Here is a 54,374-nt window from a genome sequence, read left to right as displayed (position 1 = left end):
GTCCTCATTCGGGCGGAATGAGGACCAAGTCAGCACGCTCGTTGCCTCAGGGGCGGTCAGCGTCAGCGGTGGCGCGGCCACGGGAACGGCCCCGGGCCGTCCCAGCCGCCGTTCCCCTTCCCGCCGCCGTTCCCGTTCCCGTGACCGTTCCCGTGGCCGTTCCCGTGGCCGTTCCCGTGGCCCGGGTGCTCGCCGCGGCCGGCGCGGTAGACCTGCACCGTGGCCGGGCGGGGGCCGCGCCACGCACCGGCCGGCGCGGCCTCGCCCTCGGCGAGGTAGTCCGGGAAGTAGGAGTTCGGCGCGTCGAAGGTGCCGTCCTCGCCGGGGTGCTGGACGTTGACGTAGACCATCTGGTCGCGCGAGTCGACCACCGGTCCGCACGTCTCCGCGTCGCGCGGCACGGACAGGAACTGCTCCACCCGGCCGCGCTGGCGCCCGGTCAGCGTCACCTTGAACAGCCCGTCGCACTTCTGGATGGTCGACGGCGCGCCGTCCGTGGAGATCCACAGGTTGCCGTCCGCGTCGAACGCGAGGTTGTCCGGGCAGGAGATCGGCGAGACCTGGTCGGCAGGGAAGCCCGAGAAGTACGTCGACCCGTTCACCGACGGGTCGCCCGCCACGAGCAGCAGGTTCCAGGTGAACGTGGTGGACGTCTGGTCGCCGCGGTCCTCGATGATCTCGACCACGTGGCCGTCGCGGTTCGTGGTGCGGGGGTTGGGCTCGGTGGCGCCCTCCTTGCCCGCCTTGCCGCGGTCGGAGTTGTTGGTGCACGCCACGTAGATGCGGCCGGTGAGCGGGTTGGGCTCCACGTCCTCGGGGCGGTCCATCTTCGTGGCGCCGACGGCGTCCGCGGCGAGGCGCGTGAAGACCAGCACCTCCTCGACCGTCATGCCTGCCACGCGGGACTGCCCGTCCTGGACCAGCGGGATCCACTCGCCCGTGCCGTCGAAGCCGCCGTCGGACGGGACCGCGCCCGTGCCGTCGATCTCGGACACCGGGGAGTCGCCGGTGAACCGCGCCACGTACAGGTCGCCCTCGGACAGCAGCGTCTTGTTGTGACGGCGCGCCCAGCGGCTGCTGCCGGAGCGGAAGCGGTCCTTCGAGACGAACTTGTAGACGTAGTCGAAGCGCTCGTCGTCGCCCATGTACGCCACCGCGTGGCCGCGCTTCGAGAGGATGACGTTGGCGCCCTCGTGCTTGAGCCGGCCCATCGCCGTGTGCTTCACCGGCGCCTCGTCGGGCTCGTACGGGTCCACCTCCACGACCCAGCCGAAGCGGTGGCTCTCGTACTCGTAGCCCGGGTTGCGGCCGTCGAAGCGCGGGTCGTCGAGCTCCCACCCGTAGCTGGTCGCGGCGTCCTTCAGGCCGTACCGGGCGTCGCGCGGGTCCTTGCCGTTGACGCGGAAGTTCGCGTTGTAGTTCTCCTCGCCGGACACGACGGTGCCCCACGGGGTCGTGCCGCCCGCGCAGTTGTTGAGGGTGCCGCGCACGCGGGTGCCCGTCGGGTCCTCGACCGTCTTGAGGAGGTAGGAGCCGGCCGCCGGGCCGTCGACCCGGAACTCGGTGTCCACGGTGATGCGGCGGTTGAAGCGGCTGATCCGCGAGTACGTCCACGGCGACCCCTCGCGGTCGCGGCGCACCTCGACCACGGACATGCCCCAGGCGGCGCGCTCGATGGCGCGGCGGGTGGCGGCGTCGTACGACGCGTCGAACATGATGCCCGCGTTGGTGTACTCGTGGTTGCTCACCAGCAGGCCGCGCTTGCCGCGGTGCGTCTTCCCGGGGCGGACGTCGTCGGGGTCGGCCGGCAGGATGTCCAGGTAGTCGACGTTGTAGCCGAACTGCTTGGCCTGCTGCTCCGGCGTCTGGTGCGCGGCGTCGAACGCGCGGCCGCCGGGCAGGATCGGGTCGCCCCAGCGGATGATCGGCGACCACTCGTAGCCTTCCGGGACGACGAAGGCGTCGACCGCGGCGTCCTGCGGGGTGATCGCGCCGAAGGAGAGGCCCTTGCCGGCCCCACGGCCCGTGGCGGTGGCGGCGCTCGCGCCCGGCGCCCCGGCCACCTGGGCACCGACGACGACGGTGGCGGCCGCGGCGGCCAGGCCGCCCAGCATGACGCGCCGGGACAGCGCCCGGGAGGCGACGTCGCGGAAGTACTCGTTCGCGGACTCGTTCGGTGCCGGGTGCGAGCACGCGTCCGCGCACTTGAGCCGGCAGGTGACGGCGCTGCGCTTGCCGCGCGCGTAGTGGGGGCTGTGAGGCGTGGCCGCGAGCTCCAGCAGCGGGCGCGACTCGGGGGCGATCGTCATCGGGCACTCCTGAGGGTGTGCAGTGCAGGACAGGGGGTGACCTGCCCGAACGTAGGGAGCACCGATGGCGCGCGGCCGTCGTGACACCGTCCCTCAGGTGAACAGCAGGTGACGCCCAGGACCCGGCGTCAGCCCAGCGACGCGACCCACTCGGACGTGCCGTCGTCGAAGCCCTGCTCCTTCCAGATCGGCACCTCGGCCTTCAGCTCCTCGACCAGGTCCGAGGCCGTGGTGAACGCGGCCTGCCGGTGCCCCGCGGCGACGGCCGCGACGACGGCGACGTCACCGACGGCGAGGTCGCCGGTCCGGTGCACGACGGCGGCCCGCACGCGGTCACCCGTCGCCGCGGCCGTCCGCCGCGCGACGCGCTCGGCCACGGCGCGCAGCACCGTGGCGGCGTCCGGGTGCGCCTCGTAGTGCAGGCGGTCCACACGACGTTCCTGACCTGCCGCACCGTCGTGGTCGCGCACGTAGCCGGTGAACGTCGCGACCGCGCCGCACGCGTCGTCGCGCACCAGCGTGCTCAGCTCGCCGACCAGCGCGTCGAGCGGGGTGTCGACGACGTCCGCGCGCAGCACCACGGCGTCCGGCCCGGCGCCGTCGCCGGCGGGGGTGGCGGAGGCCGTCGCGGAACCCGTCGCCGCCGAGGCCGCGGGGACGGGATGGTCGCCACCGGCGAGCTGGTCGACGGCGTGCGGGAGGACGTCGGCGAGCGCGTCGAGGCCGTCGACCACGCCGCCGACGGAGCCGGGCAGGTTCACCACCAGCGTGCGGCCGGCCACGCCCGCGACGCCGCGGGACAGGGCGGCCGCCGGCACGGCGCGCTTCGCGGGGTCGACCGGGGCGAGCGAGCGCGCCCGGACGAGCTCGGCGATGCCCGGGACCTCACGGTCCAGGACGGCGAGCGTGGCCTCCGGCGTGCGGTCGCGCGGGCCGAGGCCGGTGCCGCCGCTGGTGACGACCAGGTGCGGCGTCTGCTGCGGTGCCGCGGCGAGCAGCGCCGCGATCGCCTCGCGCACCGGCTCGCCGTCGGGCACGACGACGGGCGGCGACGTGCGCCAGCCGCGCGCCTCGAACCAGGCCACCGCGGCAGGCCCGGAGCGGTCCTCGTACTCCCCCGCCGCCGCGCGGTCCGACGCGACGACGACGGCGACGCGGCGCTCCGGCCGCGCCTCGCCCTGCTCGCCCTCGTGCCTGTGCCCGTGCGTCCCGCTCATGCGCCCTCCCCGTCCGGCGTGGCGGCCGCGCGCGTCCAGTCGCCCGACTTGCCGCCCGACTTGGCCACGACCTGCACGTCCGTGAGCACGGCCGCCTTGTCGACCGCCTTGATCATGTCGTAGAGCGTCAGCCCCGCGACGGTGACGGCGGTGAGCGCCTCCATCTCGACGCCCGTGCGACCGGTGGTGCGCACGGTCGCGGCGATCTCGACCGCGCCCGAGCCGTCGGCGGTCGGCACGACGTCGATCTCGACGCCGGAGATCGGCAGCGGGTGGCACAGGGGCACGAGGTCGGGCGTGCGCTTGGCGCCGAGGATCCCGGCGATGCGGGCGGTGGCGATCGCCTCCCCCTTGGGCAGGTCGCCCGTCGCGATGCGTGCGACCACGTCCGGCCGCGTGCGCAGGACGGCGGTCGCCGTCGCCTCGCGCCGGGTGACGTCCTTGGCGGACACGTCGACCATGTGGGCCGCGCCGTCGGCGCGGCAGTGGGACAGGCCCTGGTCCGGGGTGGTCGGGTCGGTCAACGGAGCTCCTGGTAGTCGACGGGGTCACCGGCCGCGAGGTGGGAGACCCCGGGCGGCACGTGCACGAGGATCGTCGCGGCGGCGAGATGGGTCAGCAGGTGCGAGCCGGGGCCGCCGCTCATCCGGACCCGGCCCTCGGCGTCGAGCACGCCGCGCCGGACCTGGTGCAGCGCCGGGGGCGAGTCGAGGGGCTCGGCGAGCGGCGCGCGGCCGGCGGGGCGGCGCGCGGGCGTCGCGCCGGTCGCGGCGGCCAGCAGCGGCCGCAGGAACAGCTCGAACGACACGTACGCGCTCACCGGGTTGCCCGGGAAGGCCACGAGCGGCACCTGCACCCCCGCAGAGCTGTCAGCACCAGGTGAGGGCATACCCGCACGTGGCTCTGACAACTTTCCGAGGGTGACGGTGCCGAGGCCCTGCGGCCCGCCCGGCTGGACGGCGACGTGCCCGAACCAGGCCCCGGTGAGCGTCTGGCGCACCACCTCGTACGCCCCCGCCGACACGCCACCGGTCGTCACGACGAGGGTGACGTCGTGCGGGGCGTCCGCGAGCACGTGGAGCAGCGCGTCGGGGCGGTCCGGCACGACCCGCGTGGTGACCCGCGCGCCGGCCTGCGCCAGCGCGGCGGTGAGGGCGGCGCCGTTGGCGTCGTGCACCTGGGCGGGGCCGAGGGTCGTGCCGGCGGGCGCGAGCTCCGAGCCGGTGGAGACGAGCAGGACGTGCGGGGGCGCCGCGACGTCGACGGCCGGGACGCCGGCCGCCACGAGCGCGCCGAGCTGCGGCGGGCCGAGCGGCGTCCCGGCCGCCAGGAGCACGTCGCCCTGCGCGACGTCGGACCCCGCGGTCCGCACGAACGTGCCCGGCGCCACGGGGACGTCGAACCGCACCGTGGCGACCGTCTCCGGGTCCGGGAAGCGGGGCGGGTCCGCGGCCTCGATCTTCACGACCGCGTCGGCGCCGGCGGGGACCGGCGCACCGGTCATCACGGGGGCCGCGGTGCCCGGCTCCAGGGGCGGCGGCTGCATCCCGGCGGGGACGGGCGCCACGACCGGGAGGATCACCGGGCCGGACGCGGCGACGGCGAGGTCGGCCGCGCGCACCGCGTAGCCGTCCATCTGCGCGTTGTCGAAGCCGGGCAGGGCGACCGCCGCCACCGCGTCCCGCGCCAGCACGCGGGGGGCCAGCGTCGCAGCCTTCGCCGTCTGCGCCAGCAGCGTCGCGACGTCCACCCGCACCGTGTCCCGCTCGCGCGCCGCCGCCAGCGCGGGCTCGACCAGCGCGGCCACCGCCGCGGCGTGGTCGGCCACGGACCGCCGCGCGCGCATCCCGTCCTCCTGCACGGACGTCAGCCTATGGTCTCCCCGTACATACCCGCAGATGCGGGACTATGCTGCGTCCTGTGCCGCACATGCGAGTCTCCGAAGCCTCCGTCTATCTCGGCGTCAGCGACGACACCGTGCGCCGCTGGATCGACCGCGGCCTGCTCGGCTCCACCACGGACGCGTCGGGACGCAAGGTCGTCGACGGCTACGAGGTCGCCATGGTGGCGCGCGAGCACGCCACCGTGCCGGCGCTGCCGGGCGGCATGAAGAGCTCCGCGCGCAACCGCTTCGTCGGGCTCGTCACCGACCTGCAGGTGGACACGGTGATGGCCCAGGTCGAGCTGCAGTGCGGCCCGTTCCGCGTGGTGTCGCTCATGAGCAGCGAGGCCGTGCGCGACCTCGGGCTGGAGCGCGGCTCCGTCGCGGTCGCGGTCATCAAGTCGACGACCGTCGTCATCGAGGCCGAAGCATGACCGGCCCGGGACGGGCGATCAGCCTGCGCCGGCGCGCAGCGGCCGGGGTCGCGATCCTGTCGACGGCGGCAGCGGTGGCGGCGCTCGCAGGCTGCGGCGCCCAGCCCGGGGACGACGAGGCAGCGGCACCGGGCGGCGGCACCACGACGCTCACCGTGTTCGCCGCGGCGTCGCTCAAGGCCTCCTTCGAGGACCTCGCCGAGCAGTTCGAGGCCACGCACGACGGCGTGGACGTGCAGCTCAGCTTCGCCGGGTCGTCCGACCTGGTCGCCCAGATCCAGCAGGGGGCGCCGGCGGACGTGTTCGCGTCCGCCGACACGGCGAACATGGACAAGCTGGCGGACGAGGACCTCGTGAGCGAGCCCCGGGACTTCGCCACCAACACCCTGGAGATCGCCGTGCCGCCGGGCAACCCGGCAGGCGTCGAGGACCTCGCCGACCTCGCGGACCCGGACGTGAAGCTCGTGCTGTGCGCACCCGCGGTGCCCTGCGGGGCCGCGTCCGCGAAGGTCGCCGACGCCGCGGGCCTCGACCTGCGGCCGGTCAGCGAGGAGCAGAGCGTCACCGACGTGCTCGGCAAGGTGATCGCCGGCGAGGCGGACGCCGGGCTCGTCTACGTCACGGACGTCGCCGCCGCCGGTGACGACGTCGAGGGCGTCGAGCTCCCGGAGTCGTCCAGCGCCGTGAACATCTACCCGATCGCCCCGGTGGCCGACACGGACCAGGCGCGGCTCGCGCACGACTTCGTCGACCTCGTGCTCTCCGACGACGGGCAGCAGACCCTGGCCGGCTACGGCTTCGCCGCGCCCTGACGGTCATGACGACCACCCGCGCCCCTCGCACCCGCCGCCCCGAGACCGCCGTCGGCCTGCCGCGCTGGGCCTTCGTGCCCGCCGCGCTGGGCGGCCTGTTCGTGGTGCTGCCGCTGGTCGCGATGGCCACGCGGGTGGACTGGTCGGGCTACTGGTCGCTGATCACGAGCGAGTCGGCGCGGGCGGCGCTGGTGCTGAGCCTGCAGACGTCCGCCGCGAGCACCGCCGTGTGCCTCGTGCTCGGGGTCCCGATGGCGCTGGTGCTGGCGCGCTGCCGCTTCCCGGGGATCGACCTGCTCCGCTCGCTGGTGATGGTGCCGCTGGTGCTGCCGCCCGTGGTGGGCGGCATCGCCCTGCTCTACACGTTCGGGCGCCGCGGGCTGCTGGGCGAGACGCTCCAGGTGGCCGGCCTGCAGATCGCGTTCTCGACCACCGCGGTGGTGCTCGCGCAGACGTTCGTCGCGCTGCCCTTCCTGGTGACGAGCCTGGAGGGCGCGCTGCGCACGGGAGGCGCCCGCTACGAGGCCGTCGCGGCGTCCCTCGGCGCCCGCCCGACGACGGTGCTGCGCCGCGTGACCCTCCCCCTGGCGTGGCCGGGCCTGCTGTCGGGGGCGGTGCTCTCGTTCGCCCGGGCCCTCGGCGAGTTCGGTGCCACGATCACGTTCGCCGGCAGCCTCCAGGGCGTCACGCGCACCCTGCCGCTGGAGATCTACCTGCAGCGCGAGACCGACCCGGACGCCGCGGTCGCGCTCTCGCTGCTGCTCGTCGTCGTCGCCGTCCTCGTCATCGCCGCCACGCGACGCGAGCGGGGTGTCCGGTGACGCTCACCCTCGCCGCCACGCTGCCCGATCGCGGGTTCGACGTGCAGCTCGACGTGGCCGAGGGCCGCACCCTCGCCCTGCTCGGCCCGAACGGCGCGGGGAAGTCCACCGCGCTCGGGCTCGTCGCCGGGACGCTGCGCCCGCACGACGGGCACGTCACCCTGGACGGACGCCCGCTGGTGCGCGCCCAGGGCGGCCGCACCCGCACGTGGGTGCCCCCGCACGCACGCCAGGTCGCGCTGCTCGCGCAGGAGGCCCTGCTGTTCCCGCACCTGTCCGTGCGCCAGAACATCGCGTTCGGCCCACGCTCCCGAGGCGTGCGACGTCGCGACGCCGACGCCGCCGCGGGCCGGTGGCTGGAGCAGGTCGGCCTCGCGCACCTGGCCGACCGCCCGCCGTCGACCCTCTCGGGCGGGCAGGCGCAGCGGGTGGCCGTCGCCCGCGCGCTGGCGGCCGAGCCGCGGGTGCTGCTGCTCGACGAGCCCATGGCGGCCCTCGACGTGGACGTCACGCCCGAGCTGCGGCAGGCGCTCCAGCGGCTCCTCGCCGGGCGGACGGCGGTCCTCACCACCCACGACGTGCTGGACGCCCTGCTGCTCGCCGACGAGGTCGCGGTGATCGAGGACGGACGTGTCGCCGAGCGCGGCCCGACGACGCAGGTGCTGAGCCGGCCACGCAGCGCCTTCGCGGCGCGGATCGCCGGGCTGAACCTGCTCACCGGGACGTGGACCGGCGACGGCGTCCGCACGCCCGCGGGCGAGGTGGCGCACGGCCGCACGCCGGGAGACGCGCTGGTCCCGGGCGCACCGACGATCGCCGTCTTCCGCCCCGCCGCCGTCTCCGTCTACCTCGAGGAGCGGCACGGCTCGCCGCGCAACACCTTCCGCGGCACCGTGACCTCCCTGGAGCCGCGTGGCGACCTCGTGCGCGTGCGCACCGACCACCTCGCCGCCGACGTCACGCCGCAGGCCGCCGCCGAGCTCGCCCTCGTCCCCGGCACGCCGGTGTGGCTGTCCGTCAAGGCGGCGGAGGTGGACGTCTACCTCGGGTGACGCCCCGATACCCCGCGCGCGGCCGGCTGGTCAGGACGGCGTCCCGAGGGGGGCATCCTGCTTCAGGTCCGCACTGAGCGCGGCGCACCGCTGCACCAGCGTGCGACCGTCGGCGAACTCGATCCCTTGCGCGAGGAGGTCGCTGGCGTGAGCGGAGCCGCGCCATTCGAACAGCGCTCAGGACCGTGACGCGATCTCGTCGGATCGAGCAGGCTGCTGGGGCGATCGTCGTGTGGAGCCGTCACGTCAGCGTGCTGTTCTGATCGCGACACCCGCACGCGGGGCGTTCAGTCCTCTCCCTGACGAACGGAGACGAGGATCCACGTCTCGTCCTCCTCGGACGTGACCGCGACCGATACTTCCCGGCCCATGTTCGTAGCGACGAAGTCCGGTTCGCCGGTGTAGGGCCCGAGATCGAAAACACGGGCGTCAGCGCCGGCCCGCACACGAAGCCACGCCGCGTCGTGAGTACCGGTCGCGCTGACGCTGAGGAGGAACTCGCCCGCCGATGACAGCAGACCGGTCGAGGTGACGACCCGAGTCCACGCGGTGTCGACAGCCGACGGATCGGGATCGTCGTCGGCGATGCGGACGGTCGGGACCGCCGAGGCTGACGAGAATTCCCGCCAGACGTCACGCACCTCGTCGACGGTGCCCTCCGTTCCGAGAACCTCGAATCCGGCACGTCGAACAATCTCGTAGGGGTCGGTCACGGACCAACCTCCAGATACTCCTGACCCCCGGCCAGCACCAGCACCGGGTCCCCGGGCGTCGGATCAGCGTCCAACCCCACCGGCGACCAGTCCGCCGGCCTCACCAGTCCACCCCGCTCGCACCGACGCGCGACCGCGCGTCCAGGCTCACGCTCAGGCCCCTGCCCAAGTTCATGCCCGGTCCCCCCGCAGGTCAGTCACCAGTTCTCGCCCTCTACCGCCCGGAAGAGAGTAACCAGCGCCGCGGCTGATGCACCACGGAGAGACCTGCCCGTCGACCCCGGTCAGCGCCTACGCCGGGGGCGCGAGCTCCAGCCGGTACCCGCGCTTCACGACCGTCTTGATGAGGTCACGGCGCCCGGCAGCCTCGCGCAGCCGCGCGACGGTCACCTCGACGGCGTGGGGGTCGCGGGAGGTGCCGGGCAGGACGTCGAGCACGCGCTCGCGTGGCACGACGTCGCCGCCCGCGGAGGCGAGGAGCCGCAGCACCTCGACCCCCGTGGGCGACAGCGGCAGCACCTGCTGGTCCAGGACGGCGACGCGGGCGCGGATGACGAGCGGTCCGGCGACGGTGGCGAGCGCGACGGACTCCAGGTGCTCGTAGTGCCCCACGATCGACCGCACGAGGGCGCCGAGGCGGCCACGCTCGGGCTGGAGCGTCGGGATCCCGCGCGACTCGAGGGGCCGCGCGGTGACCGGCCCGACGGCAGCGGCGACCATCGACCCGTCGGCGAACCGGGCCACGACCTCGTCGCGCAGCCCCTGCGCCTCCACCGCGCGCAACCACGCCTCCGCGCCGGGCGCGGACGTGAACGCCACCGCGTCGATCTCACCGGCCGCGGCGGCCCGGACCGAGGACTCGACGGCGCCGGGGTCCGGCGGCGGGCCCCAGCGGTACACGACCAGCGCGGAGACCCGGCCGCCCGCCTTCTCGAAGACGGCGTCGAGGCCGTCCGCGCCGGCCCCGTGGTGCTGGATGGCGACGTGCAGCCCGCTCACGCCCTCGCTGAGCAGCACCTCGGCGACCTCGGCCGACGTCTCCGACTCCGCCACCCAGTCGGCCTGCAGCCCTGCCGCCTGGATGGCACCGCGCGCCTTGGGGCCGCGCGCGACGAGGCGCGAACGGCCGAGGACGGCGAGGAGGTCGTCGGCCAGGCCGTGGGCGTCGGCGGCCTCGATCCAGGCGCGGAAGCCGACACCGGTGGTCGCGACGACCACGTCCGGCGGATCGGCGACGAGGGCCCGCGTGGCGGCGATCAGGGAGTCGTCGTCCACGTGCGGCACCATGCTCAGCGCGGGGGCGTGCCGGACGGCGGCGCCGCGACGCTCGAGCGCGGCGGCCAGCTCGCCCGACCTCCGGTCGGCGGTGACGAGCACCGTGCAGCCCGCCATCACCTGGCCCAGCGCGGGCCGGGGCCTGTGCTGCTCGGCGTCCTCAGCCACCGACCCGTCCTGCGGCTCCTGCGTCACGCGCGACCTCCAGCAGCTTCTCGTCCGCCACGTCGCCGATCACGACCACGGCCGGCGCGCGGACCCCGACCTCCTCGGCACGCTTGGCGGCCAGGTCGAGGGCGACACGCGTGACCCGCTGGTCGGGCAGCGAACCTCGCTCCACGATAGCGACGGGGGTACCCGGTGCAGCGCCGGCGTCCAGCAGGCGGGCCACGATCCCGGGGAGGGCTGCCACGCCCATGAGCACGACGAGCGTCGCGGCGCGGGTGGTCACGCACGCGACCGACACGTCGTCGAGCTGTGCCTCGCCGTCGCGCGTGTGCCCGGTGACGACGTGGAACGCCGTCGTCGTCCCGCGGTGCGTGAGGGGGACGCCGGCGAGCGCGGGCACGGCGAGCGCCGACGACACCCCGGGCACCACCTCGACCGGCACCCCGGCGGCGCGGCACGCCGCGACCTCCTCGCCGCCCCGCCCGAAGACGAACGGGTCGCCGCCCTTGAGCCGCACGACGTGCGCGCCGGCCAGCGCCCGCGCCACGAGCAGCGCGTCGATCTCCGCCTGCGGCAGCGTGTGCCGCCCCGGCGTCTTGCCGACGTCGACGACCTCGACGCGTGGGTCCAGGTCGTCGAGCACCTCGCGCGGCACGAGGCGGTCCGTGACGACGACGTCGGCCGCGGCCAGCGCCCGCCAGGCCCGGTAGGTGAGCAGGTCCGCAGCGCCCGGGCCGGCGCCCACGAGGGTGACGCGCCCGACGCCGGCGGCCCGGGGCGTCGTCATCCGATCCCCACGTGGACCACACCGTCGCGGACGGCGACCGGGTACGACGCGAGGTCGCCCGCGAGCCCCGCGCGCGGCTCCTTGCCCGCCGCGTCCAGGCAGCGACCGGTGTGCAGCTCGAAGACCTGCTTGTACACCGGCGACGCCACCGTGGGTGTGCCGCGGCGTGTGCCGACGAGACCGCGCGCCATGACGTTCGCGCCGGAGTACGGGTCGAGCTGCTGGACGGCGCAGACCGTCCCGTCGACGAGGCGGAACAGCGCCACCTGCCGCTCCGCGCCGTCGGACCCCGTGACCAGGGCGGCGGCGCCGCGCTCGGGGACCAGCGCGTCCAGCGGGCAGACGGCGGTCCAGCCGGGGCCGTCGGTGGTCACGGGCTCGGTCGTGATCGGCAGGGTGGTCATGCGCGCACCTCCAGGGTGGGGCCGGCGACGAGGACGGGGCTGGTGAGGGCGGAGACGAGCCCGGGGTCGACCGGTCCGGCCTCCCCCGCCGCGATCTCGTCGGCGGTGGCGGGCCGCTTCTGCCCGCGCTCGGGCACGTACGCGAGCGCCGGGTCGGGCGTCGTCGGGGCGTTGACGAAGGAACCGAACCGCGCCAGCTTCTCCGGGTCCTCCAGGACGGCCTTCCACTCGTCCTCGTACCCCTCGACGTGCTGTGCCATCGCGGCGTCGAGGTCGGCGCCGAGGCCGAGGGAGTCCTCGATCACGACCGCGCGGATCGCGTCGAGGCCGCCCTCGTACTCCTCGACCCAGGGGGCGGTGCGCTGGAGCCGGTCGGCCGTGCGGATGTACAGCATGAGGAAGCGGTCGATGGTGCGGATCAGCTCCGCGGACGTGAGGTCCTCCGCGAGCAGCTGCGCGTGCTTGGGCGTCTGCCCGCCGTTGCCGCCCACGTACACGTTCCAGCCCTTGTCGGTGGCGATGACGCCGACGTCCTTGCCGCGCGCCTCGGCGCACTCGCGGGCGCAGCCGGAGACGCCGAGCTTGAGCTTGTGCGGCGAGCGCAGGCCGCGGTACCGCAGCTCGAGCTCGACGGCCATGCCCACCGAGTCCTGCACGCCGAACCGGCACCACGTGGACCCGACGCACGACTTCACGGTGCGCAGCGACTTGCCGTAGGCGTGCCCGGACTCGAACCCGGCGTCCACGAGCCGCCGCCAGATCTCGGGCAGCTGCTCCACGCGGGCGCCGAACATGTCGATCCGCTGCCCGCCGGTGATCTTCGTGTAGAGCCCGAAGTCCTGGGCGACCTGCCCGACGACGATGAGGCCCTCGGGCGTGACCTCGCCCCCCGGCATGCGGGGGACGACGGAGTACGTGCCGTCCTTCTGCATGTTGGCGAGCATGTGGTCGTTCGTGTCCTGGAGCGCGGCCTGCTCCCCCGCGAGGATGTGCCCGTTGCCGAGGCTGGCCAGGATCGACGCGACCGTCGGCCGGCAGATGTCGCACCCGCGGCCGGCGTCGCTGGCGCCCTCGGGCACCCGCCCGAACCGGTCGATGATGGCGCTGAAGGTGTGCAGGTCGGCCACCCGGACCGCGTCGAACAGCTGTGCGCGGGAGAGCTCGAAGTGCTCGCACAGCGCGTTGCTCACCTCGACGCCGGCCTTGGTCAGCTCCGTCTTCGTCAGCTTGGTGACCAGCGGCAGGCAGGCACCGCACGTGGTGCCGGCGCGGGTGCACGCCTTGACGCCGGCGACGTCCGTGCAGGCGTGCTCGGTCACGGCACCGCGGATCGCACCCGCCGACACGTTGTTGCAGGAGCAGACGTTCGCCTCGTCGGGGAGCTCGAGCGCCGGAGCACCGCCGGTGCCCTCCGGCAGCAGGAACGCCGACGGGTCGCCCGGGAGCTCGGCGCCCAGCATCGGCCGCAGCGACGCGTACGGCGCCGCGTCCCCGACGAACACGCCGCCCAGCAGGGTGCGCGCGTCGTCGGCCATGACGAGCTTCTTGTAGACGCCGGCCAGCGGGTCGGCCCACACGATCTCGACGGACTTCTCGCTGCGGCCGTGCGCGTCGCCGAAGCTCGCGACGTCGACCCCCGACAGCTTGAGCTTGGTGGCGGTGTCCGCCCCGGGGAAGGTCGCCTCCCCGCCGAGCAGCCGGTCGGCCACCACCTCCGCCATCGTGTTGCCGGGCGCCACCAGCCCGAGGCACCGGCCCTCGATGCACGCGACCTCGCCGATCGCCCACACGTGCTCGTCCGCGGTGCGGCAGCTCAGGTCGACGACGGCGCCGCCGCGCTCGCCGACCTCCAGCCCGGCCGCCCGGGCCAGCTCGTCGCGCGGCCGCACGCCCGTGGCCATCACGACGACGTCCACGTCGAGGCGGCCGCCGTCGGCGAAGTCCATCCGTCCCACGTGCCCGGTGCGGCGGTGCGGGCGAATCGCCTTGGTCGCGGTGTCCGTGCGGACCGAGATGCCCTTGTCGTTGATGAGCCGCTTGAGCGCGTGCCCGCCGCCCAGGTCGATCTGCACGTCCATGAGGTGCGTGCCGAACTGGATCACGGTCGCCTGCGCGCCGAGCGCCTTGAGCGCGCCCGCAGCCTCCAGGCCGAGCAGCCCGCCGCCGACGACGGCGCCGCGCACGGGGCGCTCGACCGTGCCGCCGCGCGTCTCGACGCGGCCCGCCTCGCGCTTGGCCTCGACCCAGCCGCGCAGCGCCGCGACGTCGTCGATGGTGCGGTACACGAACACGCCGGGCAGGTCGTTGCCGTCGATCGGGGGCATCGCGGCGCTCGAGCCCGTGGCGAGCACGAGCTCGTCGTAGGCGTGCACCCGGCCCAGGCGGTCGGTGACGGTCCGGGCCGCGCGGTCGATGGTCGTCACCGCGCAGTCGCGGTGCAGCTCGACGAGCGGGTCGTCCCACAGGGCGGGGTCGCCGAGCGCGAGCTCCTCGGCGTCGCGGACCTCGAAGTACCGGGTGAGGCCCACGCGGTCGTACGGCTTGCGCGGCTCCTCGGCGAAGACGCTGACGCGCCACGCGCCCGCGTCGTCGCGGGCGCGCAGCGCCTCGACGAACCGGTGGGCGACCATGCCGCCGCCGACGACGACCACGTGCCGCCGGCTGTCCTGCCGCGGCGTGCTGGGGGGCTGCTCGCTGCTCATGCCCTGACGCTAGGAAGCCGCCGTGTCGCCGTCGTCAGGCAGCGGTTACCTCACGGGAACATCTGCCTCACGTGCGAAACATGCCGCGCGAGAGGACGCCCGCACCTGCCTTCCTCGGTGGAGCCGTCAGCTGCCCGGGACAACCTCCAGCGGGCCTTCGTCCGACGTCGGGACCTCGAAGCCGTCGTGGTACGCCGCCGCCACCTCGGGGGCCAGGACGACGTCGTGCGGGTGCTCGGCGGCCCGCGCGGCGACGCGCGCGAGGGCGACGTCGCGCGGGGTGTCGACGAGGACGACCAGAGCCTCGGCGCCGTGCGCCGCGCCGAGCGCCCGGTACTCCTCGCGCGACGCGCGCGACCAGAACGACGAGTCCACGACGACGTCCCGCCCGGCCGCCAGCAGGCTCGCGACCTGCGCGCGCAGCGCGTCCGCCACCCCGCGCGCCACGTCGTCCGGCAGCGGGTGCACCGCGCCGTGCCCCGCCTCCCACGCCAGCTCGTCGACGGAGGCGACGGCGTAGCCGTCCGCGGCGTAACGGCGCGCGTGCGTGGACTTGCCCGCGCCGGCGGGCCCGCACAGCAGGACGAGGTTCGGCACGGTCGTGACGCTACCCTCGCTGTCCATGCCGACGACGGAGCCGACGACGAGCCCGACGACGAGCCCGACGACGCAGCTCGACCCGCGCACCACGGTGAACCCTCAGGTCCGCGCCGTCGCCCGCTGGCTCGGCCGCCTCAACGCCCGGTACCCGTGGAACCACAACGACCACTTCCACGGGTGGATCCTGCGACGGCTGCCGCGCCGCAGGCGCCGCGCGCTCGATGTCGGCTGCGGCACGGGCACGCTGATCGATCGGCTGCGCCGCGCCGGGGCCACCGTCGTCGGGATCGACGCGGACGCCGCGATGGCCGAGGCGAGCGCCGCGAGGTTCGCGGACGACCCGGGCGTGAGCGTGCGGCACGGGCGGTTCGAGGACGTCCCCGCCGACGGCTCGTTCGACGTCGTGACGATGGTCGCGTCGCTGCACCACATGGACCTCGAGCCCGCCCTGCGGCACGCCGCCGGTGTCCTGGCGCCTGGCGGGCGGCTGCTCGTCGTCGGGCTCGCGCGCCTCGGCGCGCGGCGCGACCTCGCCGTCGACCTCCTCTCGGCGTTCACCAACCCCGTCGTCGGCATGGTCAGGCACGCGCGACCCGGCCGGGCCGCGCCCGACGCCGACGACGACGGCCCGCTCATGCCCGTGCGCACGGCGGACGAGACGTACGGCGAGGTCCGCGAGACCGCCCGACGCGTGCTGCCGGGCGCGCGGTACCGGCAGCGCCTGTTCTTCCGCTACACGCTCGAGTGGACCCGGCCGGCGGGGCCCTCGTCATCCCGCGGCTGCCCGTCGAGACCCTCTCCTTCATGGGCGCCGGAGGACGCCAGGGCCGTCCCGGCGCTGCCGCACGACCTGGGCACCTGACGCGTCACCGGCCGCCCCTCCGATCAGAACGTGGGGCCGCCGTCGTCACCTTCGGCGTGGGTGGCGGGTTCGACTGGTATCGCGCCACTCGTCGTGGCGGCCTCGTGGTCGCTCGTCGGTGGGAGGTTCGAGCGAGGTCTGGTGGGCGAGGTGGTCGGCCTCGGTGGCCCAGGCGTCGAGCTGGACCAGGGTGTGGTCGGCGGTGCCGGGGCTGGTGAGGTACGTGCGGCCGCGGGGTGAGGTCCAGGCCAGGACGCCGGCCCCGAGCTGTTCGACGTGCCAGCGGGACTCGTGCTTGAGGGTGTGGTGCTTGCGGCACAGCGAGGCGAGGTTGCCCGCCTCGGTGGCCCCGCCGTCTGCCCAGGCGGTGGTGTGGTCGATGTCGCAGCGGCGTGCGGGCACGCGGCAGCCGGGGAAGCGGCAGGTCAGGTCGCGCTGGGTGAGGAAGGCGCGCAGGTCGGCGGGCACGACGTAGCTGCGCCGGTCCACGGTGAGCATCGCCCCGGTGACCGGGTCCGTCAGCACCCGGCGCAGAGTGGGGGCGCGTGCGACGAGGTGGCGTGCCGTCTCCGCGTCGATCGGGGTCGTGCCGTCCAGCAGGCCTGATCCCTCGCCCGCACCGGTCAAGGTGCTGACCGGCACGGTCACGTGGACCACCGGCCGGACGGTGCGGGCCAGGACGGCCAACGGGTCGGGTGGCAGGGCAGGTGGCAGGGCAGGTGACAGGTCAGGTGGCGGGCCCGGGTTGACCGATGGTCGGTGCCGGGGAGCAGGGTCCCCGCCCGACGGGCCACCCGGGTCGCCCGCGTGGTGCGAGCTGCTCATGTCGCTGCCGTCGAGCAGGAGCGCGGTCAACGTGGCGGCGCGCAGCTGCCCGACCCCGCGCGGGTCGCCAGCCCCCTTCGCTCGCGTGGCGGTGCAGGTCAGGCGGTCGTGCACGGCGCGGGCTACCGGGGTGGGCAGGTGCGCGGCCAGCCAGGACATCCCGTCGGCGCCGTCGTCCACCCACACGTCGGCCTTGAGCTGCGCGGCCTCCCGCCGCACCTCGGCAGGAACCGGGTGCAGCCGGTCGCGCGTGGCGCGGGCCAGCACGCGGAACCGGGCCGCCGTCATACCCGGTGCTCGGCCCAGCACCGCCCGCTCCACCTGAGCGGCTGCCGCAGCAGGCAGGTCCGCGACCACGTCCGCCAGCCTGGCCGCGTGCTGGTACGAGATCGCCCCCGCGCACAGCGCGTCCAACGTCGCCGTCGCCTTGACCGCCAGGACGTCCGCATCGGCGAGCCACCCCTGCGCGACGTGCTCGCTCACCCGCAGCGAGCACGCCACCTCTGTCACCAGAGCCCGGTGCGCGACCGAACCCCGACGCTCCTCCGACGCCGAGACCACCCGCTCCACCTCGAGGTCCAGCATCGCTCCCTCGTGCGTCGAGGCGAGCACCTCGGCCAGCGCGACCGTGCGCCGACCCGCCGCCGCGTTCACCGCGACCTGCTCGTCCGCCGCGCGATCCAGCGCAGCATCCAGCGCAACATCCAGCCGCGAGGCTGCTGCGGGTAGGCGCGTCGTCATCACCCCAGCCTAGCGACGTTCGAACACGTGTTCTAGAGCCTCGGTCGGGCCTGTGGACAACGCGGGTCAGGTCGCCACCGAGACGCGTTGCACCGCCGCCAGCCAGTCCACCAGCCCGCACACGGCGTCCTTGCAGCTGCCGCAGCCGGTGGTCGCTCGGGTCGCGCGGGCGACGTCGTCGACCGTCTCCGCGCCGTCGGCGACGCACGACGCGATGTCGTGCTTCGTGACGCCGTTGCACCGGCAGACGGTCGCGTCGTCGGGCATGTGCTCCGGGCTGGTCGCGGGCGCCGGCGCTCCCATGACGGGGGTGAGCAGCAGGTAGGCCGGGTCGGCCGGCACCGGGGTGCGACGCGTGTACGCCGCGGTCAGGTCGGCGGCCACCCGGGCGTCGCCGACGCACGTCGCCCCGACCAGGACCCCGTCCGCGACGACGGCCTCGACGTAGCGGCCGGCCACGGGGTCGGCCAGGCGGACCGTCCGCTGCCCGGGCCGGTGGTCGCGCCGCGTCCCGGACACCCCCATCGACACCACGCTCAGCGGGCCCGCCTTGACCTTCACGACGTCGGTGCCGCGCGTCTCGATGCCGCGGTCCGTGGCGGCCCGCGAGGACAGCAGCGCACCGAGCCGCACCGCCATCGACGGCTGGGTGCCGTCGAGCGGCAGCCGCAGGTGCTCGCGCGGCGCAGGAGCCGGCGCGGGCACCGTCACCACCGGGGCCGGGGACGACGCCGCCGCCCGGCCCACGAGGTGCTCGGCGAGGCGACGCGCCTGGTCCCAGCCCTCCGCGACCAGGCCACGGGAGCCCTCGGGCGGCTGGGCGCAGTCGCCGACGGCGAAGATCCGCGGGTCGCTGACGCTCGCCAGGTCGGGGCCGACGACGATGCCGTGCTCGACGGCGAGCCCGGCGTCCGCGGCGAGGCCGGTCTCGGGCACGGTGCCGCAGGCCAGCACGACGAGGCCGGCGGCGACCACCTCCCCGGGCTCGCGCACGTCCCCGGCCAGCCGCACGCCGACGACGTGCCCGCCGACGACGAGCGCCTCGCTCGGCCGCACCCTCGTGCGCACCGTGACCCCCGCCGCCTCGAGCCCGTCCGCCAGCACGGCGCCGGCCTCGACGTCGAGCTGGCGCTCCATCGGCGACGCCCCCGGGTGCACGAGGGTGACCAGGAGCCCGCGCCCCGCGAGCCCGTGCGCCGCCTCGACGCCGAGGACGCCCCCGCCCACGACCACGGCGCGCGGGGCGTTGACGGTGGCGGCGACGATCTCGCGGGCGTCGTCCAGCGTGCGCAGCGCGTGCACCCCGGCCGGCATCCCGCCTCCCGCCGCCTCGAGGCCCGCGACGGACGGCACCCGCGGCGCGGACCCGGTGGCCAGGACCAGCACGTCGTAGGGGTGCCGGGCGCCGTCCGCGGTGAGCACCACGCGGGCGCGGCGGTCCACGGCCACCGCCGCGAGGTCGCGGCGGACCGTGGTGCGGGCGACGTCGGGCAGCGGCATCGCGATCGCGGCGACGTCGGTGCGTCCCGCGACGACGTCGGACAGCAGCACACGGTTGTAGGGCTCGTAGGGCTCGGCGCCGAGGACGGTGACGTCGAGCGCCTCGTCGACGTCCCGGCGTGCGAGCTCGTCCGCGAGCCGGGCGCCGACCATGCCGAGGCCGACGACCACGACGCGCTGCGGCACCCGCAGCGAGGTGTCGGACGGGTTCATGCGGGAACCTCCTGCGACTCGTGCGGGCGCGAGGCGTCGCGACCGGTGGGCTCCGGGACGCCCGGGGCGGGCGTGACCTCCACGGCGCAGACCTTGAACTCCGGCATGGCGGAGACGGGGTCGACCGCGTCGGTGGTGATGCGGTTGACGCTGCCCGCGCCGCTCCAGTGGAAGGGCATGAAGACGGTGTCCGGGCGCACGGCGTCGGTCCAGCGGGCGGTGGCCTCGACGGTGCCGCGCGCCGACGTCAGGCGCGCCCGCGCCCCGTCGGCGACACCGACCCGCAGGCCCAGCTGGGGGTGCAGCTCCACGTAGGGCTCGGGCACGAGCCGTTCCAGCTCGGGGACGCGGTGCGTCTGGGCGCCGGACTGGTAGTGCTGCAGCACCCGGCCGGTCACGAGGTAGGTGGGGGCGTCCGCGCGCACGTCGTCGCTGGGGCCGACGTGGTCCACCACGACCGCGCGCGCCCGGCCGTCCGGCGTCCCGAAGCCGTCCAGGAACATCCGCGGCGTGCCGGGGTGCTCGCCCTCCTCGCCGTCGGGTGCCGGGCACGGCCAGTACAGCCCGGCCTGCCCCGCCCGCTCGGCGGCGTCCAGGCGGGCGTGGCTCAGGCCGGAGTAGTCGGCGGGGCCGCCCGCCGAGGCCCGGGCGAGCTCGTCGAAGACCTCGGCCGGGTCGGTGCCGAGGTGGACCGTCGAGCCGAGCCGGCGCGCCAGCTCGGCCAGGATCCACAGCTCGGACCGCGCCTCGCCCGGCGCCGTGGTGGCCTGCCGCCGCCGGATCACGCGCCCCTCGAGGTTCGTCATCGTGCCCTCCTCCTCCGCCCACTGGGTGACGGGGAGGACGACGTCGGCCAGCAGCGCCGTCTCGGACGGCACGGTGTCGCACACCACGAGGAGGTCGAGCGCGGCCAGCCGCTCGCGCACCCGGTCGGCGTCCGGCGCGGAGACCACGACGTTCGAGCCGTGGACGAACAGCGCGCGCGGCCCGCCCGGGGTGCCGAGCGAGCGCAGCAGCGCCACGGCGGGCCGGCCCGGCCCGGGCAGCGTCTCGGGCGCCACGCCCCACACCGCGGCGACGTGGGCGCGGGCGGCCGGGTCGTCGATCTTGCGGTAGCCGGGCAGCTGGTCGGACTTCTGGCCGTGCTCCCGGCCGCCCTGGCCGTTGCCCTGCCCGGTCAGGCAGCCGTAGCCGGACCCGACGCGCCCCACGAGGCCGAGCGCGAGCGCGAGGTTGATCGCCGCCGTCACCGTCGCGGTGCCCTGCGTGGACTGCTCGACGCCGCGGCCCGTGAGCAGGTAGGCCCCGCGACCGCCGCGCCCCGGCGACGCCGCCGCGAGCAGCCGGGCGACGTGCCGCAGCTCCTCGGCCGGCACGCCGCAGACGGTCTCCGCCCGCTCGGGCCACCACGCCGCGACCGAGCGCGCGACGTCGTCGAAGCCGGTGGTGCGGGCCGCGAGGTACTCCCGGTCGGCCAGCCCCTCGGCGAGGACGACGTGCAGCAGGGCGAGCAGCACCACGAGGTCGGTGCCGGGCACGGGCTGCAGGTGCACGCCCTGCGCGTCGTCCGCGAGCCGGGCCGTGGCCGAGCGCCGCGGGTCGACGACGACGAGCCCGCCGGCCGCCCGCGCGCCCGCCAGGTGCTGCACGAACGGGGGCATGGTCTCGGCGACGTTGGAGCCGAGCAGCACGATCGCGTCCGCCCCCGCGAGGTCGGTCACCGGGAAGGGCATCCCCCGGTCCACGCCGAAGGCCCGGTTGCCCGCCGCGGCCGCCGACGCCATGCAGAACCGGCCGTTGTAGTCGATCGACGGGGTCCGCAGCACGGTGCGCGCGAACTTGCCCAGCGCGTACGCCTTCTCGTTGGTCAGGCCGCCGCCGCCGAAGACGGCGACGCCTGCGGGGCCGTGCTCGGCCTGGATCGCCGTCACCCGGGCGGCGACCAGCCCGAGCGCGTCGTCCCAGGTGGCGGGGGTCAGCACGCCGTCGGCGCCCCTGACGAGGGGCGTCGTGACACGGTCGGGGGCGCGCAGCACCGTGGCGCTGGTCCAGCCCTTCTGGCACAGGCCGCCGCCGTTGGTGGGGAACGCGCGCGGCGTCACCGTCACCGGGAGCGACCGGGCGGGCGCCGCCGCGGCGGGCGCGAGGTCCATGCCGCACTGCAGGGCGCAGTACGGGCAGTGGCTCGCGACCGCCGCGGCGACGGGCGTCGTCGTCATACGCGGGCCGCCGCCATCCGCGAGCCGCGCCGCGCGTAGACCGCCCAGGTGACGACCGCCATCACGACGTACGCCCCGACGAACACCCACAGTGCGGCGACGAGCGAACCCGTCATCGAGGTCGACAGCGCGAACCCGCGCGGGATGAGGAACCCGCCGAACGCGCCGACCGCACCCGCGATGCCGATGCACCCGGCGGCGGCCTTCGCCGTCGCCGCCAGGTCGCGCCCGCCGCCCGCCACCCGGAACGCCGCCGGGATCATCCGGTACACCGACCCGTTGCCGACGCCCGTGGCGACGAAGAGCAGCATGAAGGAGGAGAAGAACAGGACGAAGCTGTGGCCGCCCAGCGCGGTGATGGCCCCGACCGCGCCGACGATCATCACGGCGTAGCAGGTCACGGTCACGACGGCGCCCCCGACCCGGTCGGCGAGGATGCCGCCCAGCGGCCGCGCCACCGAGCCGACCAGGGCACCCATGAACGCCAGCGACAGCGTCACGTCCGGGAACTGGCCCGCGAGCAGCGTGGGGAACGCTCCCGAGAACCCGATGAACGAGCCGAAGGTACCGATGTAGAGGAACGAGATGATCCAGGTGTGCGGCTCGCGGACCGCGACGGCGAACTGCCGGGGGTCGGACCTGGCGGCCGACAGGTTGTCCATGAACCGCCACGCGAGGAGCACGGCCAGGACGATGAAGGGGACGAACATCAGCCCGGCCCGCTCCAGCGCCACCCCGGCGCCTGCCGTGATGACCAGCGGCACCGCGAGCTGGACGGCCGCCGTCCCGATGTTGCCGCCGGCCGCGTTCCAGCCGAGCGCCGCGCCCTTCTCCTTCTCCGGGAAGAAGAACGAGATGTTCGCCATCGACGACGCGAAGTTGCCGCCGCCGAAGCCCGCGAGCGCCGCCACGAAGAGCATCACGCCGAACGACGTCTCCGGCCGCTGCACCACGAACGCCAGGGCGAGCGTCGGGATCAGCAGCAGGGTGGCCGACACCATCGTCCAGTTGCGGCCGCCGAAGACCGGCACGGCGAGCGTGTACGGGATGCGCAGCGTGGCGCCGACCAGGGACGGCACGGCGATGAGCCAGAACAGCTGGTCGGTGGTGAAGGTGAAGCCGGCCGCGGGCAGCTGCGGCACGACGATCGACCACACGGCCCACACGCAGAAGCCGAGGAACTCGGAGAAGACGGACAGGGCCAGGTTGCGCCGGGCGACGCGGCGCCCGCCGCCGGCCCAGAAGGCCGGGTCCTCCGGCCGCCAGTCGTCGATCCAGCGGCCCGGGCGGGGGCGCGACCCGGTGGCGGTGCCCCCGGGCGCGGCGTCGTGGGCCGGGACGGCCGTGGTCGGAGCAGCCATCGCGTGTCCTCCTGTGCGCGGGCCCGACGACGCGGGCGGTGGGTAGGTGCCGCCGGCGCGTCGTCGGGCCGGTACCCCGACGCTAGGAAGAGGGTGTTTCGACGCTGGTCGTGGAGGCGTGAAATACACGTGAGCACGAACGCACAGGGACCACCGAGGGCCTGTGAGTCCCGGGCGTCCGGGGAGGGGCCCCGGCGGTCAGCTCGCGCCGCGTGACGACCGTGCGGCGGCGACCAGCTCCTTGGCACGGACGTCGGGCAGGTAGCAGCGCACCAGCGCGAGACCGACGAGCGGCAGGGTGCCCGGCTCCGGCACGACGAGGCTGAGGGAGACGCTGCGTGGCTGGAACTTCAGCTTGAACCGGTGCAGCGAGTCGAACCCGTAGAGCGGTTCGAGGGTGGCGGCGAGCCGGTCCAGCACGACGTCGACGCCGCTCGGCGCTCGCGCGTCGTCCCCGGCGCCCTGGGCGAGCGGGCTGCCGGACAACGACGCCTCGAGCGCCCCCTCGTCGCGGAACGTCGTGAGGGCCGACGCGATGAGCAGCTCCATGGTGTAGCGGAACGAGCCGGGCGCCCGGCGCATGACGTCCAGGGTCCAGCCCACGACGTCGCCGCCCGGCGCGTGCACGGGCAGCCAGCTCGTCACGCCGTGCACCTGGCCGTCACCGTCGACGGCGAGGCCGACGCGCACGTCGCGGTCGAGCGCCTCGCGCACTCCGCCGAGCGTGAACGCCATCTCGGGCAGGTCGCTGTCGCCGAGCCACGCCTCGGAGATCCTCCGTACCTGCGCGAGCGTCTCCGGCGGTTCGTCGGCGAGCGTGACCATCCGGTGCTCGACGCCCTGCTTCGCCGCCTGGTTGAGCGCGGTCCGCACGTCCTGCCACTTCTTGCCGCGGAACTCGAGGCCGGGCAGGTCGATCACCGCCTCCTCGGCCACCCGGACGACGGTCCACCCGCGGTCGGCGGCGAGGGCCGCGACCTCGGGACCGCAGGAGAAGAAGCAGGACCCGACGCCCGCGGCCGCGGCCGCGTCGACGAAGGTGTCGACGAGCTCGGCGCGACCGGCGGGCCCCGCGCCCACGGGATCGGTGAGCGCGACGGCGACCCCCGCGTGCAGCTGGAACGCCACGTAGCCGTCGTGGTCGTCGGGCGACCAGCGTTCGTTCCCCTCCCACGTCGTCATCCAGGCGAGCCGCTGCCCGGCCCCGAGGCGTCGCAGCACCTGGCGCGCGTCGTCCTGGTCGAGACGCGTCCCGGCGGCAGGGCCACGACGGCGGCGGGCTCGGAAGGAGGACCGGCGGACGAGGAGCAGGGCGAGCGCGCCCCCGTCCAGCGCGAGGGAGAGCACGTAGAGCGGCACGTCGTCCGGGAGGCCCGGGGTGTCGAGCACCAGCCCGCCGACGAGCAGGAGGGTCTCCGTGAGAGCACCCAGGGCGGTGAGGACGATCGCGACGCGCCACCAGGATCGGCGACCGCGCAGCAGCCCGAGGGCGAGCACGACGTCGACCGTGACGGCGACGATCCCGGTGGGCCAGTCGTCGCTCCCGACCGTCCCGAGCGGCCCCGCCGTCGAGCCGGAGGTGAAGCCCGCCAGCACCACCAGCAGCGCCGAGACCGCGAAGTACCCCGCGGCGGCGCCGCGGTCGCGCTGCCGCCGGCCGGTGGGGGTGCGCGAGCCCAGCCGCGGTCCCAGCACGGGCCTGGCGACCGCCAGCCCGGTCAGCCACCCGATCAGGTGCTCCACGTCCGCGATCCCGCCCCACACGGCGAGCGCCACGAGGACGTAGACCGCGATCGCCCCGGAGACGCGGGTGCGCCACGGCGCCGGCAGCGACAGGGCGGTGACGGTGGCGGCGCCCACGACGCCGGCGCTGAACCCGACGTCGAGCTCGCCGCCGACGCGCACGGCCCACGCCCAGCCGGTGCGGGCGAGGAGGGCGAGCAGGAGGGAGGTGCCGACCACGCCGACGACCTGGCAGGTGCAGGCGGCGAGCGCGGCGCGGCGCGTCCCGAGCCGGTGCTCGGCCCACCCGACGAGGAGCAGGAACACGCCCGCCACGGGCAGGTACTCCCACGGGCTCAGGGCGAAGAACGACCCCGTGACCGGTGTCCACCACCGCCCGTCGGCGAGCGCGGGGGCGCCGAACGCCACGTCGTCGAACCAGGGGTGCTCGGCGAACGGGCTCCACAGGGCGCCGGTCACGACGCCGAGGACGAGCATCGTGCCCACGACCGCGAGGGTGAAGGGGATCCGGCGGGCCAGCCGGACCGCAGCGAGGCTGCTCGACGCCATGCACGGCCTCCCGAGTCGCGCGGGTGTGTGCTCGCAACGTAGCCCGGGACCGCCCGTGAGGCACGACACAGGCTCGGTCCGTGCGGATCCCGCACGACAGGGTTTTACGACGTGCGGTGCCTCATGCCGGGGCAGATGATGCGAGCAGCGACCCGTCAGCCACGGCACCCAGGAGCACGCATGTCGAGCACCCGCCCGCACGCCAGCACCGTCGGATCGGCGCCCCCGACCGGGGCGGCCGAGTCCCTCCTCCGGCTCGGCAAGCACCTGCGCCGGGGGGAGGTCTCGGACGACCTGCGCCAGCTGTTCCTCAAGGGCGGCCGGGAGGGCGACGTCTTCTACCGCGACCGCTGGTCGCACGACAAGGTGGTGCGGTCCACCCACGGCGTGAACTGCACGGGCTCGTGCTCGTGGAAGGTGTACGTCAAGGACGGCATCATCACGTGGGAGACGCAGCAGACCGACTACCCGTCCGTGGGCCCCGACTCCCCGGAGTACGAGCCGCGCGGGTGTCCCCGCGGGGCGGCGTTCTCCTGGTACACCTACTCCCCCACGCGGGTGCGCTACCCGTACGTGCGCGGCGTGCTGCTGCAGGCGTACCGCGAGGCCAAGGCGGCCGTCGGCGGGGACCCGGTGCTCGCGTGGCAGCGGGTGACGTCCGACCCGGAGACGGCGCGGGCGTACAAGTCGGCGCGGGGCAAGGGCGGCCTGGTCCGGGCGACGTGGGACGAGGCGGCGGAGATCGTCGCGGCGGCGCACGTGCACACGATCAAGGCGCACGGCCCGGACCGGATCGCGGGCTTCTCCCCGATCCCGGCGATGTCGATGGTGTCGCACGGGGTCGGCGCGCGGTTCGTGCAGATGCTGGGCGGCACCATGCTGTCGTTCTACGACTGGTACGCGGACCTGCCGGTCGCGTCTCCGCAGGTGTTCGGCGACCAGACGGACGTGCCCGAGTCGGCGGACTGGTGGAACTCCTCCTACCTCATCATGTGGGGCTCCAACATCCCGGTGACCCGCACCCCCGACGCGCACTTCATGGCCGAGTCGCGCTACCGCGGCACGAAGGTCGTGTCGGTCTCCCCCGACTACGCCGACAACACGAAGTTCGCCGACCAGTGGCTGGCGCCGCAGCCGGGCACGGACGGCGCGCTGGCCCTGGCGATGGGGCACGTCATCATGCGCGAGTTCCTCGTGGACCGCCGGACGCCCCGGTTCGCGGACTACCTGAAGCGGTTCGCGGACGCGCCCTTCCTGGTGCGGCTCGACGAGCGCGACGCCGGGTCGGGCGAGCGGGCGTACGTGCCGGGCAAGTTCCTCACCGCCGGCGACCTGGACGACGCGACCCTGCCGGGGGCGTCCACCTCGGCGAACGCGCAGTTCCGCACGGTGCTGCTGGACGCCGACGGCCGCGTCGTCGCGCCGAACGGCACGCTCGCCGACCGGTACGGCGAGGCCGGCGAGGGACGGTGGAACCTCGACCTGGGCGACGTGGACCCGCTGCTGTCCGTGGCGGACGCGCCGTCGTCGGCCGAGGCACCCGGCACCGCGGCGGTGCTGCTGCCGCGGTTCGACGTCGTGCCCGACGCCTCGGGCGCGGACCCGGCGCGCGCCGCGCACCTCGGCGGCGCGGGGGTCCTGACCCGCGGCGTGCCGACCCGGCGCGTCGGCGGCCACCTGGTGACGACCGTCTTCGACCTGCTCCTGGCGCAGTACGGCGTGGAGCGCCGCGAGCTCGGGCTGCCGGGCGAGTGGCCGACCGGCTATGACGACGCGTCCAGCCCCGGCACGCCGGCGTGGCAGGAGGAGATCACGGGCGTGCGGGCGGACACCGCCGCGCAGATCGGGCGGGAGTTCGCGCAGAACGCCGAGGACTCCGGCGGCCGGTCCATGATCATCATGGGCGCGGGGGCGAACCACTGGTTCCACTCCGACACGATCTACCGCGCGTTCCTCACCCTCACGACGATCACCGGCTGCCAGGGCGTCAACGGCGGCGGCTGGGCGCACTACGTCGGGCAGGAGAAGTGCCGGCCCATCACCGGGTGGGCGCAGTACGCGGGCGGCCTCGACTGGGTGCGCCCGCCGCGCCAGATGATCGGCACGGGCTGGTTCTACCTGGCCACGGACCAGTGGCGGTACGACGGGATGCCTGCCGACGCGCTCGCGTCGCCGCTCGCGCCGGGACGGCTGGCGGGCCGCACGACGGCGGACTCCCTGGTCGAGTCGGCGCAGCGCGGCTGGATGCCGAGCTACCCGACCTTCGACCGCAACCCGCTGGACCTGGTGGACGAGGCCCGCGCCGCGGGCAAGGACCCGCAGCAGCACGTCGTCGACGAGCTCAAGCAGGGCACGCTCAGGTTCGCCTGCGAGGACCCGGACGACCCGGCGAACTTCCCCCGGGTGCTCACGGTGTGGCGGGCGAACATCCTGGGCTCCTCCGGCAAGGGCAACGAGTACTTCCTCAAGCACCTGCTGGGCACCGACTCGGCGGTGTTCGCCGCGGAGAACGCCCCCGACCGGCGGCCGCGCTCGATGACGTGGCGGGACGAGGCCCCGCGCGGAAAGCTCGACCTGCTGGTCACGATGGACTTCCGCATGACCAGCACCACGCTGTACTCCGACGTCGTGCTGCCGGCAGCGACCTGGTACGAGAAGCACGACCTGTCCAGCACGGACATGCACCCCTTCGTGCACTCCTTCAACCCGGCGATCGCGCCGCCGTGGCAGACCCGCACCGACTTCGACACCTTCCACACGCTGGCGCGCCGCGTGTCCGAGCTGGCGGAGACCCACCTCGGCGTGCGCGAGGACCTGGTCGCCACACCGCTGCTGCACGACACCCCGGACGAGCTGGCGATGCCGCACGGGACGGTCACGGACTCCGGCGTCCCCGTGACCGAGCGTGAGCTGGTGCCCGGCGTGACGATGCCGCGGCTGCAGGTGGTGCAGCGCGACTACCCCGCCTTCGCGGCGCGCATGGCCGCCCTGGGGCCGCTCACCGACACCAAGGGCATGGTCACCAAGGGCGTGGCCTACCTGCCGGACGAGGAGGTGCGGCGCCTCGGGGAGCGCAACGGCGTCGTGCAGGACGGCCCCGCGGCCGGCCGGCCGCGCCTGGACCAGGACACGCACGCGTGCGAGACCATCCTGGCGCTGTCGGGCACGACGAACGGGCGGCTGGCCGTCCAGGGCTTCGAGAACCTGGAGAAGCGCACCGGCCGCCGTCTGGCCGACCTGGCGCTCGACGAGCAGGGCAAGCGCGTGACGTTCCCCGACGTGCAGTCGCGGCCCACCACGGTGATCACGTCGCCGGAGTGGTCGGGCTCGGAGCACGGCGGACGGCGGTACACGGCGTTCGCGGTCAACGTGGAGCGGCTCAAGCCCTGGCACACCCTGACGGGCCGCCAGCACTTCTACCTCGACCACGACTGGATGATCGAGCTCGGCGAGCAGCTGCCCACCTACCGGCCGCCGCTGGACCTGCACCGGCTGTACGGGGACTCGCCCGTGCCCGGCAGCACCGCGGACGGCACGAGCACCGGCGGCAGCGCCGACCAGGTCGCGGTCGCGGTGCGATACCTGACGCCGCACTCCAAGTGGTCGATCCACTCGGAGTACCAGGACAACCTGTTCATGCTGTCGCTCTCGCGGGGCGGCCCGAACGTGTGGATGAGCCCGCAGGACGCCGAGAAGATCGGCGTCCGGGACAACGAGTGGATCGAGGCGGTGAACCGCAACGGCGTCGTCGTCGCCCGTGCCGTCGTCTCCCACCGGATGCCCGAGGGCACCGTCTACATGCACCACGCCACCGACCGCACCGTCGACGTGCCGCTCTCCGAGACGTCGGGGCTGCGGGGCGGCATCCACAACTCGCTGACGCGGATCCTGCTCAAACCCACCCACCTGGCGGGCGGGTACGGGCAGTTCACGTTCGCGTTCAACTACCTCGGCCCCACGGGCAACCAGCGGGACGAGGTCACCGTGATCCGGCGCCGTTCCCAGGAGGTGCGTTACTCGTGAAGGTCATGGCGCAGATGTCGATGGTGATGAACCTCGACAAGTGCATCGGCTGCCACACCTGCTCGGTCACCTGCAAGCAGGCGTGGACGAACCGCACCGGCACCGAGTACGTCTGGTTCAACAACGTCGAGACCCGCCCCGGGCTGGGCTACCCGCGCACCTACGAGGACCAGGAGACCTGGCAGGGCGGCTGGGTGCGCACCAAGCGCGGCAAGCTCAAGCTCCGTGCCGGCGGCCGGGCCAAGAAGCTCGCGTCGATCTTCCACAACCCGAAGCTGCCCTCGATCCACGACTACTACGAGCCGTGGACGTACGAGTACGACATGCTGCTCAACGCCCCGCAGGGTCCGAACACCCCCGTCGCGAAGCCGAAGTCGCTGCTCACGGGCGACGACATGAGCATCCAGTGGTCGGCCAACTGGGACGACGACCTCGGCGGCTCGACGGCCACGATGCAGGACGACCCGATCCTCAAGCACATGAGCGAGCACGTGGCCACGGAGCTCGAGCAGACGTTCATGTTCTACCTGCCGCGCATCTGCGAGCACTGCCTCAACCCGTCGTGCGTCGCCTCCTGCCCGTCGGGCGCGATGTACAAGCGGGTCGAGGACGGCATCGTGCTCGTGGACCAGGACCAGTGCCGCGGCTGGCGCATGTGCGTCACGGGCTGCCCGTACAAGAAGGTGTACTTCAACCACAAGACCGGCAAGGCCGAGAAGTGCACGCTGTGCTACCCGCGTATCGAGGTCGGGCTGCCCACCGTCTGCTCGGAGACGTGCGTCGGTCGGCTGCGCTACCTCGGCCTGGTGCTGTACGACGCCGACAAGGTCGGCGCGGCGGCGGCCATCGAGGACGAGCACGACCTGCTGGCCGCGCAGCGCTCCGTCTTCCTCGACCCGCACGACCCCGAGGTGGTCGCCGCGGCCCGCCGCGAGGGCATCCCGGACGACTGGGTCGCGGCCGCCCAGCGCTCGCCGATCTGGAAGCTCATCCACGACTACGAGGTGGCGCTGCCGCTGCACCCGGAGTACCGCACCCTGCCGATGGTCTGGTACATCCCCCCGCTGTCGCCGGTGGTCGACGTGGTGGCCAGCTCGGGCAACGACGGCGAGGACGGCCGCACCCTGTTCGCCGCCATCTCCCGGTTGCGCATCCCGCTGGAGTACCTCGCAGGGCTGTTCACGGCCGGCGACACCGCGCCCGTGGAGCGGGTGCTGCGCAGGCTCGCCGCGATGCGGTCGGGCATGCGCGAGGTCAACCTGGGCCGCGAGTTCCCCGAGGAGCACGCCGCCGCCGTGGGCATGACGGGCGAGCAGGTGCAGGAGATGTACCGGCTGCTGGCCATCGCGAAGTACGAGGAGCGGTACGTCATCCCCACCGCGCACACCGAGGTGGCGCGCGAGCTCGAGGAGATGGCCTGCTCCCTCGACTTCGAGGGCGGGCCGGGCATGGGCGGCGCCGGACCGTTCGGGACGTCGTCGGGCACCCCCGTCCCCGTCGCCGTGGAGAACTTCCACGCCCTCGCCGCCCGCCAGACCGCGGACTCGCCGTACGGGCCGTCCACGCCCGGACGCGTGAACCTCCTCAACTGGGACGGCAACGGCCGTCCGGACGGGCTGTTCCCGCCCGACGACGACGGCGGAGGCCAGCGCCCCGGCGACCCGGGCACCCTGCCCGGGGGGCGCCAGGACGCGGCGGGCGACTCCTCCGACGGCTTCACCGGGGGTGCCCGATGATCCTCGCGTTCCTGCCCAGGCCCGGGGTGCGCGCGCGCCGGCTCGACCCGCTCGCGCCCGTGCCGCTGCCCGACGCGGACCGCGCCGTCGCGCACATGGCCGCGAGCCTGCTGCTCGCCTACCCCGACGACGCGACGCGCGCGGCCGCCCGCACCGTGCGCGAGGCCGTCGGCGGGCTGCCCGAGCCCGTCCGGGACCGGCTCTCCGGCCTCGCCACGACCCTGCTGGACGGCGACCCCGACGCGCTGCAGGCCGACTACGTCGCCACGTTCGACCTCAAGCGGCGGTGCGCGATGTACCTGTCGTACTACGCGGCCGGGGACACCCGGAAGCGCGGCGCCGCCCTGGTCCGGTTCGTCGAGGCCTACCGCGCCGCCGGGTTCGAGACCACGGGCGACGAGCTGCCGGACTACCTGCCCACGGTGCTCGAGCTGTCCGCCCGCGGGGGCCCGGACGGGGCGAGGATCGCCGCCGCGCTGCTGACCGCGCACCGCGACGGCCTGGAGGTGCTGCGCTCGGCCCTGGCCGCTCAGCGCTCGCCGTGGACGGCCGCCGTCGAGGCCGTGTGCCTCACGCTGCCTCCCGTCGACGCCGCCACCGCGGAGCGTGTCGCCGACCTGGTGGCGGCCGGGCCACCGGCGGAGCTGGTCGGACTGAGCGGGTACGGGGACGAGGGAGAGGACCTGCCATGGGCCTGACGGATGCGACGGCCGACAAGATCATCCTGTGGGTCGTGCTGCCCTACGTGACGTTCGCGGTGCTCGTCGTGGGATCGATCTGGCGGTACCGGTACGACAAGTTCGGCTGGACCACGCGCTCCAGCGAGCTGTACGAGAAGCGCCTGCTGCGCTACGGCTCGCCCCTGTTCCACTTCGGGCTGCTGTTCGTGGTCCTCGGGCACTTCCTGGGCCTGGTGATCCCCAAGTCGTGGACGGAGGCGGTCGGCGTCAGCGAGAGCTTCTACCACTTCATCGCCACGTCCATGGGCTCGCTCGCGGCTCTCGTGGCCGTCGCCGGCCTGCTGATCCTCATCTACCGCCGCCGCTCGACGGGTCCGGTGTTCCTCGCGACCACGCGCACGGACAAGCTCATGTACGTGTTCCTCGCCGGGTCGCTCCTGTCGGGCGCGTGGGCGACCGTCCAGACCCAGCTGCTCGCCGGCGGGCACGGCTACGACTACCGCGAGACCATCTCGCCGTGGTTCCGCTCGCTCTGGTACCTGCAGCCCGAGCCGGTGCTCATGGCGGGCGTGCCCGCCGCGTTCCAGGTGCACATCGTGACCGCGATGCTCCTGTTCGCGCTGTGGCCGTTCACGCGGCTGGTGCACGCGTTCTCGGCGCCCGTGCAGTACCCGTTCCGGCCCTACGTCGTCTACCGCTCCCGCGAGGCGTCCGTGACGTCGCGCGCCCCGCGGCGCGGCTGGGACCCGACGACGACCCCGCCCCGCTGACCCCCTGACACCCCGGACGACCCGTCCGCCTCGAAGGAGGAACCATGACCTCGGCAGCGACACCCGGACCGACCGACGCCCCGGCGACCACCGCCGTGCAGGGCAACACGACCCAGCTCGCCCTCGCCACGGCCGGGTTCGCGATCTGCTTCTGGGCGTGGGCCCTGCTCGGCCCGCTGGGCAACAGCTACGGGCAGCTGTACCACCTGTCCGACTTCGAGGTGTCCGTGCTCGTGGCGGTCCCCGTCATCGTCGGGTCGCTCGGGCGCATCCCGATCGGTGCCCTCACGGACCGCTTCGGCGCCAAGGTGATGTTCCCCCTGTGCAGCGCGCTGACCATCGTGCCGGTCCTGTTCATCGGCTTCGTCGCCAACAGCCTGCCCTGGCTGCTGATCGGCGGGTTCTTCCTGGGCCTCGGTGGCACGACCTTCGCGATCGGTGTGCCCTTCGTGAACAACTGGTACCCGCCGGCCCGCCGCGGCACCGCGATCGGCATCTTCGGTGCCGGCATGGGCGGCACGGCGATCGCCTCCTTCTCCACCGTGCCGATCCGGGACGCGTGGGGCGACGGGGCGCCGTTCGTCATCGTGTCGGTGTTCCTGGCGGTCTTCGCCCTGGTGTCCCGGGCCATGCTCCGCGACTCCCCGGCCTGGACGCCCGGCTCGGGCGGCGGCATGCTGGCCCGCACGTGGGCGACGGTCAAGATCCCTGCCACGCTGCAGCTGTCCTGGCTGTACGCCATCGGATTCGGCGGTTTCGTCGCCTTCTCCGTGTACCTGCCGACGTTCCTGCAGAACGCCTACGACCTGAGCGCCAGCGACGCGTCCTTCCGCACCGCGGGCTTCGTGGTGCTCGCAGTGATCTGCCGCCCGATCGGCGGCATCCTGTCGGACCGGCTCGGCGGCGTCCCCGTGTCCATCGTCTGCTTCTCGGTGGTCACCGTGTTCGCGGCGATCGTCATCTTCCAGCCCGCGCTGGTCCCGGGCGCGACGATCGCGTTCCTCGGGATGGCTGCCGCGCTCGGTGCCTCGTCGGGCGCCACGTTCGCCCTCGTGGCGAAGATGGCGCCGGCCGGGACGGTGGGCGCCGTGACGGGCGTCGTGGGTGCCGCCGGCGGCCTCGGCGGGTTCATCCCCCCGCTGATCATGGGCGCCGTGTACGGCGCGAACGGGGACTACGGCATCGGTTTCGCGCTGCTCGCGCTCACCGCGCTCCTCACGCTGCTGTTCACCCTCGGCCCGGTGCGCAAGCGCGTGCGGGCGAACGCCGGATGAGTGCACGGGCGAAACACTTTCGGCCTAGCGTGACGACATGAGCACCGGGAGCACGCTGCGGAGCCTGGCCGAGCACGTCGGCGCCGTCCTGGCCCGCGTGGAACCGCTGCCCGCCCAGGAGGCGGCGCTCGCGGACCTCGCGCTCGAGCCGCCGGGGCGCACGCTCGGTGCCGACGTCCGCGCGGTCGCGCTGGTGCCGCCGTTCGACGCCGCGGCCATGGACGGCTACGCCGTCCGCCTCGCCGACCTGCCGGCCGACGGCGCGCCGGCGACGCTGCGGGTGGTCGGCGACCGCCGCCCGGGCTCGCCCGTGGCCGCGGAGCCGGTGGGAGCGGTGCGCATCATGACCGGGGCCCCGGTGCCCGCCTGGGCCGACGCCGTCGTGCCCGTCGAACGGACGTCGACCGGTCGGTTCGTCGCGGGCGGCCCGACGTCGGAGCTCGAGGTCACCCTGGCCCGCCAGGACCGGGCGCACGTACGGCGCCGCGGCGAGGACGTGCGCCCCGGCAACCTGCTCGGCCGCGCCGGCGACGTCGTGACCCCGGCGCTGGTCGCCGTGGCCGCGTCGGCCGGCCTGGCCACCCTGCCCGTGCGGCGGCGGCCGCGCGTCGCGGTGCTGTCCACGGGCTCAGAGCTGGTGGCGACCGGCGCCCCCGTGAGCCCCGGCCGCATCCCTGACTCCAACTCGCTGCTGCTGGCGTCGCTGGCTCGCGCCACGGGGGCCGACGTCGTCCGGGTGGGTGCCGTCCCGGACGACGCGGAGGCGCTGCGCGCCACCCTCGACACCGTGGTGAGCGGGCGATCGGCCCACGAGACGTCGACGGACGGGTCCGCCCTCCCGCGCACAGCGGCGGAGGGGGCCCTCGGGGTGGACCTGCTCGTGACGACGGGCGGCGTGTCGGCGGGGGCGTCGGACGTCGTGCGGGCGGTGCTCGACGCCGCCGACGAGCGCCTGTCCGACGTCGACGTCGCGGCCGTCGCGCTGCGCCCCGGCCGCCCGCAGGCGCTCGCCCGGTGGCGGGACGTGCCCTGGGTGGCTCTGCCCGGGAACCCGGTGAGCGCGTTCGTCTCCTTCGCACTGTTCGTGGGTCCGGCCGTCGCGGTACTCGCGGGTCGCGAGCCTCGGCGGGCCGTCCCCCGGCCCGCTGCCGGGGCGTGGCCGAGCCCGCCCGGGCGCACGCACGTCGTGCCGGTGCGGACGCTGCCGTCGGGCGAGGTGGAGCGCGCCGTCGCGCCCGCCGACGAGCGGCGGGGCGCCGTCGGCGGGCACGCGACCTCCGCCCTGCTCGGCGCCGACGGCCTGGCGCTGGTGCCGCCGGGCGTCGAGAAGGTCGAGGCCGGCGACCTCGTCGACGTCCTTCCCCTCGACCTGCCCTTCGGCCTGCACTGAGGGCAAGGACCTGACATGACGAGCGCCTCCGGTCCGACGCGAGAGCCCCCGGGCTCCTACGACGCCGTCGTCCTGGCCGGCGGGCGGGCGACACGGCTCGGCGGGGTGCCCAAGCCGACGGTCGTGCTCGACGGCGACACCCTGCTCGACCGCGCGCTGGCCGCGACGCGCGACGCGGAGCACACCGTCGTCGTCGGGCCGGACCTGCCGCTGCCGCCCGGCCGTGACGTGATCGTCGCCCGCGAGGACCCGCCGTTCGGCGGGCCGGTGGCAGGGCTCGACGCCGGGCTGCGCGCGCTCGAGCGCGCTCGGCGGCACGAGCACCCGGCTGGTCGGCGGCAGGCGGACGGTGCCGCGCCGGCGTGGGTGCTGGTGCTCGCCGTGGACGTGCCGCGCGCCGCCGAGGCGGTGCCCCTGCTGCGGGCCGCCGTCACCCACGCTGCCCAGGCCGCCGTCGACCCGGGCACGTCGGCCATCGACGGCGCCTACCTGGTCCGCGACGGGCGTGCGCAGTGGCTGGTCGGCCTCTATCGTCACGAGGCCCTGCGCGGGGCGCTGGACGCTCTCGCCGGCACGGACGGTCTGTCCGGCCTGCCGGTCCGGCGCCTGGTGGGGCTGCTGCGGTGCGTCGAGGTCCCCGACGCGGAGGCCGTCAGCGCGGACGTCGACACCTGGGACGACGTGCGACGCCTTACGGTAGGACTCCACGACGTCGTGGCCGAGCCCGCCGCGACGGCCACCGCATCCGAGCACGCGCCGCCGCAAGAGCGGGCATGACGCTGGGGAGGAACCCGATGACCGACCAGACGCCCCGCGCCGCCGAGCCCGGCTCCAGCACGCTGGACCGCTGGGTCGACGCCCTGGAGGTGGAGCTCGGGCTGCCGCCACGCAGCGTGGACGTCGGAGCCGTGCTCGACCTCGCCCGCGACGCCGCCCACCAGGTCGCGCGCCCCGCAGCCCCGGTCACGACCTACGCCGTGGGGTACGCGGCCGGGCTCGCGGCCGCGCGCGGCGACGGCTCCGACGCCCTGGAGCGCGCGACGGCGGCCGCGCTGTCCTGGCAGGACCCGGGGCCGGGCGGCGCCGGCGAGAGCTCGGGGAGCTGATCGGATGACGACCGTCTCCCTCGGGATGCCGCGGCTGCCCGCCGCGGGGGTACCCGACGTCCGCCTCCCCTCCGACCGGCCTGCCACGGGCGGCCTGCTGGACCGGTTCGGGCGGGTCGCCACCGACCTGCGCGTGTCGCTCACCGACCGCTGCAACCTGCGTTGCACCTACTGCATGCCGGCGGAGGGCCTCCCCACGCTGCCGAAGGACTCGGTGATGACGCGCGAGGAGATCGTGCGGCTCGTCGGGATCGCGACGAGCGAGCTGGGGGTGCGGCAGGTGCGGTTCACCGGTGGCGAGCCGCTGCTGCGACGCGACCTCGTCGAGATCGTGGCCGAGTGCGCCGCGCTCCCCCACCGGCCGGAGCTGAGCCTCACGACCAACGCCGTCGGCCTGGACTCCCGCGCCGCCGCCCTGCGGGAGGCCGGGCTGGACCGGGTCAACATCTCGCTCGACACCCTCGACCCGGACACCTTCGCCACCCTCGCCCGACGGCCGTTCCTGGCCCGCACGCTCGCGGGGATCGACGCCGCGGCTCGCGAGTTCGACCTCGTGAAGATCAACGCGGTCCTGGTCCGCGGCGTCAACCTCGACCACGCGGCGGAGCTCCTGTCGTGGTGCCTCGAGCGCGGTTTCGAGCTGCGGTTCATCGAGCAGATGCCGCTGGACGCCGACCACGCGTGGGACCGTGCGGCGATGGTCACCGCGGCGGAGGTGCGCGAGCAGCTCGGCACCCGCTTCGCCCTCGAGCCGGACGAGGAGCCGCGCGACGGCGCTCCCGCCGAGCGGTTCGTCGTGCGGGACCTCGACGGGGCCCCGCACGGCCGCCGCCGGGGGCGCGTCGGCATCATCGCGTCGGTCACGGAGCCGTTCTGCGACGACTGCCGTCGCACCCGCCTCACCGCCGAGGGCGGGGTGCGCGACTGCCTGTTCGCGCACACCGAGACCGACCTGCTGGGCCCGCTGCGCGCGGGGGCGGACGACGCCGTCCTGGCCGACCTGTGGCGCGGGGCCATGTGGGCCAAGCAGGCCGGGCACGGCATGAGCGACTCCGGCTCCGGCACCGACCTCGACAGCTCGGGCTTCACCCAGCCCGAGCGGACCATGAGCGCCATCGGAGGATGACTCTGTGACCGACCAGCTGACGGACGTGACGACCGACGCGCAGGGCGGGGCGAAGGCCGTCAGCCTGCGCTACTTCGCCGCGGCGCGCGCCGCCCTCGGCCGCGCGGAGGAGACGCTCGTCGTTCCGCCGGGCGCGACCGTCGGCGACGTCGTCGCCCGCCTGACCGCGACCGACCCCGAGGCGGGGCCGGTGCTCGCCCGGTGCAGCGTGCTGCTCGACGGCCGCCGGGCCGCGCCGTCCGACGTCGTGCCTGACGGCGCCAGCCTCGACCTGCTGCCGCCCTTCGCGGGCGGCTGACCCCGGACAGGCATCGTCCGGCGGCGGGTCAGCCCTCGCGGTGCGCCCGGAGGACGGCGGCGGCCTGCGGCAGCACGTCCGTGAGATCACCGACGACGGCGAAGTCGCAGATCTCGAAGATCGGGGCCTCCGGGTCGGAGTTGACCGCCACGATCACCTGCGACGCCTGCATCCCGCCGCGGTGGTGCGGCGCCCCGGAGATGCCCGCGCCCACGTACAGGCGCGGCGCGATGGTGACGCCCGTCTGGCCGATGTAGCGGTCGAACCAGCCCTCGAAGACGGCGTCGCGGGACGCGCCGACCGCGGCGCCGAGCGCGTCGGCGAACTCCTCGACAGCGCCGAAGTCGCCGCCCGTGCCACGGCCGCCCGCGACGACCACCGCGGCCTCCTCCAGCGTCGGGCGGCCCGGCGCGCGCTCCTTGACCTCGCGCGACGTGACCACCACGCCGCAGGTGCCGGCCGGCAGCGCGACGGGCAGCGCCTCGACGTCGGTCGCGACGGGGGCGGCGGCAGGCTCGGGCACGACGGCGTTCGAGCGCACGGTGAGCACGGCGACGTCGGCGGTGACCACGCACCGGGTGTCCCAGGCGCCCGCGAAGACGCGCTTGCCGGCCACGACGCGGCCGTCGGAGTCCTCGTCGACGACGGCGGCGTCGATGACCAGGCCGGCGCCCAGGGCGTGCGCGGCCAGGGCGGCGGCCTCCTTCGCGCCGAACGTCGCGGGCGCGAGGACGACGTCGGCGTCGGTGCGGCGCACGGCGGCGGCGAGCGTCGCACCGACCACGGCCGGCAGGTGCCGTGCGTCGTCGCCCCCCGCGGCCTGGAGGGCGTCGATCGGCACCTCGGCCTGGTGCACGGTCTCGACGCCGTAGGCGCCGAGCTGGGCCAGCACCTCGACCGTGGGCGCCTCGAGGGCGACGGCCTCGACACGGCCGAGGCCGCGGCCGATGGTGAGCAGCTCCAGCGCGCTGGAGCGGACCTCCGTCGCCGGGTCCAGCAGGACGAGGACGGTGCGGTTACGGGTGGGCTCGTTCGTCGTCACGGTCGCGTCCTCTCAGACCAGCTCGTTGCGGATGAGGTACTCGGCGAGGGCGGTGCCGCCCTCGCCCTTGTCGACCACCAGCTGCACCTCGGGGCGGGCGGGGCGTGGCGTGGCGGCGATCGCGTCCGTACGCGCGCCGGCGGCGCCGACGGTGGCGGGGTCCAGCCCGAGGTCGGCGGCCGACCACGTCTCGACCTGCTTGGTGCGGGCCGCCATGATCAGCTTGAAGTTCGGCATGCGCGGCGTGTTGGCCGTGTCCGCGACGGACAGGACGGCGGGCAGGGGCGCGGCGAGCGTCTCCGTGGCCTCGTCGGTCTCGCGCGTGACGGTGAGGGTGCCACCGGCGACGTCGATCTTCTTCGCGAGCGTGACCGCGGGGCGGCCGAGCTCGGCGGCGACGAGCGCCGGCACCACGGACCCGAGGCCGTCGAGCGCGGCCATGCCGGTGACCACCAGGTCGACGGGGGCGCCGTCGGCCTCGAGCCTGCGCACCCCGGCGGCGAGCGCCGCGGCGGTGCCGAAGTAGTCGGAGCCCGCCAGCGTGTCGTCGGTGACGCGCACGGCTCGGTCCACGCCCATCTGGAACGACTTGCGCAGGGCCACGTCCCCCTCGGCAGGAGCGACCGTCAGGGCGACGACCTCGCTCGCGGCGCGCTCGTCCTCGGGCAGCGCGTCGAGGATCCGCAGGGCCGCCTCGAGCGCGTTCTCGTCCAGCTCGTTGAGGGTCCCGACGCCGGGGTCGCGGTCCACCCGACAGTCCACGAACCGCCGCTCCGCGTTGATGTCCGGCACGTACTTCACGGCGACGACGATGCGCACGGGCGCGACCTCCAGCTCACGGTGGTGACGACCGGCCGCAGGCGCTGCGGCCGACGGTGTCGAGCCTACCTGCGGGGCCGCCCGCAGGCCGCCGTCGTCCACTGGCGGACGACGGCGGTTCGGGGCGGGGCCGACCGGGCATGACCGGGCGGGTCGCGCGCGGCTGTCGGTCACGGCAGGCACCATGTCCGCATGGACGTCCCCATGGAGTCGCGCCCCAAGGTCACGCCGCTGACGCGCCCGCAGGTGCGACGCAGCCACGTCCCGCCGCTGGGGGTGCACCCGACGCCGGACGGCGGGGTGGACGTGGCCGTCGCGGCGTCGCACGCGGACGGCGTGGAGCTGTGCCTGATCGACGTCGTCGAGCCGGACCTCGACCCGCACGACCCGGCGCGGTACGCCGAGCGCCGGGTCCTGCTGGACGGCCCGGTCTACGGCGTCTGGCACGCCCACGTGCCGCAGGTGCGGCCGGGCCAGCGGTACGGGTTCCGGGTCCACGGCGCGTGGGACCCGGAGGCGGGCCAGCGCCACAACCCCGCCAAGCTGCTGGTGGACCCGTACGCCCGCGGCCTGGTGGGCGACCTCACCTACGGGCCGGAGACGCACGGCGCCGTGAGCACGCCCGGCGGCGACGACCCGGACTCCCCGGCGGGCCGGTCCTGGGTGGCGGAGCGCTACGGGGAGCCGGACGAGCGCGACTCGCTCGCCTTCGTGCCGCACTCCGTGGTCCTGCCCGCGTACGACGGCCCCCCGCCGCTGAGCCGGCCGCGCGTCCCGTGGGCCGACACCGTGGTCTACGAGGCGCACGTCAAGGGGCTGACCGCGACGCACCCGGACGTGCCGCCCGAGCTGCGCGGCACGTACGCGGGGGTCGCGCACCCGGCGACGATCGCCCACCTGACGAGCCTCGGCGTCACCACCCTCGAGCTGCTGCCGATCCACGCCTTCGCCAGCGAGCCCTACCTGGTGGCCCAGGGGCTCACGAACTACTGGGGGTACCAGACGCTCGGCTTCTTCGCCCCGCACGCCGCGTACGCCACGCGGGCGGCGCGCGAGGCCGGGCCGGCCGCCGTCCTCGACGAGGTCCGCGGCATGGTGCACCTGCTGCACGAGGCGGGCATCGAGGTGCTGCTGGACGTCGTGTACAACCACACCTGCGAGGGCGGCGACGACGCCCTGCACGTGAGCTGGCGCGGCCTCGACAACGCGGGCTACTACCTGCACGACGGCGCCTCCCCCGCCGCGCTCGCCGACGTCACCGGCACGGGGAACTCGCTCGACTTCCGCCGCCCGCGCGTGGTGCAGCTCGCGCTGGACTCGCTGCGGTACTGGGCGGAGGTCGTGGGCGTGGACGGGTTCCGGTTCGACCTGGCGGTCACCCTGGGACGCACCCACCACGGCTTCTCCCCCGACCACCCGTTCCTCGTGGCCCTGCAGACCGACCCCGTGCTGAACAACCTCAAGCTGGTGGCCGAGCCGTGGGACGTCGGGCCGGGCGGCTGGCAGACCGGCAACTTCCCCCCGCCCACCGCGGAGTGGAACGACCGGTTCCGCGACGCCGTGCGAGGTTTCTGGCTCGACGCGCCGCGCGAGGGCTCGCACGGGCGGCCGATGCACGGCCTGCGGGAGCTCACCACGCGGCTGGCGGGCTCGGCCGACCTGTTCGGGCACTCGGACCCGCCGCTGGTGCGCGGCCCGGTCGCGTCGGTCAACTACGTCACCGCGCACGACGGCTTCACCCTGGCGGACCTCGTCGCCTACGACCACAAGCACAACGAGGCCAACGGCGAGGACAACCGCGACGGGTCGGACCACAACCTGTCCTGGAACCACGGGGTCGAGGGGCACGCGCCCGGCGCCGACGACGGGGAGGGCGGTGGCGACACCGCCACCGAGCCGTGGTCCGCCGTCGTGCCCCTGCGTCGCCGCTCCCAGCGCAACCTGCTGGCCATGCTGCTCCTGTCCGCCGGGACCCCGATGCTGACCGCCGGCGACGAGCTCGGCCGCACGCAGCGCGGCAACAACAACGCGTACGCGCAGGACAACGAGATCTCGTGGGTCGGCTGGGACCTCGAGGACGCGGCCCGCGACCTCCTCGACACCACCCGCTTCCTGGTGGCGTTGCGGGCGGAGCACGCGGCGCTGCGCGCGGACTCGTTCTTCCTCGGGTCCCCCCGTCCCGGCGAGGACGAGCCGGACCTGCTGTGGTTCGCCGTCGACGGCGCGCCGATGGACCGGGACGCGTGGGCCGTCGCCGGGCGGCGGGTCGTGCAGATGCTGCGCCCCGGGCCGGCCGACGGCGACGCGCACGTGCTGCTCGTCCTCAACGGCGGGCTGGACGACACCGACGTGACGTTGCCCCCGGCACCCGGCGGCGCGTCGTGGGAACGGGTGTGGAGCTCGTCGTGGGACCGCCCGGAGCAGCCGGAGGGCCCGCCCGGCGACGACGACGGCGCGACCGTGGTCGAGGCGCTGAGCGTGGAGGTCCATCTGGGTCGGTGACGCTGCCCGCCACCGGTGTGCGCGGGGTCACACCTCTGCCAGACTTCGCGCATGGATGCGGACGTCGTCGTCATCGGAGGGGGCCTGTCGGGGCTCGTCACGGCCACGGAGCTCACCGCGGCGGGCCGGCGGGTGGTGCTGCTGGACCAGGAGCCGGAGGCGTCGTTCGGCGGCCAGGCGTGGTGGTCGTTCGGCGGCCTGTTCCTGGTCGGGTCGCCCGAGCAGCGCGCGATGGGCGTGCACGACTCGGCCGACCTGGCGTGGGCGGACTGGCTGGGCTCCGCGCAGTTCGAGCCCGGCGCCGAGCGCGGCGAGGGTCCCGACCGCCACGGGTACGCGTGGGCCCGGCGGTTCGTCGAGTTCGCCGCGGGCGACCTGCGCTCGTGGTTGCGCGGCAAGGGCGTGCGCTGGTTCCCGCTGGTCCAGTGGGCCGAGCGCGGCGGGTACACGGTGGGTCATGCCGACGGCCGGGTGGAGCACGGCAACTCCGTGCCCCGCTTCCACGTCACCTGGGGCACCGGCCCGGGCATCGTCGCGCCGTTCGTCGCCGCGGCCCTGGCGGCGCGCGACGCCGGGCTGCTGGACCTGCGCTTCCGTCGTCGCGTCACGGGGCTGGTCACGACGGACGGCCGCGTCACCGGCGTGCGTGCGGACGTCCTGGCCGACCAGCCCGTCGCAGGGCTGCCGTTCGGTGGCCGCGGTGCGCCGTCGAACCGCGACGTCGTGGGCTCGGAGGAGATCGCCGCAGGCGCCGTCGTCGTCGCGTCCGGTGGCATCGGTGCCAACCACGACCTGGCCCGCGCGCACTGGGACCCCGAGGCGGGCACGTTGCCCGACCGGATGCTGTCCGGCGTCCCGGACTCGACCGACGGCCTCATGCTCGGGATCGCCGCCGAGGCGGGCGCCGCCCTCGTGCACGAGGACCGGATGTGGCACTACCCCGAGGGCATCGCCAACCACTCGCCCGTCTGGACGAACCACGGCATCCGCATCCTTCCCGGCCCCTCGTCGCTGTGGCTCGACGCCGACGGCGGCCGCCTGCCTGCCCCGCTGTTCCCCGGCTTCGACGCCCTGGGGTCGCTGCAGCACGTCACCCGGCGCGGCGACGACCACTCCTGGTTCGTGCTCAACAAGGCGATCATGGAGTCCGAGTTCGCCCTGTCGGGGTCCGAGCAGAACCCCGACCTCACCGGCAAGGACGTCCGGCTCCTGGCGCAGCGCGTGCTGCCGCGCGCCGTCGGGCCCGTCGCGAGGTTCGCCGCCGAGTCTCCCGAGTTCCTCTGGGCGGACACCCCGGCCGAGCTCGCCGCGAAGATGAACGCCCTCGTCGACGCGACCCCCGGCTCGAAGGGGCACGTGGACCCGGACGCGCTCGCCGCCGTCGTCGCCGCCCGCGACGCCCAGGTGGCCTCCGGGCTGGGCAAGGACCCGCAGGTCGTGGCGACGCGCGCCACCCGCGACTACCGCGTGGACAAGCTGATCCGCGTCGCCCGGCCGCGCCCGCTGACGACGCCGAAGGACGGCCCGCTGCTCGCCGTCCGGCTGTCGGTCCTGACCCGCAAGACGCTCGGCGGCCTGTGGTGCGACCCGTCGGGACGCGTCCTGCGCGCCGACGGGTCCGTGCTGGACGGTCTGTGGGCCGTCGGCGAGGCCGCCGGGTTCGGCGGCGGCGGCGTGCACGGCCACCGCGCGCTGGAGGGCACCTTCCTCGGGGGCTGCCTGCACACCGGCCGCACCACCGGCCGCGCCCTCGCCGCCGGCGCCTGACCGCCGAGGTAGTCCAGCCCCCCGCGAGGTAGCACGCGAGCCCGCGAGGTAGTTCAGATCCCCGCGAGGTAGTGGCCTCGTGACTACCTCGGTGCTCGACGAACTACCTCGCGGATTCTTGAACTACCTCGCCGCCTCCGGTGCTACCTCACGGCCTCCGGCACTACCTCGCGGATTCTTGAACTACCTCGCCGCGTCCCGTGCTACCTCGCGGGCCTGCGTGCTGCCTCGGCGAGGGAGGCGCTGGCGCGACGACGGCGAGTGCGCGCGCGCCATGCGGGCCTGCTGGCTAGCGTGGAGGCCGTGACGTCTCCGCAGCCCACGCCGCACGTGCCGATCGGACGGATCCCCGTCCTCGAGCTCTCCCCCGTCGTCGAGGGCGGGCGCTGGCCGGCGAAGGCGGCCGTCGGCGAGGTGGTGCCGGTCGAGGCCACCGTGTTCCGCGAGGGGCACGACGCCGTCGCGGCCACCGCCGTCCTGCTCGCGCCGGACGGCTCGGTGCACTCCACCGCGCCCATGACCGACGTCGCGCCGGGCCTCGACCGCTTCCGCGGCTTCCTGCAGCCCGACGCGGAGGGCGACTGGTCGTTCCGCGTCGAGGGCTGGGCGGACCCGTATGCGACGTGGGCGCACGACGCGGTGATCAAGTTCGACGCCGGGCAGGACGTGGAGCTCGTGCTGGCGGAGGGCCGCCTGCTGTTCGAGCGCATCGTCGCCCCGGAGCTGCAGGCCGCACGGTCCGCGGCCGACGCCGCCACGCTGGAGGCGGCGGCCCGCGAGCTCTCCGACACCACGCGCCCGCCCGAGGCACGGCTGGCGATGGCGATGACGGCCGCGGTGAAGGACGCCCTGCGCCGTGCGCCGCTGCGCGACCTCGTGACGGCGAGCGCCGCGTACCCCCTCCGCGTGAGCCGTCCGCTGGCGCTCGCGGCGAGCTGGTACGAGCTGTTCCCGCGCTCCGAGGGCGCGGCGCGGCGCAAGGACGGGACGTGGCGCTCGGGCACGTTCCGGACGGCGGCGCGTCGGCTGCCGGAGATCGCCGCGATGGGGTTCGACGTCGTCTACCTCACCCCGGTGCACCCCATCGGCACGACGTTCCGCAAGGGCCGGAACAACACCCTGGACCCGCAGCCGGGCGACCCGGGCAGCCCGTACGCGATCGGTGCGCCCGACGGTGGTCACGACGCGATCCACCAGGACCTCGGCTCCGAGGCCGACTTCCGTGCCTTCGTCGCGGCGGCTCGCTCCCACGATCTCGAGGTGGCGCTCGACCTGGCGCTGCAGTGCTCGCCCGACCACCCGTGGGTGACCGAGCACCCGGAGTGGTTCACGATCCGCGCCGACGGGACGATCGCGTACGCGGAGAACCCGCCGAAGAAGTACCAGGACATCTATCCGCTGAACTTCGACCGCGACCCGCAGGGCCTGGCGGAGGAGATCCTGCGCATCGTGCTGCTGTGGGTGGACCGGGGCGTGACGGCGTTCCGCGTCGACAACCCGCACACCAAGCCGCTGGACTTCTGGGAGTGGCTGCTGGCGCGGGTGCACGCGACGCACCCGGAGGTGCTGTTCCTGTCGGAGGCGTTCACCCGGCCCGCGATGATGCAGACGCTCGCGCGCATCGGGTTCCACCAGTCGTACACCTACTTCACCTGGCGCACGACCAAGGAGGAGATCGAGGAGTACCTGCAGGAGGTGTCCGGGCCGCAAGGCTCGGTGCTGCGCCCGTCGTTCTGGCCGACGACGCACGACATCCTGCCGCCGTACCTGCAGCACGGCGGGGTGGCGGGCTTCGCGGTGCGCGCGGTCCTGGCGGCGCTCGGCAGCCCCACGTGGGGGATCTACTCGGGCTACGAGCTGGTGGAGAACGTGCCGCGGCCGGGCGTCGAGGAGCAGATCGACAACGAGAAGTACGAGTACAAGCCGCGCGACTGGTCGCAGGCCGACGTCATCGGCGTCTCCACGCTGCTGCGGCGTCTGAACGAGATCCGGCGGGCGCACCCCGCGCTGCAGCAGCTGCGCGACCTGACGGTGCACCCGACGACGAACGACCAGGTCGTGGCGTTCTCCCGGCGCGTGCGTGCCGAGCACCTGCCCGGCGCGGGGCGGCCGGGCGCCACGACGGACGACGTCGTGCTCGTGGTGCTGAACCTGGACCCGTGGACCACGCAGGAGTCCACGGTGCTCCTCGACCTCGAGGCCCTCGGGCTGACGCGGCCCGACGGCGTGGAGGACCAGGCGTTCTTCGTCGCCCACGACGAGCTGTCGGGCGCGACGTACCCGTGGGGCGCGCACCCGTACGTCCGCCTCGACCCGCGCGAGCAGGTGGCGCACGTGCTCACCGTGGGGCTGGCGTGACGGCCGCCATGACACGGCCGACGGCGGTCCGGCGATGACGCCCGAGGTGCCGCGCCCCATCACGCGCCAGGTGCCGGTCCAGGCGCTGCCCACGCGCCCGCAGCCGACGCCGCCGCCGCTGGACAAGCCGGGGCTGTCCGACGACCCGGAGTGGTACCGCACGGCGGTGTTCTACGAGGTCATCGTGCGCGCCTTCTCCGACACCGCCGGGGCGGGCACGGGCGACCTGCGGGGCGTCACCGAGCGGCTCGACTACCTGCAGTGGCTGGGGGTGGACTGCCTGTGGCTGCCGCCGTTCTACCCGTCCCCGCTGCGCGACGGCGGGTACGACGTCGCCGACTACACGTCGATCGCGAGCCAGTACGGCACCGTCGGGGACTTCACCGAGCTCATCGAGGCGGCGCACGCGCGCGGCATCCGGGTGGTGGTGGACCTGGTGATGAACCACACCAGCGACCAGCACCCCTGGTTCCAGGCGTCGCGGGCCGACCCGCACGGTCCCTACGGCGACTTCTACGTGTGGTCCGACGACGACACCCGGTACCCGGACGCGCGCATCATCTTCGTGGACACGGAGACGTCCAACTGGACGTTCGACCCGGAGCGCCGGCAGTACTTCTGGCACCGGTTCTTCAGCCACCAGCCGGACCTCAACTTCGAGAACCCGCGCGTCGTGGACGCCATGCTGGACGTGGCGCGGTTCTGGCTGGCGATCGGCGTGGACGGCTTCCGGCTCGACGCCGTCCCGTACCTGTTCGAGGCAGAGGGCACGAACTGCGAGAACCTGCCGGAGACGCACGCGTTCCTGCGCCGGGTGCGCCGCATGATCGACGACGAGTACCCGGGCCGCATCATGCTGGCCGAGGCGAACCAGTGGCCGCAGGAGGTCGTCGACTACTTCGGCACCGCGGACGAGCCCGAGTGCCACATGTGCTTCCACTTCCCCGTGATGCCGCGCGTCTACTACGCGATGCGCGACCAGCGGGCCCGGCCGCTGCTGGACATCCTCGCGGACACCCCCGACATCCCCGCGCCGGGCGGCCAGTGGTCCACGTTCCTGCGCAACCATGACGAGCTGACCCTCGAGATGGTCTCCACCGAGGAGCGCGCGGCGATGTACGGGTGGTTCGCCCCCGACCCGCGCATGCGGGCCAACATCGGCATCCGCCGGCGGCTGTCGCCCCTGCTCGACAACTCGCGCAAGGAGGTGGAGCTGGCGCACGCGCTGCTGCTGAGCCTGCCGGGCAGCCCGTGCCTGTACTACGGGGACGAGATCGGCATGGGCGACAACATCTGGCTGCCCGACCGCGACTCGGTGCGCACCCCGATGCAGTGGACCCCGGACCGCAACGCCGGCTTCTCCACCGCCGACCCGGGCAAGCTGTACCTGCCGCTGGTGCAGTCGCTCGTGCACCACTACCAGCACACCAACGTCGAGGCGCAGCTCGCGCAGCCGTCCTCCCTGCTGCACTGGGTGCACGGCATGCTCGCCGTGCGACGCCTGCACCCGGCGTTCGGCACCGGGGACCTGACGGCCCTCGACGCGGACGACGAGGCGGTGATCGCGTTCACCCGCTCGGCGCCCGGCGAGACGCTGCTCATGGCGGCGAACCTGTCCGCCACGGCACGCTCGGCGCGCGTGCGGCTGCCCGGGCGCGCGGGATGGTCGCTGACCGACCTCTTCGGGGGCGCCCGGTTCCCCGACGTCGGGCCGGACGAGTCGATCACGATGACGTGGGGGTCCCGCGACTTCTACTGGCTGCTGCTGACCCCGCCGGCGTCGCCGGTCGCGACCACCTCCGGGGGCGGTCGCGCATGACCGCGGTGCGGCCGGCCGCGGACGTCCCCGACCCGAGCGTCGGGGACCTGCTCGCGGCCTGGCTGCCGGGCCGGCGCTGGTTCCCCGCGGGCGGGGCCAGCGGCGCCGACGTGCGGGTCGAGCCGTGGCTGGCCGTGACGTTCGACGACGAGCGCGGCACGGCCGGCACCGCGACGGGCGGGTCCGGCGCGGGCGGCGACGTCGTCGTCGTCCTGACCGCGCTGCACGGCGCGGGCGTGCCCGGGGGCTCCGCGGTGGCACAGGTGCCGCTGGTCCTCACCGACCCGGCGGAACGCGGGCCAGGGTTCATCGCCGAGGTCCGCACCGCCGCGGGGCCGGTCGCGGTGCACGACGGCGGTGCCCACCCCGCCTGCTGGCTCGCCCTGCTGCGCGCCGCCGGCGCCGGCGACGGCGTGGACGACGCGGCGCTGGTGGCCGGCGGGCGCGTCGTGGCGGGCGAGCAGTCGAACACGAGCGTCGTGCTGCCGGGCGTGCCGTCCCCCGGCGGCACGGGCGGGATGCTCAAGATCCTGCGGACCGTGACCCCCGGCCCGCACCCCGACGTGGTCGTACCGCGCGCCCTGACCCGCGCGGGGTGGGACGGCGTGCCGCGGTTCCTCGGCGCCCTGCAGGTTCCCACGGCGCCGGGCGTGACCACCGCCCTCGCCGTCCTCAGCGAGCTGGTGCCCCAGGCCCGGGACGGCTTCGAGCTGGCCTGCGAGCACGCCGGCAGCGGCGAGTCGTTCGCCCAGCTCGCGGCGGACCTCGGGCGGGTGCTCGCCGAGCTGCACGCCGTGCTGCGCCAGGCGATGCCTCCCGGCCCGCTGCTGGACCCGGCGACGTTCGTCGACGGGCTGCGACGCCGGGCGGCGCTCGCCGTCGCCGAGGCGCCCTCCCTCGCGGCGCGCGAGCCCGAGATCGCCACCCTCCTCGACGACCTGCAGGTCCGCCTGCCCCGCCTGCGGCTGCAGACGGTGCACGGCGACCTGCACCTCGGCCAGGCCCTGCACGGCGCGACGGGCTGGAAGCTGCTCGACTTCGAGGGCGAGCCGCAGCGCCCCGCGGCGGAGCGCACGGCGCCGGACCTCCCGCTGCGCGACGTCGCGGGCATGGTGCGCTCGTTCTCGTACGCGGCGGCCGTCGGCGGGGCGCCCGACCCGTACTGGGAGGCCGAGGCGGTGCACGCCTTCCTCGCCCGCTACCGCCGGGCCGCCGACGCCTCGGCAGCGGTGAGCGGCCTGAACACCAGCCGCCCGCCGGCGCTCGACCCCCCGACCGCCGACGCGGTGCTCGCCGCCCTCGTGCTCGACAAGGCGCTCTACGAGGTGGTCTACGAGACCCGCCAACGTCCCCGGTGGGTGCACATCCCGCTGTCCGCGGTGGACCGCGTGCTCAACCGCCCGCGCTGACCGCGCGCCCGACCAGGTCGTTCGCGCTGCGCACCGCGGCGGCGAACGCCTCCGGGTCGCCGCCCGCGGGAGAGGTGACGCGCAGGGTGACGCGCTCGCCCGCCCGCAGCGTCACCATGCCCGCGTCGACGCGCGCCGCCGGGTCCACGACGTCGGCGTGGCAGAACACGTCCCGTGCGAGGGACGTGGCTGTCACGTGCAGCTCGCAGCCGTCCGCCGTGCGCGTGGCCTCGATCCGCAGGGCTCGAGGGTCGAGACGCTGGTCCACGACCTCCGCCCCGTGCCGCAGTGCCACGGCGACGTCGGCCGCCGGGTCGTCCGGGGCGGCCACGAGGACCTCCTCGCCCGGGTCGCCGAAGGTGGCGACGTCGGCCGGGACCGGCACCGTCGCGGCCCCGCGGGCGGGGACGTCGACCTCGAGGGTCGTGGTCGCGAGGACGGCACCGTCGAGCCGCTCCCGCGTGACGGTCCACGTCCCGGCCAGCCGTGCCCCCGTGTCGTTGACCACCACGAGGGCAACGCCGTCCGGCTCCGGCGGCACACCCTCCCAGGCGGCGGCGCGCGCAGCGTCGGAGGCCCGGGGCTGGAGCGTCGCGAGCCGGGGCGCGTAGGCCGCGCGCAGCGCGTGCCAGAGTGGCTTGCGGTGCTCGTCGTGGTCGACCGCCGCCCACGACACGACCGGCCAGCTGTCGTTGAGCTGCCACATGATCGTGCCGGTGTTGTGCGGGGTCAGGGACCGCACGTGCTCGATGCCGAACCGCACGGCGTGCGCCTGGTTGAGCTGGGTGGTCCAGTGCCAGTCCTCGATCGTGGCCGGGTCGGGCAGGTGCCCCTGCCAGCCGCGCTCCAGCTTGGCGTTGCCCAGGTGCGCCTTCTGGTGCACGAGCATCTGGTGGCCGAACGGGTCGAGCGGCTCGTCGTGGACGACGCGGGTGAGCGTGGACCACGCCGGCGGGCCCTGGAAGCCGAACTCCGACAGGAAGCGCGGCCGGTAGCGGGCGTAGACGCCGTAGTCCTCCCGGTTCCACACGTCCCAGATGTGCATCGTGCCGTAGCGCTCGTCGTTCGGGTGGCGGTAGTCGCCGAACGAGTACGGGCTCGCCGGCGAGTACGGGCGCGTGGGGTCCAGCTCGGCCAGCACGCCGGGCAGCAGCTCGCGGTAGTACAGGTCGCCCCAGGGGCGGCCGTCCAGCATGCCGGCCCACCCCCAGTCAACCGAGCCCCACGTGTTCTCGTTGTTGCCGTTCCAGATCACCAGCGAGGGGTGCGGGCTGAGCCGGGTGACGTTCTCCCGGGCCTCGGCCTCCACCTCGGAGCGCATCGGCTCGTCCTCGCCGTAGGCGGCGCACGCGAACGGGAAGTCCTGCCACATCAGCAGGCCGCGCTCGTCGGCGAGGTCGTACAGGTCGTCCGACTCGTAGATGCCGCCTCCCCACACCCGCAGGAGGTTGACGTTCGCCTCGAGGGCGTCGGCGACGCGGCGGGCGTACCGGTCGCGATCGATCTCGGTGAGGAACGCGTGGTCGGGGATCCAGTTCGCCCCCCGGACGAGCACCGTCTCGCCGTTGACCTTCAGCACGAACGGCGCGCCGGCGTCGTCGGGGGCGGTGTCCAGCTCGACCGTGCGGAAGCCGACGCGCCCCGACCAGCGGGCGGCGGCGCCGTCGCTCGTGGCCGTCACGTCGACGTCGTAGAGCGGCTGCGCACCGTGGCCGACCGGCCACCAGCGGCGCACGCCCGGCACCCGCACGGTCACCACGCCCTCGACCTCCCCGGCGGGCACGCTGCCCGTCGCCAGGAGCTGCCCACCGTCGGGCCCGGTGACACGCACCTCCAGCGGCACCGCGCCGGCGCCCGTCGCGCCGTCGCGCTCGATCTCGACGTGCGCGGTGAGGACGCCGTCGTGCCCGCCCTGCTCATCTGCACCGGCGACGTCGACGAGCGGCCGCACGGAGACGACGCGCACCCCGGACCAGGAGTCGAGGCCGATCGGCTTCCAGATGCCCGCGCCGGCGACGTCGATCCCCCAGTCCCAGCCGAACGAGCAGGCCATCTTGCGCAGCTGGTTGTACTCGTGGTGGTTGGTCGACGGCAGCGTGCCGTCCCGCTCGGCGCGAGCCAGCGCCTCGGGCACGGGCGCGGCGAAGGTGACGACCAGGGAGTTGTCGCCCTCTCGCAGCGCGTCGCGCGCGTCCCACCGGAAGGACCGGTGCATGTTCTGCGTCGTGCCGAGCTCGACCCCGTTGAGCTCCACCGTCGCCACGGTGTCGAGCCCGAGCGCGACCAGGTCGTGCCGCGTGGCGTCACCCGGCTGCCACGCGAACGTCGTCGCGTACCGCCACGAGGTGTCGCCGACCCACTGCTGCGACGTCTCGTTGTCGCCGTCGAACGGTGCGTCGATGAGGCCCGCCCGGTGCAGGTCGAGGTGGGCCTCCCCCGGTACTGCCGCGGGGATCCCGGCCGTGAGGGCCGCGGGCACCGTGTCCGGCGCGCCGGCGGGGAGCGTGGGGGCCGTCAGGCTCCACCCGTCGTGCAGGGCGCGGAAGGTCGGGGGCAGGGAGGTCATGGAGGAGTCCTTCGTCGTGCACAGAGAGGCGGTCCGGACGGCCGGGGTCCTGCCACCTCCCGTGAAGTGGTCGAAGCACACGCTATGCCCCGCGGGCACGCTCGCGGGGCCTCCCGTCCGGGCCGCGCGTCGGAACGCGACACCCGGGGGTCCGTGGAATCGTGAGCGCATGACGCCAACGCCGCCTCCTGTCGATCCCGAGGTGCTGACCGCGGTCGCGCAGGGCACCCTGCACGACCCGCACACGGTCCTCGGCCCGCACCTCCTGGACGCCTCGGCGGCCGACGGCTCCGCCTGGGCGGTGGTGCGGACGCTGCGGCCGCTGGCGGACGAGGTGACGGTGGTGCTCGGCGACGGCGAGCACCCGGCGCGGCACGTGGCGGCCGGCGTGTGGGAGGCCGTGGTCCCGGCGGGCGTGGACGCGGCAGGGGTGCAGCACGCGCCGGACTACCGCGTGCGCACCCGGTACGACGACGACGTGCAGACCGTCGACGACCCGTACCGCTTCCTGCCCACCCTCGGCGAGGTGGACCTGCACCTCGTGGCGGAGGGTCGGCACGAGGAGCTCTGGCGGGTGCTCGGCGCCAACCCGCACCGGTACGCGAGCGCGCTCGGCGACGTCGACGGCACGGCGTTCGCCGTCTGGGCACCGAACGCGCGCGGGGTGCGGCTCGTGGGCGACCACAACCGGTGGACCACCGTGCACCCGATGCGCTCCCTCGGCTCGAGCGGGGTGTGGGAGCTCTTCGTGCCCGGTGTCGGTGGGGGAACGCGGTACAAGTACGAGGTGCTCGGCGCCGACCGCGTGTGGCGGGCCAAGGCCGACCCTCTGGCCAAGGGCACGGAGGTGCCGCCCGCCACGGCGTCCGTCGTCGTCGACTCGGCCTACGAGTGGGGCGACGACGCGTGGCTGTCGCAGCGTGCGGCGAGCGACCCGCACTCCGGGCCGGTCAGCGTCTACGAGGTGCACCTGGGTTCGTGGCGGCCCGGGCTCGGATACCGCGAGCTGGCCGAGGAGCTCACCACCTACGTCGTCGAGCAGGGCTTCACCCACGTGGAGCTGCTGCCCGTGGCGGAGCACCCGTTCGGCGGGTCGTGGGGCTACCAGGTCACGGGCTACTACGCGCCCACGGCGCGGTTCGGGCACCCTGACGACTTCCGCCACCTGGTGGACCGGCTGCACCAGGCGGGCGTCGGCGTCATCCTCGACTGGGTGCCGGGGCACTTCCCGCGCGACGAGTTCGCCCTCGCCCGGTTCGACGGCGCGCCCCTGTACGAGCACCCCGACCCGCGCCGGGGCGAGCAGCCCGACTGGGGCACGTACGTCTTCGACTTCGGCCGGCGCGAGGTGCGCAACTTCCTCGTCGCCAACGCCACCTACTGGTTCGAGGAGTTCCACGCCGACGGGCTGCGCGTCGACGCCGTGGCCTCGATGCTCTACCTCGACTACTCGCGCGAGCCCGGGCAGTGGGTCCCCAACGTCCACGGCGGACGCGAGAACCTCGAGGCGATCGCGTTCCTGCAGGAGGCGAACGCCACGGCGTACCGCCGCTCCCCTGGCGTCATGATGATCGCGGAGGAGTCGACGGCCTTCCCCGGCGTGACGAGCCCGACTTCCGCGGGCGGCCTCGGTTTCGGCCTGAAGTGGAACATGGGCTGGATGAACGACGGGCTGCGCTACGTCGCGCACGACCCGATGTACCGCCGCTACCACCATCACGAGCTGACGTTCTCGCTGGTCTACGCGTTCTCCGAGCAGTACGTGCTGCCGGTCAGCCACGACGAGGTGGTGCACGGCAAGGGGTCGCTGCTGCGCCGCATGCCGGGCGACCGGTGGAAGCAGCTCGCGGGCGTGCGCGCCTTCCTCGCCTACCAGTGGACGCACCCTGGCAAGCAGCTGCTCTTCATGGGCCAGGAGTTCGCCCAGGACGCCGAGTGGAACGAGGGCGCCGGCTTGGACTGGTGGCTGCTCGAGACTCCCGGCCACGCCGGCGTGCAGCGGCTGGTGCGCGACCTCAACGCCCTCTACCGCGCCACCCCGGCCCTGTGGGAGCGGGACTTCGACGCCGCCGGCTTCGAGTGGCTCGACGCGGACGACGCCGACCACGACACCGTCTCGTGGGTGCGCCGCGACGCGGACGGTAACCCCGTCGTGGTGGTCGTGAACTTCGCCGGCGTCCCGCACGAGGGCTACCGCCTGGCCCTGCCCGACGGCGGCGAGTGGGACGAGGCCCTCAACACGGACGCCGCCGACTACGGCGGCTCGGGGGTCGGCAACCTCGGCCGGGTGCACGCCCAGGACGTCCCCTGGAAGGGTCGCAGCCACTCCGTGACCCTCCGCGTCCCGCCCCTGGGTGCACTGGTGCTGCGTCCCGTCCGCTGACCCGCTCGGAATCGTGCGTGCTGACTTGATCCTCGAACGAGCCGTTTGAGGCCCAGCGTGCCCAGCGACGTGGTCAGCTTGTCGACGTCCGGAGGCACCGACTTGCCCCGCTGCTGC

Annotated in this window: 39 protein-coding genes; 21 read left to right on the top strand and 18 right to left on the bottom strand. The window is 74.8% G+C overall.

Translation table 11 applies throughout. The annotated features are described in order from the left end of the window. Positions 1–62: 62 nt before the first annotated feature. The 4 genes from ACWGKI_RS09920 to ACWGKI_RS09905 all read right to left on the bottom strand — a co-directional run bounded on the left by ACWGKI_RS09920 (position 63) and on the right by ACWGKI_RS09905 (position 5,387). On the bottom strand, positions 63–2,309 hold the full coding sequence (locus ACWGKI_RS09920; protein ID WP_452186607.1) for a PhoX family protein: 2,247 nt from the start codon (positions 2,307–2,309) through the stop codon (positions 63–65). Between the two features lie 128 nt (positions 2,310–2,437). After that, the gene (locus ACWGKI_RS09915; protein WP_452186606.1) at positions 2,438–3,526 is read right to left on the bottom strand and encodes a molybdenum cofactor biosynthesis protein MoaE; all 1,089 of its coding nucleotides are present in this window, start codon (positions 3,524–3,526) and stop codon (positions 2,438–2,440) included. After that, positions 3,523–4,050 carry a cyclic pyranopterin monophosphate synthase MoaC gene (gene moaC, locus ACWGKI_RS09910; protein ID WP_452186604.1) on the bottom strand — a complete coding sequence of 176 codons (528 nt, stop codon included), beginning with the start codon at positions 4,048–4,050 and terminating at the stop codon, positions 3,523–3,525. The genes ACWGKI_RS09915 and moaC overlap by 4 nt, the downstream gene beginning before the upstream one ends. Beyond that, on the bottom strand, positions 4,047–5,387 hold the full coding sequence (locus ACWGKI_RS09905) for a molybdopterin molybdotransferase MoeA (protein ID WP_452186602.1): 1,341 nt from the start codon (positions 5,385–5,387) through the stop codon (positions 4,047–4,049). The genes moaC and ACWGKI_RS09905 overlap by 4 nt, the downstream gene beginning before the upstream one ends. Positions 5,388–5,446: 59 nt before the next feature. On the opposite strand from ACWGKI_RS09905, the gene ACWGKI_RS09900 reads away from it, so the two are divergent. Genes ACWGKI_RS09900 through ACWGKI_RS09885 form a run of 4 tightly spaced genes read left to right on the top strand, consistent with a single transcriptional unit; the run spans position 5,447 to position 8,527 of the window. Beyond that, on the top strand, positions 5,447–5,842 hold the full coding sequence (locus tag ACWGKI_RS09900) for a TOBE domain-containing protein (protein WP_380241837.1): 396 nt from the start codon (positions 5,447–5,449) through the stop codon (positions 5,840–5,842). Beyond that, the gene (gene modA / locus ACWGKI_RS09895; protein ID WP_452186600.1) at positions 5,839–6,654 is read left to right on the top strand and encodes a molybdate ABC transporter substrate-binding protein; all 816 of its coding nucleotides are present in this window, start codon (positions 5,839–5,841) and stop codon (positions 6,652–6,654) included. The genes ACWGKI_RS09900 and modA overlap by 4 nt, the downstream gene beginning before the upstream one ends. Positions 6,655–6,659: 5 nt before the next feature. After that, positions 6,660–7,475, top strand: coding sequence for an ABC transporter permease (locus ACWGKI_RS09890; protein ID WP_452186598.1), 816 nt, complete (start codon positions 6,660–6,662; stop codon positions 7,473–7,475). Next, entirely contained in the window at positions 7,472–8,527 is a 1,056-nt protein-coding gene (locus ACWGKI_RS09885) for a sulfate/molybdate ABC transporter ATP-binding protein (RefSeq protein WP_452186596.1), read from the top strand. The genes ACWGKI_RS09890 and ACWGKI_RS09885 overlap by 4 nt, the downstream gene beginning before the upstream one ends. Positions 8,528–8,814: 287 nt before the next feature. Here ACWGKI_RS09885 and ACWGKI_RS09880 read toward each other — a convergent pair whose 3' ends face one another. The 6 genes from ACWGKI_RS09880 to ACWGKI_RS09855 form a co-directional block, all read right to left on the bottom strand. Then, complete coding sequence (locus ACWGKI_RS09880) at positions 8,815–9,240, bottom strand: hypothetical protein (RefSeq protein WP_452186594.1); 426 nt, start codon at positions 9,238–9,240, stop codon at positions 8,815–8,817. A 291-nt stretch (positions 9,241–9,531) separates the two neighbouring features. Beyond that, the gene (locus tag ACWGKI_RS09875; protein WP_380241859.1) at positions 9,532–10,632 is read right to left on the bottom strand and encodes a uroporphyrinogen-III synthase; all 1,101 of its coding nucleotides are present in this window, start codon (positions 10,630–10,632) and stop codon (positions 9,532–9,534) included. Between the two features lie 43 nt (positions 10,633–10,675). Next, a complete protein-coding gene (gene cobA / locus ACWGKI_RS09870; protein ID WP_452186592.1) occupies positions 10,676–11,470 on the bottom strand; it encodes a uroporphyrinogen-III C-methyltransferase in 795 nt (264 codons plus the stop codon). Continuing rightward, the gene (gene nirD, locus ACWGKI_RS09865) at positions 11,467–11,874 is read right to left on the bottom strand and encodes a nitrite reductase small subunit NirD (protein WP_452186590.1); all 408 of its coding nucleotides are present in this window, start codon (positions 11,872–11,874) and stop codon (positions 11,467–11,469) included. Before nirD ends, cobA begins: the two co-directional genes overlap by 4 nt. Then, positions 11,871–14,576: a nitrite reductase large subunit NirB gene (gene nirB, locus ACWGKI_RS09860; RefSeq protein WP_452186589.1), complete on the bottom strand. Its 2,706-nt coding sequence runs from the start codon at positions 14,574–14,576 to the stop codon at positions 11,871–11,873. The genes nirD and nirB overlap by 4 nt, the downstream gene beginning before the upstream one ends. A 126-nt stretch (positions 14,577–14,702) precedes the next feature. Then, positions 14,703–15,173, bottom strand: a complete 471-nt coding sequence (locus ACWGKI_RS09855; protein WP_452186587.1) for an AAA family ATPase — start codon at positions 15,171–15,173, stop codon at positions 14,703–14,705. Between the two features lie 25 nt (positions 15,174–15,198). Here ACWGKI_RS09855 and ACWGKI_RS09850 point away from each other — a divergent pair, with 25 nt between their 5' ends. Continuing rightward, a complete protein-coding gene (locus ACWGKI_RS09850) occupies positions 15,199–16,038 on the top strand; it encodes a class I SAM-dependent methyltransferase (RefSeq protein WP_452186585.1) in 840 nt (279 codons plus the stop codon). Between the two features lie 45 nt (positions 16,039–16,083). On the opposite strand, the gene ACWGKI_RS09845 is transcribed toward ACWGKI_RS09850, so the two are convergent. The 5 genes from ACWGKI_RS09845 to ACWGKI_RS09825 all read right to left on the bottom strand — a co-directional run bounded on the left by ACWGKI_RS09845 (position 16,084) and on the right by ACWGKI_RS09825 (position 25,189). After that, positions 16,084–17,604 carry a DUF222 domain-containing protein gene (locus ACWGKI_RS09845; protein WP_452186583.1) on the bottom strand — a complete coding sequence of 507 codons (1,521 nt, stop codon included), beginning with the start codon at positions 17,602–17,604 and terminating at the stop codon, positions 16,084–16,086. Positions 17,605–17,670: 66 nt separating this feature from the next. Next, positions 17,671–19,317, bottom strand: a complete 1,647-nt coding sequence (locus tag ACWGKI_RS09840; protein WP_452186581.1) for an FAD-dependent oxidoreductase — start codon at positions 19,315–19,317, stop codon at positions 17,671–17,673. Further along, on the bottom strand, positions 19,314–21,536 hold the full coding sequence (locus tag ACWGKI_RS09835) for a molybdopterin oxidoreductase family protein (protein ID WP_452186579.1): 2,223 nt from the start codon (positions 21,534–21,536) through the stop codon (positions 19,314–19,316). The genes ACWGKI_RS09840 and ACWGKI_RS09835 overlap by 4 nt, the downstream gene beginning before the upstream one ends. Continuing rightward, complete coding sequence (locus ACWGKI_RS09830; RefSeq protein ID WP_452186577.1) at positions 21,533–22,897, bottom strand: MFS transporter; 1,365 nt, start codon at positions 22,895–22,897, stop codon at positions 21,533–21,535. The genes ACWGKI_RS09835 and ACWGKI_RS09830 overlap by 4 nt, the downstream gene beginning before the upstream one ends. Before the next feature lie 198 nt (positions 22,898–23,095). Then, entirely contained in the window at positions 23,096–25,189 is a 2,094-nt protein-coding gene (locus ACWGKI_RS09825; protein ID WP_452186575.1) for a bifunctional lysylphosphatidylglycerol flippase/synthetase MprF, read from the bottom strand. Positions 25,190–25,369: 180 nt separating this feature from the next. Here ACWGKI_RS09825 and ACWGKI_RS09820 point away from each other — a divergent pair, with 180 nt between their 5' ends. From ACWGKI_RS09820 to ACWGKI_RS09775, 10 genes are read left to right on the top strand one after another with little or no spacing between them, the layout of a single operon-like run. Beyond that, positions 25,370–29,212 carry a nitrate reductase subunit alpha gene (locus ACWGKI_RS09820; RefSeq protein WP_452186573.1) on the top strand — a complete coding sequence of 1,281 codons (3,843 nt, stop codon included), beginning with the start codon at positions 25,370–25,372 and terminating at the stop codon, positions 29,210–29,212. Further along, entirely contained in the window at positions 29,209–30,948 is a 1,740-nt protein-coding gene (gene narH, locus ACWGKI_RS09815; protein ID WP_452186571.1) for a nitrate reductase subunit beta, read from the top strand. Before ACWGKI_RS09820 ends, narH begins: the two co-directional genes overlap by 4 nt. Then, on the top strand, positions 30,945–31,646 hold the full coding sequence (gene narJ, locus ACWGKI_RS09810) for a nitrate reductase molybdenum cofactor assembly chaperone (protein WP_380241799.1): 702 nt from the start codon (positions 30,945–30,947) through the stop codon (positions 31,644–31,646). Before narH ends, narJ begins: the two co-directional genes overlap by 4 nt. Continuing rightward, the gene (narI, locus tag ACWGKI_RS09805) at positions 31,637–32,398 is read left to right on the top strand and encodes a respiratory nitrate reductase subunit gamma (RefSeq protein ID WP_380241797.1); all 762 of its coding nucleotides are present in this window, start codon (positions 31,637–31,639) and stop codon (positions 32,396–32,398) included. The genes narJ and narI overlap by 10 nt, the downstream gene beginning before the upstream one ends. Positions 32,399–32,442: 44 nt before the next feature. After that, the gene (locus ACWGKI_RS09800; protein ID WP_380241794.1) at positions 32,443–33,672 is read left to right on the top strand and encodes an MFS transporter; all 1,230 of its coding nucleotides are present in this window, start codon (positions 32,443–32,445) and stop codon (positions 33,670–33,672) included. A gap of 37 nt (positions 33,673–33,709) precedes the next feature. Continuing rightward, entirely contained in the window at positions 33,710–35,062 is a 1,353-nt protein-coding gene (locus ACWGKI_RS09795) for a molybdopterin molybdotransferase MoeA (protein WP_452186568.1), read from the top strand. Between the two features lie 15 nt (positions 35,063–35,077). Beyond that, positions 35,078–35,839, top strand: a complete 762-nt coding sequence (gene mobA, locus ACWGKI_RS09790) for a molybdenum cofactor guanylyltransferase (protein ID WP_452186567.1) — start codon at positions 35,078–35,080, stop codon at positions 35,837–35,839. 17 nt (positions 35,840–35,856) lie between these two features. Further along, on the top strand, positions 35,857–36,168 hold the full coding sequence (locus ACWGKI_RS09785) for a DUF6457 domain-containing protein (protein ID WP_452186565.1): 312 nt from the start codon (positions 35,857–35,859) through the stop codon (positions 36,166–36,168). Between the two features lie 4 nt (positions 36,169–36,172). After that, positions 36,173–37,294 (top strand): GTP 3',8-cyclase MoaA, encoded by a 1,122-nt coding sequence (gene moaA, locus ACWGKI_RS09780; RefSeq protein ID WP_452186563.1) that lies wholly within the window; start codon positions 36,173–36,175, stop codon positions 37,292–37,294. Between the two features lie 4 nt (positions 37,295–37,298). Continuing rightward, positions 37,299–37,592, top strand: coding sequence for a MoaD/ThiS family protein (locus tag ACWGKI_RS09775; protein WP_452186561.1), 294 nt, complete (start codon positions 37,299–37,301; stop codon positions 37,590–37,592). Between the two features lie 28 nt (positions 37,593–37,620). On the opposite strand, the gene ACWGKI_RS09770 is transcribed toward ACWGKI_RS09775, so the two are convergent. Further along, complete coding sequence (locus ACWGKI_RS09770) at positions 37,621–38,634, bottom strand: electron transfer flavoprotein subunit alpha/FixB family protein (RefSeq protein WP_452186559.1); 1,014 nt, start codon at positions 38,632–38,634, stop codon at positions 37,621–37,623. 12 nt (positions 38,635–38,646) lie between these two features. After that, on the bottom strand, positions 38,647–39,453 hold the full coding sequence (locus ACWGKI_RS09765) for an electron transfer flavoprotein subunit beta/FixA family protein (protein WP_452186557.1): 807 nt from the start codon (positions 39,451–39,453) through the stop codon (positions 38,647–38,649). A gap of 192 nt (positions 39,454–39,645) precedes the next feature. Between ACWGKI_RS09765 and glgX the strand changes: the two genes are divergently transcribed. From glgX to ACWGKI_RS09740, 5 genes are all read left to right on the top strand, one after another. Then, positions 39,646–41,955 (top strand): glycogen debranching protein GlgX, encoded by a 2,310-nt coding sequence (gene glgX / locus ACWGKI_RS09760; RefSeq protein ID WP_452186555.1) that lies wholly within the window; start codon positions 39,646–39,648, stop codon positions 41,953–41,955. A 51-nt stretch (positions 41,956–42,006) separates the two neighbouring features. Next, positions 42,007–43,722, top strand: a complete 1,716-nt coding sequence (locus tag ACWGKI_RS09755) for an FAD-binding dehydrogenase (RefSeq protein ID WP_452186554.1) — start codon at positions 42,007–42,009, stop codon at positions 43,720–43,722. 294 nt (positions 43,723–44,016) lie between these two features. Beyond that, positions 44,017–46,080: an alpha-1,4-glucan--maltose-1-phosphate maltosyltransferase gene (locus ACWGKI_RS09750; RefSeq protein ID WP_452186552.1), complete on the top strand. Its 2,064-nt coding sequence runs from the start codon at positions 44,017–44,019 to the stop codon at positions 46,078–46,080. A 34-nt stretch (positions 46,081–46,114) separates the two neighbouring features. After that, positions 46,115–47,899 (top strand): maltose alpha-D-glucosyltransferase, encoded by a 1,785-nt coding sequence (gene treS, locus ACWGKI_RS09745; protein WP_452186550.1) that lies wholly within the window; start codon positions 46,115–46,117, stop codon positions 47,897–47,899. Beyond that, a complete protein-coding gene (locus ACWGKI_RS09740; protein WP_452186548.1) occupies positions 47,896–49,308 on the top strand; it encodes an aminoglycoside phosphotransferase in 1,413 nt (470 codons plus the stop codon). The genes treS and ACWGKI_RS09740 overlap by 4 nt, the downstream gene beginning before the upstream one ends. On the opposite strand, the gene ACWGKI_RS09735 is transcribed toward ACWGKI_RS09740, so the two are convergent. Continuing rightward, positions 49,292–51,874, bottom strand: a complete 2,583-nt coding sequence (locus ACWGKI_RS09735; protein ID WP_452186546.1) for a glycoside hydrolase family 2 protein — start codon at positions 51,872–51,874, stop codon at positions 49,292–49,294. The genes ACWGKI_RS09740 and ACWGKI_RS09735 overlap by 17 nt on opposite strands. Positions 51,875–52,043: 169 nt before the next feature. On the opposite strand from ACWGKI_RS09735, the gene glgB reads away from it, so the two are divergent. Beyond that, positions 52,044–54,257, top strand: coding sequence for a 1,4-alpha-glucan branching protein GlgB (gene glgB, locus ACWGKI_RS09730; protein WP_452186544.1), 2,214 nt, complete (start codon positions 52,044–52,046; stop codon positions 54,255–54,257). The last annotated feature ends 117 nt before the right edge of the window (positions 54,258–54,374 follow it).

The sequence above is a fragment of the Isoptericola sp. NPDC055881 genome (assembly GCF_053615895.1).
The sequence above is the reverse complement of the archived record's forward strand: the minus strand, read 5'-3'. Positions and strand labels throughout refer to the sequence as shown.

Bases quoted from the DNA above. Each gene is read 5' to 3' on its own strand.
- ACWGKI_RS09890 (WP_452186598.1), top strand. From the start codon at position 6,660: ATGACGACCACCCGCGCCCCTCGCACCCGCCGCCCCGAGACCGCCGTC.
- narJ (WP_380241799.1), top strand. From the start codon at position 30,945: ATGATCCTCGCGTTCCTGCCCAGGCCCGGGGTGCGCGCGCGCCGGCTC.
- ACWGKI_RS09785 (WP_452186565.1), top strand. From the start codon at position 35,857: ATGACCGACCAGACGCCCCGCGCCGCCGAGCCCGGCTCCAGCACGCTG.
- modA (WP_452186600.1), top strand. From the start codon at position 5,839: ATGACCGGCCCGGGACGGGCGATCAGCCTGCGCCGGCGCGCAGCGGCC.
- ACWGKI_RS09845 (WP_452186583.1), bottom strand. From the start codon at position 17,604: ATGACGACGCGCCTACCCGCAGCAGCCTCGCGGCTGGATGTTGCGCTG.
- treS (WP_452186550.1), top strand. From the start codon at position 46,115: ATGACGCCCGAGGTGCCGCGCCCCATCACGCGCCAGGTGCCGGTCCAG.
- ACWGKI_RS09840 (WP_452186581.1), bottom strand. From the start codon at position 19,317: ATGAACCCGTCCGACACCTCGCTGCGGGTGCCGCAGCGCGTCGTGGTC.
- ACWGKI_RS09920 (WP_452186607.1), bottom strand. From the start codon at position 2,309: ATGACGATCGCCCCCGAGTCGCGCCCGCTGCTGGAGCTCGCGGCCACG.
- nirD (WP_452186590.1), bottom strand. From the start codon at position 11,874: ATGACCACCCTGCCGATCACGACCGAGCCCGTGACCACCGACGGCCCC.
- narI (WP_380241797.1), top strand. From the start codon at position 31,637: ATGGGCCTGACGGATGCGACGGCCGACAAGATCATCCTGTGGGTCGTG.
- ACWGKI_RS09915 (WP_452186606.1), bottom strand. From the start codon at position 3,526: ATGAGCGGGACGCACGGGCACAGGCACGAGGGCGAGCAGGGCGAGGCG.
- ACWGKI_RS09825 (WP_452186575.1), bottom strand. From the start codon at position 25,189: ATGGCGTCGAGCAGCCTCGCTGCGGTCCGGCTGGCCCGCCGGATCCCC.
- glgX (WP_452186555.1), top strand. From the start codon at position 39,646: ATGGACGTCCCCATGGAGTCGCGCCCCAAGGTCACGCCGCTGACGCGC.
- ACWGKI_RS09835 (WP_452186579.1), bottom strand. From the start codon at position 21,536: ATGACGACGACGCCCGTCGCCGCGGCGGTCGCGAGCCACTGCCCGTAC.
- glgB (WP_452186544.1), top strand. From the start codon at position 52,044: ATGACGCCAACGCCGCCTCCTGTCGATCCCGAGGTGCTGACCGCGGTC.
- ACWGKI_RS09875 (WP_380241859.1), bottom strand. From the start codon at position 10,632: ATGGCGGGCTGCACGGTGCTCGTCACCGCCGACCGGAGGTCGGGCGAG.
- ACWGKI_RS09820 (WP_452186573.1), top strand. From the start codon at position 25,370: ATGTCGAGCACCCGCCCGCACGCCAGCACCGTCGGATCGGCGCCCCCG.
- ACWGKI_RS09735 (WP_452186546.1), bottom strand. From the start codon at position 51,874: ATGACCTCCCTGCCCCCGACCTTCCGCGCCCTGCACGACGGGTGGAGC.
- ACWGKI_RS09740 (WP_452186548.1), top strand. From the start codon at position 47,896: ATGACCGCGGTGCGGCCGGCCGCGGACGTCCCCGACCCGAGCGTCGGG.
- mobA (WP_452186567.1), top strand. From the start codon at position 35,078: ATGACGAGCGCCTCCGGTCCGACGCGAGAGCCCCCGGGCTCCTACGAC.
- cobA (WP_452186592.1), bottom strand. From the start codon at position 11,470: ATGACGACGCCCCGGGCCGCCGGCGTCGGGCGCGTCACCCTCGTGGGC.
- nirB (WP_452186589.1), bottom strand. From the start codon at position 14,576: ATGAGCAGCGAGCAGCCCCCCAGCACGCCGCGGCAGGACAGCCGGCGG.
- moaA (WP_452186563.1), top strand. From the start codon at position 36,173: ATGACGACCGTCTCCCTCGGGATGCCGCGGCTGCCCGCCGCGGGGGTA.
- ACWGKI_RS09830 (WP_452186577.1), bottom strand. From the start codon at position 22,897: ATGGCTGCTCCGACCACGGCCGTCCCGGCCCACGACGCCGCGCCCGGG.
- ACWGKI_RS09800 (WP_380241794.1), top strand. From the start codon at position 32,443: ATGACCTCGGCAGCGACACCCGGACCGACCGACGCCCCGGCGACCACC.
- ACWGKI_RS09795 (WP_452186568.1), top strand. From the start codon at position 33,710: ATGAGCACCGGGAGCACGCTGCGGAGCCTGGCCGAGCACGTCGGCGCC.
- ACWGKI_RS09850 (WP_452186585.1), top strand. From the start codon at position 15,199: ATGCCGACGACGGAGCCGACGACGAGCCCGACGACGAGCCCGACGACG.
- ACWGKI_RS09755 (WP_452186554.1), top strand. From the start codon at position 42,007: ATGGATGCGGACGTCGTCGTCATCGGAGGGGGCCTGTCGGGGCTCGTC.